48 protein-coding genes and 2 tRNA genes (2 of these 50 cut by a window edge) are annotated in these 57,671 nt (G+C 71.5%); 38 read left to right on the top strand and 12 right to left on the bottom strand.

All coding sequences use genetic code 11. The features are described from left to right. A protein-coding gene (locus ACIP98_RS15540; protein WP_319661351.1) for a hypothetical protein crosses the window boundary here: on the top strand, window positions 1–185 show its 3' portion. 10 nt of this gene lie to the left of the window's left edge; 185 of the gene's 195 nt are visible here — the last part of the coding sequence; its start codon lies off the left edge, out of view; it ends in the stop codon at window positions 183–185. 54 nt (window positions 186–239) lie between these two features. Here the strand turns inward: ACIP98_RS15540 and ACIP98_RS15535 are convergent, their stop codons facing one another. Then, entirely contained in the window at window positions 240–1,244 is a 1,005-nt protein-coding gene (locus tag ACIP98_RS15535) for an asparaginase (RefSeq protein ID WP_319661350.1), read from the bottom strand. Between the two features lie 116 nt (window positions 1,245–1,360). Between ACIP98_RS15535 and ACIP98_RS15530 the strand changes: the two genes are divergently transcribed. Further along, window positions 1,361–1,810, top strand: coding sequence for an Lrp/AsnC family transcriptional regulator (locus tag ACIP98_RS15530; RefSeq protein WP_319661349.1), 450 nt, complete (start codon window positions 1,361–1,363; stop codon window positions 1,808–1,810). A 42-nt stretch (window positions 1,811–1,852) separates the two neighbouring features. Here the strand turns inward: ACIP98_RS15530 and ACIP98_RS15525 are convergent, their stop codons facing one another. Continuing rightward, the gene (locus ACIP98_RS15525) at window positions 1,853–2,332 is read right to left on the bottom strand and encodes an SseB family protein (RefSeq protein ID WP_319661348.1); all 480 of its coding nucleotides are present in this window, start codon (window positions 2,330–2,332) and stop codon (window positions 1,853–1,855) included. 229 nt (window positions 2,333–2,561) lie between these two features. Here ACIP98_RS15525 and ACIP98_RS15520 point away from each other — a divergent pair, with 229 nt between their 5' ends. From ACIP98_RS15520 to ACIP98_RS15510, 3 genes are all read left to right on the top strand, one after another. Continuing rightward, window positions 2,562–3,176: an HdeD family acid-resistance protein gene (locus tag ACIP98_RS15520; protein ID WP_401976212.1), complete on the top strand. Its 615-nt coding sequence runs from the start codon at window positions 2,562–2,564 to the stop codon at window positions 3,174–3,176. A gap of 53 nt (window positions 3,177–3,229) precedes the next feature. Next, on the top strand, window positions 3,230–4,090 hold the full coding sequence (locus ACIP98_RS15515) for an alpha/beta fold hydrolase (RefSeq protein WP_401976210.1): 861 nt from the start codon (window positions 3,230–3,232) through the stop codon (window positions 4,088–4,090). Window positions 4,091–4,194: 104 nt separating this feature from the next. After that, window positions 4,195–6,138: a hypothetical protein gene (locus ACIP98_RS15510; protein ID WP_401976207.1), complete on the top strand. Its 1,944-nt coding sequence runs from the start codon at window positions 4,195–4,197 to the stop codon at window positions 6,136–6,138. A gap of 9 nt (window positions 6,139–6,147) precedes the next feature. Here ACIP98_RS15510 and ACIP98_RS15505 read toward each other — a convergent pair whose 3' ends face one another. Then, a complete protein-coding gene (locus ACIP98_RS15505; protein WP_401976205.1) occupies window positions 6,148–6,927 on the bottom strand; it encodes an SDR family NAD(P)-dependent oxidoreductase in 780 nt (259 codons plus the stop codon). 61 nt (window positions 6,928–6,988) lie between these two features. Here ACIP98_RS15505 and ACIP98_RS15500 point away from each other — a divergent pair, with 61 nt between their 5' ends. Further along, window positions 6,989–7,564: a TetR family transcriptional regulator gene (locus ACIP98_RS15500; RefSeq protein ID WP_319661343.1), complete on the top strand. Its 576-nt coding sequence runs from the start codon at window positions 6,989–6,991 to the stop codon at window positions 7,562–7,564. A gap of 96 nt (window positions 7,565–7,660) precedes the next feature. Further along, window positions 7,661–8,245 (top strand): hypothetical protein, encoded by a 585-nt coding sequence (locus ACIP98_RS15495; protein ID WP_319661342.1) that lies wholly within the window; start codon window positions 7,661–7,663, stop codon window positions 8,243–8,245. A gap of 144 nt (window positions 8,246–8,389) precedes the next feature. Here the strand turns inward: ACIP98_RS15495 and ACIP98_RS15490 are convergent, their stop codons facing one another. Then, the gene (locus ACIP98_RS15490; RefSeq protein WP_401976202.1) at window positions 8,390–8,833 is read right to left on the bottom strand and encodes an SRPBCC domain-containing protein; all 444 of its coding nucleotides are present in this window, start codon (window positions 8,831–8,833) and stop codon (window positions 8,390–8,392) included. Between the two features lie 702 nt (window positions 8,834–9,535). Here ACIP98_RS15490 and ACIP98_RS15485 point away from each other — a divergent pair. After that, window positions 9,536–11,005, top strand: coding sequence for an ice-binding family protein (locus ACIP98_RS15485; RefSeq protein WP_401976199.1), 1,470 nt, complete (start codon window positions 9,536–9,538; stop codon window positions 11,003–11,005). Between the two features lie 624 nt (window positions 11,006–11,629). Here ACIP98_RS15485 and ACIP98_RS15480 read toward each other — a convergent pair. Continuing rightward, window positions 11,630–11,700 (bottom strand) — tRNA-Gly (locus ACIP98_RS15480). Between the two features lie 112 nt (window positions 11,701–11,812). Here ACIP98_RS15480 and ACIP98_RS15475 point away from each other — a divergent pair. The 5 genes from ACIP98_RS15475 to clpX all read left to right on the top strand — a co-directional run bounded on the left by ACIP98_RS15475 (window position 11,813) and on the right by clpX (window position 16,488). Then, window positions 11,813–11,889 (top strand) — tRNA-Pro (locus ACIP98_RS15475). Window positions 11,890–12,041: 152 nt separating this feature from the next. After that, window positions 12,042–13,439: a trigger factor gene (gene tig, locus ACIP98_RS15470; protein WP_319661339.1), complete on the top strand. Its 1,398-nt coding sequence runs from the start codon at window positions 12,042–12,044 to the stop codon at window positions 13,437–13,439. Between the two features lie 244 nt (window positions 13,440–13,683). Further along, the gene (locus ACIP98_RS15465) at window positions 13,684–14,286 is read left to right on the top strand and encodes an ATP-dependent Clp protease proteolytic subunit (RefSeq protein ID WP_319661580.1); all 603 of its coding nucleotides are present in this window, start codon (window positions 13,684–13,686) and stop codon (window positions 14,284–14,286) included. Between the two features lie 97 nt (window positions 14,287–14,383). After that, window positions 14,384–15,019 (top strand): ATP-dependent Clp protease proteolytic subunit, encoded by a 636-nt coding sequence (locus ACIP98_RS15460; protein WP_319661579.1) that lies wholly within the window; start codon window positions 14,384–14,386, stop codon window positions 15,017–15,019. A 185-nt stretch (window positions 15,020–15,204) separates the two neighbouring features. After that, window positions 15,205–16,488 carry an ATP-dependent Clp protease ATP-binding subunit ClpX gene (clpX, locus tag ACIP98_RS15455; RefSeq protein ID WP_319661338.1) on the top strand — a complete coding sequence of 428 codons (1,284 nt, stop codon included), beginning with the start codon at window positions 15,205–15,207 and terminating at the stop codon, window positions 16,486–16,488. A 72-nt stretch (window positions 16,489–16,560) separates the two neighbouring features. On the opposite strand, the gene ACIP98_RS15450 is transcribed toward clpX, so the two are convergent. Then, window positions 16,561–17,433 (bottom strand): hypothetical protein, encoded by an 873-nt coding sequence (locus ACIP98_RS15450; protein ID WP_401976196.1) that lies wholly within the window; start codon window positions 17,431–17,433, stop codon window positions 16,561–16,563. A gap of 394 nt (window positions 17,434–17,827) precedes the next feature. On the opposite strand from ACIP98_RS15450, the gene ACIP98_RS15445 reads away from it, so the two are divergent. The 11 genes from ACIP98_RS15445 (at window position 17,828) to ACIP98_RS15395 (ending at window position 33,180) form a co-directional block, all read left to right on the top strand. Beyond that, window positions 17,828–20,464 (top strand): valine--tRNA ligase, encoded by a 2,637-nt coding sequence (locus tag ACIP98_RS15445; protein WP_319661336.1) that lies wholly within the window; start codon window positions 17,828–17,830, stop codon window positions 20,462–20,464. A gap of 299 nt (window positions 20,465–20,763) precedes the next feature. Beyond that, complete coding sequence (locus ACIP98_RS15440) at window positions 20,764–22,263, top strand: bifunctional folylpolyglutamate synthase/dihydrofolate synthase (RefSeq protein WP_401976304.1); 1,500 nt, start codon at window positions 20,764–20,766, stop codon at window positions 22,261–22,263. A gap of 24 nt (window positions 22,264–22,287) precedes the next feature. Beyond that, window positions 22,288–22,623, top strand: coding sequence for a DUF4233 domain-containing protein (locus ACIP98_RS15435; protein ID WP_319661335.1), 336 nt, complete (start codon window positions 22,288–22,290; stop codon window positions 22,621–22,623). Window positions 22,624–22,707: 84 nt separating this feature from the next. Then, on the top strand, window positions 22,708–23,121 hold the full coding sequence (gene ndk / locus ACIP98_RS15430; RefSeq protein WP_319661334.1) for a nucleoside-diphosphate kinase: 414 nt from the start codon (window positions 22,708–22,710) through the stop codon (window positions 23,119–23,121). Window positions 23,122–23,431: 310 nt separating this feature from the next. Further along, window positions 23,432–24,451 carry a rod shape-determining protein gene (locus ACIP98_RS15425; protein WP_319661577.1) on the top strand — a complete coding sequence of 340 codons (1,020 nt, stop codon included), beginning with the start codon at window positions 23,432–23,434 and terminating at the stop codon, window positions 24,449–24,451. 121 nt (window positions 24,452–24,572) lie between these two features. Further along, entirely contained in the window at window positions 24,573–25,529 is a 957-nt protein-coding gene (gene mreC, locus ACIP98_RS15420; RefSeq protein WP_319661333.1) for a rod shape-determining protein MreC, read from the top strand. Further along, window positions 25,526–26,134, top strand: a complete 609-nt coding sequence (gene mreD / locus ACIP98_RS15415; protein ID WP_319661332.1) for a rod shape-determining protein MreD — start codon at window positions 25,526–25,528, stop codon at window positions 26,132–26,134. Before mreC ends, mreD begins: the two co-directional genes overlap by 4 nt. Next, entirely contained in the window at window positions 26,131–28,338 is a 2,208-nt protein-coding gene (mrdA, locus tag ACIP98_RS15410) for a penicillin-binding protein 2 (protein ID WP_401976192.1), read from the top strand. Before mreD ends, mrdA begins: the two co-directional genes overlap by 4 nt. Then, window positions 28,335–29,531, top strand: coding sequence for a rod shape-determining protein RodA (gene rodA / locus ACIP98_RS15405; RefSeq protein WP_319661330.1), 1,197 nt, complete (start codon window positions 28,335–28,337; stop codon window positions 29,529–29,531). Before mrdA ends, rodA begins: the two co-directional genes overlap by 4 nt. A 60-nt stretch (window positions 29,532–29,591) precedes the next feature. Beyond that, window positions 29,592–31,133 carry a CYTH and CHAD domain-containing protein gene (locus tag ACIP98_RS15400; RefSeq protein ID WP_319661329.1) on the top strand — a complete coding sequence of 514 codons (1,542 nt, stop codon included), beginning with the start codon at window positions 29,592–29,594 and terminating at the stop codon, window positions 31,131–31,133. 121 nt (window positions 31,134–31,254) lie between these two features. Beyond that, on the top strand, window positions 31,255–33,180 hold the full coding sequence (locus ACIP98_RS15395) for a TIGR03960 family B12-binding radical SAM protein (RefSeq protein ID WP_401976188.1): 1,926 nt from the start codon (window positions 31,255–31,257) through the stop codon (window positions 33,178–33,180). A gap of 82 nt (window positions 33,181–33,262) precedes the next feature. On the opposite strand, the gene ACIP98_RS15390 is transcribed toward ACIP98_RS15395, so the two are convergent. After that, the gene (locus ACIP98_RS15390) at window positions 33,263–34,438 is read right to left on the bottom strand and encodes an ROK family transcriptional regulator (RefSeq protein WP_401976185.1); all 1,176 of its coding nucleotides are present in this window, start codon (window positions 34,436–34,438) and stop codon (window positions 33,263–33,265) included. 125 nt (window positions 34,439–34,563) lie between these two features. Here ACIP98_RS15390 and ACIP98_RS15385 point away from each other — a divergent pair, with 125 nt between their 5' ends. After that, window positions 34,564–36,024, top strand: coding sequence for an APC family permease (locus ACIP98_RS15385; RefSeq protein ID WP_401976183.1), 1,461 nt, complete (start codon window positions 34,564–34,566; stop codon window positions 36,022–36,024). Window positions 36,025–36,085: 61 nt separating this feature from the next. Here ACIP98_RS15385 and ACIP98_RS15380 read toward each other — a convergent pair whose 3' ends face one another. Then, complete coding sequence (locus tag ACIP98_RS15380) at window positions 36,086–36,889, bottom strand: glucose 1-dehydrogenase (protein WP_319661324.1); 804 nt, start codon at window positions 36,887–36,889, stop codon at window positions 36,086–36,088. 86 nt (window positions 36,890–36,975) lie between these two features. Here ACIP98_RS15380 and ACIP98_RS15375 point away from each other — a divergent pair, with 86 nt between their 5' ends. The 8 genes from ACIP98_RS15375 to ACIP98_RS15340 all read left to right on the top strand — a co-directional run bounded on the left by ACIP98_RS15375 (window position 36,976) and on the right by ACIP98_RS15340 (window position 47,446). Beyond that, a complete protein-coding gene (locus tag ACIP98_RS15375; protein WP_319661323.1) occupies window positions 36,976–37,824 on the top strand; it encodes a helix-turn-helix transcriptional regulator in 849 nt (282 codons plus the stop codon). Window positions 37,825–37,857: 33 nt separating this feature from the next. Next, window positions 37,858–38,373, top strand: coding sequence for a GNAT family N-acetyltransferase (locus ACIP98_RS15370; protein WP_319661322.1), 516 nt, complete (start codon window positions 37,858–37,860; stop codon window positions 38,371–38,373). Window positions 38,374–38,623: 250 nt separating this feature from the next. Beyond that, window positions 38,624–39,397 carry a TIGR03936 family radical SAM-associated protein gene (locus ACIP98_RS15365; protein ID WP_319661321.1) on the top strand — a complete coding sequence of 258 codons (774 nt, stop codon included), beginning with the start codon at window positions 38,624–38,626 and terminating at the stop codon, window positions 39,395–39,397. Window positions 39,398–39,615: 218 nt separating this feature from the next. Then, window positions 39,616–43,782 (top strand): Rne/Rng family ribonuclease, encoded by a 4,167-nt coding sequence (locus tag ACIP98_RS15360; protein ID WP_401976179.1) that lies wholly within the window; start codon window positions 39,616–39,618, stop codon window positions 43,780–43,782. Window positions 43,783–44,015: 233 nt separating this feature from the next. Continuing rightward, window positions 44,016–44,336 (top strand): 50S ribosomal protein L21, encoded by a 321-nt coding sequence (gene rplU / locus ACIP98_RS15355; protein WP_319664658.1) that lies wholly within the window; start codon window positions 44,016–44,018, stop codon window positions 44,334–44,336. Between the two features lie 14 nt (window positions 44,337–44,350). Further along, window positions 44,351–44,605 carry a 50S ribosomal protein L27 gene (gene rpmA / locus ACIP98_RS15350; RefSeq protein ID WP_319664657.1) on the top strand — a complete coding sequence of 85 codons (255 nt, stop codon included), beginning with the start codon at window positions 44,351–44,353 and terminating at the stop codon, window positions 44,603–44,605. Between the two features lie 123 nt (window positions 44,606–44,728). Further along, window positions 44,729–46,162: a GTPase ObgE gene (obgE, locus tag ACIP98_RS15345; RefSeq protein ID WP_401976175.1), complete on the top strand. Its 1,434-nt coding sequence runs from the start codon at window positions 44,729–44,731 to the stop codon at window positions 46,160–46,162. 465 nt (window positions 46,163–46,627) lie between these two features. Next, a complete protein-coding gene (locus ACIP98_RS15340) occupies window positions 46,628–47,446 on the top strand; it encodes an acyltransferase (RefSeq protein WP_401976172.1) in 819 nt (272 codons plus the stop codon). Between the two features lie 163 nt (window positions 47,447–47,609). Here the strand turns inward: ACIP98_RS15340 and ACIP98_RS15335 are convergent, their stop codons facing one another. The 3 genes from ACIP98_RS15335 to ACIP98_RS15325 are packed head-to-tail and all read right to left on the bottom strand — an operon-like array spanning window position 47,610 to window position 51,196. Beyond that, window positions 47,610–48,683 carry an NAD-dependent epimerase/dehydratase family protein gene (locus ACIP98_RS15335; protein ID WP_401976170.1) on the bottom strand — a complete coding sequence of 358 codons (1,074 nt, stop codon included), beginning with the start codon at window positions 48,681–48,683 and terminating at the stop codon, window positions 47,610–47,612. Then, on the bottom strand, window positions 48,680–49,396 hold the full coding sequence (locus ACIP98_RS15330; protein ID WP_319664653.1) for an IspD/TarI family cytidylyltransferase: 717 nt from the start codon (window positions 49,394–49,396) through the stop codon (window positions 48,680–48,682). Before ACIP98_RS15330 ends, ACIP98_RS15335 begins: the two co-directional genes overlap by 4 nt. Before the next feature lie 3 nt (window positions 49,397–49,399). After that, window positions 49,400–51,196: a CDP-glycerol glycerophosphotransferase family protein gene (locus tag ACIP98_RS15325; RefSeq protein ID WP_401976167.1), complete on the bottom strand. Its 1,797-nt coding sequence runs from the start codon at window positions 51,194–51,196 to the stop codon at window positions 49,400–49,402. Between the two features lie 626 nt (window positions 51,197–51,822). On the opposite strand from ACIP98_RS15325, the gene proB reads away from it, so the two are divergent. From proB to ACIP98_RS15300, 5 genes are all read left to right on the top strand, one after another. After that, the gene (gene proB, locus ACIP98_RS15320) at window positions 51,823–52,926 is read left to right on the top strand and encodes a glutamate 5-kinase (protein ID WP_401976302.1); all 1,104 of its coding nucleotides are present in this window, start codon (window positions 51,823–51,825) and stop codon (window positions 52,924–52,926) included. Window positions 52,927–53,091: 165 nt separating this feature from the next. After that, window positions 53,092–53,577 (top strand): hypothetical protein, encoded by a 486-nt coding sequence (locus ACIP98_RS15315; protein WP_319664651.1) that lies wholly within the window; start codon window positions 53,092–53,094, stop codon window positions 53,575–53,577. 67 nt (window positions 53,578–53,644) lie between these two features. Beyond that, window positions 53,645–54,970, top strand: a complete 1,326-nt coding sequence (locus tag ACIP98_RS15310; protein ID WP_319664650.1) for a glutamate-5-semialdehyde dehydrogenase — start codon at window positions 53,645–53,647, stop codon at window positions 54,968–54,970. An 85-nt stretch (window positions 54,971–55,055) separates the two neighbouring features. Beyond that, window positions 55,056–55,544 carry a hypothetical protein gene (locus ACIP98_RS15305; protein WP_319664649.1) on the top strand — a complete coding sequence of 163 codons (489 nt, stop codon included), beginning with the start codon at window positions 55,056–55,058 and terminating at the stop codon, window positions 55,542–55,544. Between the two features lie 65 nt (window positions 55,545–55,609). Continuing rightward, a complete protein-coding gene (locus ACIP98_RS15300) occupies window positions 55,610–56,752 on the top strand; it encodes a hypothetical protein (RefSeq protein WP_401976164.1) in 1,143 nt (380 codons plus the stop codon). On the opposite strand, the gene ACIP98_RS15295 is transcribed toward ACIP98_RS15300, so the two are convergent. Continuing rightward, on the bottom strand, window positions 56,670–57,671 hold the 3' portion of the coding sequence (locus tag ACIP98_RS15295; RefSeq protein ID WP_401976162.1) for a M48 family metallopeptidase. It continues 126 nt past the right edge of the window; only the last 1,002 of its 1,128 coding nucleotides appear in the window; the start codon falls outside the window, past its right edge; it ends in the stop codon at window positions 56,670–56,672. The genes ACIP98_RS15300 and ACIP98_RS15295 overlap by 83 nt on opposite strands.

Here is a 57,671-nt window from a genome sequence, read left to right as displayed (position 1 = left end):
CCCTGTCCGTGGTGCTCTTGTTGGCGATCATCATGGTCGTGCTCATCAGGGGCAAAACACTCAAAGTTGGACCGGCGATCGTCGCCGCGCTGTTCGGCTTCTTCCTGGCTTCCACGGGCATGGCGCCCGCGATCAACAAGTTCCTCGACTCGCTGGCGGACACCATCAACCAGATCAATCTCTGATGGTGCGGGCCGAACGGCCCTCCGCGGCCGGCGGGAAGGGGCGCTGACGCGGACTCAGGCGGCCGCGGGCGTACGCTCCTGCGCGGTCCCGACGATGCGCCGCAGCGCCTGCGTGCGCTCCGCGGTGTCCCGCGCCGAGAGCAGCGCGGCGAGCACGGCGATCCTCGCCTGCCCGGCACGCAGCGTCCCCGCCAGCACGCCGCCGGCCGCCGCGAGGTCCACGGCGCCCCCTCCGGTGTACATCGGCGCCACCGGGCCCGCCGCGACCCGGGTGCTCACGGCGACCAGCACGCCCGCGTCCACCGCCCGGCGCACGGCCTCGGCGAACTCCGGGGTGGCGTTGCCCGCGCCGGTGCCCACCAGGACGATGCCCTCGGCCCCGGCCGCCAGCGCGGCGTCGAAGAGCACCGGGTCGGCGTCGACGTGATGCATCACCACGTCGACGCGCGGCGCCGTCGCCCCGGTGTCCGGCAGCGGCAGCGCGGCGGCCCGCGGGCGCGGGCCGCTCCAGGCGATCTCGCCGAACTTCACCCGCCCCAGCGGCCGTCCCGACGGGTCGGCGAAGGCCTGCACGTCCAGCGTGTGCGCCTTGACGGTGCCGCGGGCGGCGTGCACGAAGCCGCCGAAGGTGATGACCACGCCGACGTCCTCGGCGGTCGCGGCGGTCAGCAGGGCGTCGTACAGATTGCCCGCGGCGTCGCCGTCGGTGGAGTCCAGGGGCAGTTGGGCGCCGGTGAACACCACCGGGCGCCGGTCGTCGTGGTGGAGGTCCAGCAGGAAGGCGGACTCCTCCATGGTGTCGGTGCCGTGCGTGATCACGATGCCGTCCACGGCCGGGTCGGCCAGCACCTCGTGCACCGTGTGCAGCAGGCGCATCTGGTGGGCGCTGGTCAGCCGGGAGCTGTTCACCGTGAACAGGTCGCGGACGGTGACCTCGACGCCCTCGGGGACCGCACCCGCCGCCAGTACCTCGCGGCCGGCGGCCTCGGCCGCGTAACCCACCCCCTGCCACCGGCTGGCGATCGTGCCGCCGGTGCCGATCACGACGATGTGCTTCACGTGTCCCTCGCTCGCGTGTGCGCCCAATCCTCCGCCGCAAGGATATGCGCAGGGAACGGGCATGCGATTGCGAATCAGCCCGCGTAGATCGCGTGATCGTGGTAGGAATCGCCGACATGGACGCCATTGACAGAAGTATCTTGCGTGAACTGCAGGCGGACGGCCGGCTCACCAACCAGGAGCTCGCCGCCCGCGTCGGCCTGACCCCCTCACCCTGTCTGCGCCGGGTGCGCCAGCTGGAGGAGGACGGCGTGATCCAGAGCTACCGCGCGGTGGTCGACCCGGCCGCCGTGGGTCGCGGCTTCGAGGTCTTCGCCTCCGTCGAGGTGCGCCGGGACCGCGAGTCCGTCGAGTCGTTCGAGGCCCAGGTCCGGTCCACCCCGGACATCGTGGAGGCCTACCGGCTCTACGGCGCGCCGGGCTGCCTGCTGCGCATCGCCGTCAACGACAGCGACGCCTACGAGCGCTTCTGGACCGAGACCCTGATCTCCCTGCCGGGAGTGAGCGAGGTCAACTCACAGATGATCATGAAGCGCATCAAGGGACCGCGGGGCGTGCCGGTCTGACAGCGGCGGCGCCGGCGCGCCGGTACGGGGAAGGTCCCCCGCTCAGCCGAGCGGGGTCGGCCCGGACTCCCCGGCGTCCCGTACCCGCGCACCGGCGCCCTCGGCGCCCTCGGTGGCCTCGGCGGCCTCGGCGAAGACCGGCAGCGCCCGCACCAGGTCAGGGGGCAGGGCCAGTCCCTCCTCGGTGGACGGGTCCACCGCCAGCCACAGGTCATCGGTCGGCCAGTTCGCGGCCAGCTCCGCGACGGGGATGCGCACCGCGGTCGCCGGGTCCCCACCGGCCGCGACGAGCGTCTCCTCGGCGGTGAACACGGGGATGTACTGGGTGCCGTCCTGTTCGATCACGGGCAGGGACACCGCCCCCTCGGGGCGGGGATCCTCGCCGTCGGCCGGCGGCACCTGCGGCAGCAAGGCCGTCCTGCACGCCAGGTCGGCCAGTACGGCCTCGGTGTCGGCGATCTCCGCCGCGGACGCTGCGTCCTCGGGCCGGGCCGCGTTCTCGTGCGGTGTCGGGACGTTCATGAAGTCTCCTCTTGCCGGGCGATTGCGTGCGGACGGTCCGCAACGGCGACCCTCCGCACGCCGCGGCACGTCGGCGGGGTCCTCTCGTACTCCCGGCGCCTGCCCGGGGGCCCGCCGCATAAGCGGGCCATCACCGACAATCTGGACGGCTGGCGGCCGCGCCCGGGGCGACGCACGATGAACGGGCTCTCCAGCACGGTCCTCGGTCCGTCCGCGAAAGGCGGGTGTCATGACCACCTACCCCTCCGCCGGTATGCCGGCGGGACTCCTCGGCGCCCTTTCCAAGCGGGGCTGGCAGGTCCTCCTCACCGCCGGAGTCGCCGCGATCGCCCTCGGCGTCTGCGTCCTGGCATGGCCCGGCGAGACACTGCTCGTGGTCGGTGTGCTCTTCGGCGTCTACCTGCTGATCAGCGGCGTCTTCCAGCTGGCCGGCGCCTTCGGCCCGCACGTGCCGGGCAGCCTGCGGGTACTGAACTTCGTCACCGGCGCCCTGAGCATCCTGCTCGGCCTGATCTGCTTCCGCGGGGCGGCGCAGTCCCTGCTGCTGCTCGCCCTGTGGATCGGCTTCGGCTGGCTGCTGCGCGGCATCATGCTGATCGCCGCGGCGATCTCCACCGAGGGCCTGCCCGCCCGCGGCTGGCAGATCTTCTTCGGCGCGCTCACCCTCCTGGCGGGCATCGTGCTGATCGTCTCGCCCTTCGGCTCCCTCGCGGCCCTCACCCTGGTCTCCGGCGTGTGGCTGATCGTGCTCGGCGTCGCCGAGATCGTCCACGCCTTCCACATCCGCTCCCTGGCGGCCCGCCACCCGCCCCACCACCCCGCGGCCCACCAGCCGGTCGGCTGAGCACCGCGGCCGAACGCCGCACGGCTGTCAGTGGCGGTTCCTACACTCGGCGCATGGTCACCGAAGCGGACACCGAACTGCGCGACGGACGAACCCTTCACTTCTACGACACCGGACCGGCGGCGGGCGGCGACGACCTTCCCGTCGTCTGGCTGCACGGCACGCCCAACGTGGGGGAGCCGCCGGAACCCCTCTTCGAGGCCGCGCAGAAGCGCGGCATCCGCTGGTTCTCCTACGACCGGCCCGGGTACGGCGGCTCCACCCCGCACCCCGGGCGGGACATCGCGGCCGCCGCGGCGGACGTCGCCGCCGTCGCCGACGCCCTCGGAATCGAGCGGTTCGCCGTGCTCGGCCACTCCGGCGGAGGCCCGCACGCCCTCGCGTGCGCCGCGCTGCTCCCGGACCGCGTGGTCGCGACGGTCAGCGGCGCCGGGCTCGCCCCGTACGGCGCCGAGGGAATCGACTGGTTCGCCGGGATGTGCCCGTCGAGCGTGGCCGAACTGAGGGCGTCCGCCGCGGGCCGCTCCCCGCTGGAGGAGTACCTGGCCGGCAGCGACTACGACCCGGAGATGTTCACCCCCGCCGATCACGCCGCGCTGGCCGACGCCTGGGCCTGGCTCGCCTCGGTCGCCGGCCGGGCCCTCCAGGGCGAACCCGACGGCATGATCGACGACGACCTCGCCTACGTCACGCCCTGGGGCTTCGATCCGGCCGCCGTCCGCTCGCCCGTCCTCCTCCTGCACGGCGGCCGCGACCGCATGGTTCCGGCCGGCCACGCCGCCTGGCTCGCCCGGTGCATGCCCACCGCCGATCTCCGCGTCCTCCCGGACGAGGGCCATGTCTCGGTCCTCACCGCCGCCCCCGAGGCCCTCGACTGGCTCGTCGCCCGGGCGTCGGGCCGAACGCCGGGGTGACTCACCGCGGTTGACCGCCTGCCGACCGCCGGGGCACATGGCGGATTGTCGATCTCCCGTGGCGGGAAACATGCGCCGGGGAGAGTGTGACGGGGGGATGTGCCATGGGGAGGGGTTTCGCCGTGCCCGGCGCGGCCGATGACAGCGGTTTCTGGGACGGCTTCTGGCAGCAGTCGGGCGGCACCGCCGTGTGGGTGCTGGGCATCTTCGCGGTCATCGTGATCGTGGTCGCCGTGCGCCTGGGATCCGGGCTGCTGCTGCGGCACCGCAGCAGCCGACTGCTGCCGGTGGTGGTGTCCGAGGACCGCGGCCTCCTCGGCGGCCAGGCCAACGGCCACCGGGGCAACGGCGGCGGGCACGGCGCGGCGGACCCGGCACACGGGCACGGCCACGACCAGGAGTCCGCGCGCACCAGGGAACTGGCCGCGTACATCACGGAGCACATGGCCGCCGACGCGCTCGGCCCGCGCGTCCTGACCCCCGGCAGCGGCACCCCCACCGGTCCCGACCCGGCACCGGAGACGACATCCTCACCGCACGGCTGGGTGGACGTGATGAAGCGCCTCGCCCTCTTCCGCCCGCGGGCGTACCACGTGATGCTGCACTGCCTGTCGGCCGACGACAAACCGCCCCGCTTCTCGGTCCGCGTCCTCTACATGCCGAAGAACACCGTGGTGGCCGCCACCATCATGGAGGGCGAGGACATCGGACCCGACGCCACGGACGAGGAGGTCCGGCGGCGCGACCGGCGGCTGTACGAGCGGATCGCCTGCTACTGCACGGTGAAGATCCTGGGCGACCCGCGCTCCCAGGACCGCATCCCGCGCTGGGAGAGCTGGGGCGACGACTACGACTCGTACCGCTTCCACCGCATGGGGGTCCGGGCGCAGGAGGAGGCGCTGGCCGCGAAGAAGCGCGGCGACCCCGCCCAGGAGCGCGCCCACTACCGGCACGCCCTGCGGCACTACAAGGAGGCCGCCGCGCTGGTGCCCGGGAACCTCACCGTCCGGCTGCACCAGGCCGGCGTCCTGGAGCTCATGGGCCAGGACGGGGGCGCGGAGGAGCCCGCCGCCCACATCCAGCACGCCATCGAGATCTACGAGGACTGCATCCAGCTGTGGCCCGAGCACGTCGAGACCGCCTACCGGCTGTCCATCGCCTGCGCCGAGCAGAACCGCGCCCGGTCGGGCGGCGATCACCGGCCCGAGGACTACGAGCGCGACTCCCGGGAGCACCTGCGGCTGCTCCTGAACCGCCTGTCCTGGTCGGCCATGGTCCGCCGCTACGCCCGCACATGGCTCCTCGGCCGCCGCAACCTCGGCGAACGCCGCTACTGGCGCCAGTGGTTCGCCATGGAGCGGCCCCGCCCCGCGCTGCGCACCCGCCGCCGTTCCTTCCTCGCGGCCGTGCGCATCGCCGAGGCGGCCGAGGAACTGCGGATGAACCGCCAGCCTGATCCCGACCGGCTGCGCGAGGCGTTCGTCACGGTGGCCAGGGAGGTGACGGGCGGCGTGTGGGCGCGGTGGGGCCGGCTGTGGGGCGGCCCGGACTGGGGGATACGCCGCATGCTCCACGCCGACCACCGGCGCGGCGCCGGGCACGCGGGCGACGGTTCCCCCGCGCCGAGAACGTGGCGGCGGCGGGGACCGCAGGCCCGTACGCACGGCGAGGCGCTGATCGCCGGCCCGGCGCCGGGGCACCGCGTGCCCAACCGCGCCTCCGCGGGCTACCTCGTCTACTACAACGCGGCGTGCTTCCTGAGCCTCGCCCTCAACGTGGCACCCCCCGCGGGGTCGATGACCTGGTCCGGCGACGAATGGCGCGAGGACTGCGCCCGCGCGGCCGTCGCCCAGCTCAACAGCAGCCTCCGCGTCACCCGCAGCCAGTTCTCCGCGGCCTGGGCCGAACGCGACACCGATCTGCGCCCGTTGTTCACCGGCCGGCTCCGCGACGACCCGCCGGCCGGCGTACCCGGCGCCGCCGCGCCGCGCTGGGGCCGCATCGGGCGCAACTGGGCCGGATTCGCCGGGATCCACGTCGCGGACTGAGGAGGCGGTTCAGTTCACCGATCGGATGGTGCCGCCGTCGACGCGGAGTGTGGCGCCGCTGACGTAGTCGCCGTAGCGACTGGCGAGGTACGCGACCGCGCCCGCGATCTCCTCCGGACGGCCAAAGCGTCCGGTGTCGTTGGGCACGAAGTCACGAGCGGCGTTGCGCTCGATCTCCTCCCACGACTCGCCCCACTCGCGCTCCGCCGCCATGCCCGTCAGCAGGCGCTCCACCGAGTCGACGAGGACCGCGCCGGGGGAGACCACGTTGGACGTCACCCCGGTGTCCTTCAGCTCTCGCGCCAGGGAGACGGCGAGGTTGTGCCGCGCGGCGAGCGTCGCGTTGTAGTGGGGCAGCAGGGCCGTCGGCTGCGACGCCAGGCCGCCGCCGATCTGGATCACCCGGCCCCAGCCGCGCTCGCGCATGCCGGGCACCAGCCGCCGGATCATCCGCACGCCGGAGACCACGTTGATCTCGTACGTCCGCATCCACACCTCCGGGGTGGCGTCGGCCCAGTCGGCGTGGTCGTACGCGCCGGCGTTGTTGACCAGGATGTCGACAGCGCCGGCGCCCTCGGCCACCGCGTCGGCGCCCCCATCCGTGGCGAGGTCGCCGATCGCCACCGCGGCCGCGCCGATGTCCCGCGCCACCTTGCGGGCCCGGTCCTCGTCCCGTCCGTGCACCACGACGTCGGCGCCCTCGGCGGCGAGGAGTCGGACGATCGCCTCGCCCAGTCCGGAGCTGGAGCCGGTCACGAGTGCCCGGCGGCCGGTGAGTCCCAGATCCATCGCACTTTCCTTCCCTTCATGTATACGACTGTAGACATGCGGCCAGTCTACAGTCGTACACATGACAGCACCTCGTCCCCGCGACGCCGCCGCCACCAAGAAGGCCATCCTGCGGGCCGGCATCGAGGGCTTCACCCGCCACGGCTACGACGGCATCGGCGTCCGGGACATCGCCCGGGCCGCGGGCGTCACGGCGATGCTGGTCAACCGCTACTTCGGCTCCAAGGAAGGGCTCTTCGCCGAGGTGGTCGAGGCTTCCATGGCCGAGCGCACCGTCCTCACCAGCGACCCCGCCACCCTCGCCCGCGACGTGGCCGCCGCACTGGTCCGCCGGACCGACCCGGAGGCCGACAGCCTCGACCCGTTCCTGCTCATGCTGCGTTCCGCGGCCAACCCGCGCGCCGCCGAGATCCTGCGGACCGGCATCGAGAAGCACGTCGAGGCCCACCTGCTCGACGTCGCCCCGGACCTGCGCGGCACCGATCGCGCGGCGATGATCCTCTCGGTCGTCGCGGGATTCTGGCTGATGCGCAGGATGATCGGCAGCACCGCCCTCAACCGCAGCGACGAGGCCACCTTGACCCGCACGCTGGAGGCACTGTTCGCGCTGCTCGCGCAGCCCTCCCGGCGCCCCTGAGCGCGGGCCGAACCACCCAGTGACCGCGGCGACTTGCGGTGTCTGTCCGTCCCCCCCCCTGGACGCCGATCATGCCCGGGCCTATCGTCCTGAGCCGTGGACCTGTGGGCATTGCTGGGGCTGGAGCGCGGCCGTCTCGTGCACTTCCTTCTCGCCGGCGCGCTGTGCGTCCTCTCGCTGCTGCTCACCGCCGCGACCTGGCTGCCGGGCCCGCGCCTCGTGCCCCACGCCGTCGCGATGGCCGTCCTCCTCCTCGTGTTCCCGGTCTGCGGCGCCGCATTTGTACGTGCCCTGACCTCCGGCGGCGCCGCGCAGATCCTCGGCCGGGGGAACGGCGTTCGCCTGTTCTGGTTCGTGTGGGACCTGCCCGCACGCCTGAAGTGGTTCTACGGCGCGGTGTTCGCCCTGTGCCTGCTGGGACTCGCCGGAGGAGGCGGCGAGGACGTCCGGACGGACGCGCACGGCGTCCACTACGTCACCCGGAAGGACGCTGCGGACCCGCGGGGCGAGCGCGTCGCATTGACCAACGCCCAGTACGACAGCGCCAGTAGGGCCGAGTCCCGCACCATCACCACCGGGGCCGCGATCTTCTTCGCCCTGAGCGGCATCGTCGTCCTGGTGGAGGCGTCGTCCTGGCGGCCGCTCCCATCCCCGCAAACGGATCCGGAACGGCCGCGGTGACCGGGCCTGTCACATCGCACAGCTCGGGGGACGACGCGCGCCCAGGCCGGGGGGACGCTCCCTGACCTGGGCGTCCGCCGTGCGGGGCGGACGTGCGGGACGGGTCTGGCCTCCCATGATCGGGCACCGGCTCGGCCGCAGGTGTCAGTTCGCGGCCTTGAGGAAGGCCGTCAGGCTGTCCAGGAGCATGGTGGTGCCCTGCTCGGCGCCGTCGCGTTCGTCGGCGGTGTCGCAGGTCTGGGCCACCACGATGCGGGTCCGGTGGGCACCCTGTTCGGCGAGTTCGACGGTCATGAGCGCCGGCTCGTCCTTCCCGGGTACGTCCATGCCGATGACCAGACGCCGGTTCTCGACGACCTCGGAGTACGAGCCGGTCAACGGGAACTGCCCGCCGTCCGGGGTGACCATCGTCGCCTTCCACGTCCCGCCCGGCCGCACGTCCAACTCGACCGATCCGGGGGCGGCATAGGACCACTGCATGTAGGACTCCGCTTCGGTCCAGGCGCTCCACACCGCAGCCGCGGGAGCCTCCAACGTCCGCTCCAGCGTGTAGGAGAAACCCTCGGTCGTCGTCTGTTCCGTGGCCATCTCGTGCTCCCTGTCTCGCTCTTGTGAGGTTGTCGCACGGTAGACGAGGGCCGGCTCCGAAAGTCATCGGTCTTCCGCGCCTTTCCTGGGCGGGACCGCTGACAGCGCATGCCTTCGACGGGTGCCGCGCAGGCCGCATCCGCTCGTTGCCGCTCAGATCTCCCCGCCCTGAGGCCGATGCGCCTCACCCTGACGAGGCCCCACTGTGGCGGTGGGCGCCTTTGCCGCGCCCGGATCCCTGTGCCAGGTTGCCCGCTCCGGGCACACGCCGCGCCAGGCACAAGCCTTCTCCGAAGTGGAACCCGAGCGCGATGCCGTGGCCACCGGCGGCGCGTCCGCCTGCTGCGTTCAGCGGTCGAGGCCGGCTTCGACAGGTGATGACGCGCCGTCCCGTCGACGCGGTACCGGTGTGCCGTGTCGGGGGCGCGCGGGCACGGCCAGCGGTGTGAATAAATGCCCAACTGCACCCCCTATGGCCCCCTACCGCCATGCACGGCATATGCCGGTTCCATACGATCTGGGCGTTGAGAGAAGGTTGGTGGCCACTTCGGCCGTTAAGTGCATTTTGGTCCCCCTCGGCGGTGAGCCCGCGGAGTCTGGATGCCACGTGGGGGCTGCGGCCTGACCCGATCTCAGTTCAAAAGCTCGGATCCCCCTGCCCGGGGGCCCCTGGCTCGACGGCGAACAGAGAGGTTTTGTTCCATGGCACTGACTGCCATACCGCCCGCCCCCATAGCCAGGGGCCGGAGACGTGCTGCGCTCAAAGCATCCCTCGTCACCCTGCCCGGAGTGGTGGCGCTGGCGATGGTCACCATGATTTCGAGCTTCGCCCAGGCCGTCTCGCCCCCGGCGGTCGGCCTGGGAACGGCCACCACCTACGGGGTCCTGGCCGGTACCACGGTGACCAATACCGGGCCCACCGTCATCATCGGCGACCTGGGACTGAGTCCCGGCACCTCGGTGACGGGCTTTCCGCCCGGAGTGGTCGTCGGAGCGACGCACATCACCGACGCCGTCGCAGGTCAGGCGCAGTCCGACCTGACCACCGCCTACAACGACGCGGCCGGCAGGCCGTCCGACGGCAGCGCGGGAACCCAGCTCGACACCCAGACCTTCCTCCCCGGCGTCTACACCGCCGCTGCGGCACTGGACCTCGCCGTCAACGGGACCGTCACCCTCGACGCACAGGGTGATCCCAACGCCGTGTTCATCTTCCAGGTCGGCTCGGCCCTGACCATGAACGTGGGCAGCACCGTCCAGCTCATCAACGGAGCACAGGCCTGCAACGTGTTCTGGCAGGTCGGCAGCTCCGCCACCATCGGGACCAATGCCGACTTCAAGGGCACCATCATGGCCCTGACGTCCATCTCCGTCAGCGCCAACGCGGCGATCGCGGGCCGGCTCCTGGCGCGCAACGGCGCGGTCACCCTGATCAGCGACAAGATCACCAGGCCGGTCTGCGGCGTGGCAGGGCCGACCGGACCCACCGGACCCACCGGACCCACCGGGCCGACCGGGCCGACCGGGCCGACCGGGCCGACCGGGCCTGCGGGGCCGACTGGGCCTGCGGGGCCGACTGGGCCTGCGGGGCCGACTGGGCCTGCGGGGCCGACTGGGCCTGCGGGGCCGACGGGGCCGCCCGGACAGCCCGGACCCACTGGGCAGCCCGGACAGCCCGGACAGCCCGGACCCGCAGGGCCGGCCGGACCTGGTGGACCCGCAGGACCCGCTGGTCCTCCCGGACAGCCCGGGCAGCCCGGACCCGCAGGGCCCGCTGGACCTGGTGGACCCGCTGGACCTGGTGGACCCGCAGGGCCCGGTGGACCCGCAGGGCCGCCCGGACCCGCCGGCCCCCCCGGATACCCGGGACTTCCCGGATACCCGAATCACGGTGACCGCCCGAACCACGGCAACCGTCCGGACCACGGCAACCGCCCGAACAAGGGTGACCGCCCGAACAAGGGCGACCGCCCGGACCACGGCAACCGCCCGAACAAGGGTGACCGCCCGAACAAGGGCGACCGCCCGGACCACGGCGACTACCAGGACAAGGATGATCGCCCGGACCACGGCGACTACCAGGACGCCCCGCGCCACGACGACCGCGAGGACAAGGGCTGCTACGAGGAGTGGCGCGCCCCCCTGCTGGCCGGACATGCCTGCGAGGACTGAGCAAGCAGCCCGGACCTCGTCCGGCGGGTGATGTCACGCCGAACGGCGTGAATCCGTCCCGAGTGTGACCACCCCGGTGCCCCAGGTCAGTCAACCCGACCTGGGGCACCGGGCGGTGTGCGGCGGCACCGTCCAAGGGCGACGATCCCGGAGGCATTCGCCGTCGCGGAGACCGTGCCGCCGCGGTGCAGGGCACTCGTTCTGATGGCAGCGTTCTGCGGCCCCGACGGGGTGAGCCGATCGGTCTGTGCCGTCAGGATGCCGACCTCGATCGCGGCGCGATTGGCGCACGTCGCTCGGGGACCGTCCGGCGGGCGTCCTGCCCGTCGTCGTCGCGTCGCACCGGAAGATCCCCGGGACCGGCTCACCGGGCGCGCCTTCGCCGGAGCGCGGGGTGCGACCCGCGCAGGAACCACTCCAATGGCGTGTGCCATCGGACATGCGCCCCGCCGTCGTGGAGCACCACGCGGCAACACGCTCGCGTCCGGCACCGGCACGGGCACCGCGTGAACCGATGAGGCGCCTGGGGAGACGGTTCCGGCCGGGCAGCCCTGATCCACCCCCGCGGACGACGAAGGCCCAGGCCGGGGAAAACTCCCCCTGACCTGGGCCTACGTCCTGCAGAGCGGGCGACGGGAATCGAACCCGCGTAGCCAGTTTGGAAGACTGGGGCTCTACCATTGAGCTACGCCCGCAACGGCCAGTCATTCTGGCACACCGCATCGTAGCCGATCGACCTGGCCTCCGCGCACCGGCACATATGGGCGCCAGGGTGTGCGGGGGCATGTACTCTACGTGTCGCACCGACGGGGTGTGGCGCAGCTTGGTAGCGCGTCCGCTTTGGGAGCGGAAGGTCGTCGGTTCGAATCCGGCCACCCCGACCAGTCCCCGGCGCCATGCGCCGGAGAGGCCCGGCTGCACGTTTGTGGTACCGGTAGGATGGGTTGCTGGCCACCCGGCATGCGGCCGCATTGCCGAATCCGCATGATCCCCGAGCGGCCGCCCATCAACGTAAAGCCCCCAAGGAGACCCAACCGTGAAGAGCGCCGTCGAGACTCTGAACCCGACCCGGGTTCGACTCACTGTCGAGGTGCCCTTCGAGGAGCTCAAGCCCAGCCTCGACGCGGCGTACAAAAAGATCAACCAGCAGGTCACGGTGCCGGGCTTCCGTAAGGGCAAGATCCCCGCGCGCGTCATCGACCAGCGGTTCGGCCGTGGCGCGGTCCTCGAAGAGGCCATCAACGACGCCCTGCCGAAGTTCTACACGGAGGCGGTCAACGAGGGCGAGCTCAACGTCCTGGGCCAGCCCGAGGTCGACATCACCGAGTTCAACGACGGTGAGGAGCTGAAGTTCACCGCGGAGGTGGACATCCGCCCGGTCATCGAGATCCCGGACTACTCCGGCATCGAGGTCACCGTCGACGCCATCGAGGTGTCGGACGAGGACGTCGAGAAGTCCCTCGAGCAGCTGCGCGAGCGCTTCGCGTCCACCACGGTGGTCGAGCGCGCCGCCGCCGACGGCGACGTCGTCGTCGTGGACCTGGAGGCCAAGGTCGACGGCGAGGTGCTGGAGGACGGCATCGCCAACGGCGTCAGCTACACCATCGGTTCCGGCCAGCTGCTCGACGGCATCGACGAGGCCGTCACCGGCCTCGAGGCCGGCGGCACCGCCACCTTCGACTCCGAGCTCAAGGGCGGCTCCGCGGCCGGCCGGACGGCCGAGGTCAAGGTCGACGTGACCTCCGTGCAGTCCCGTGAGCTGCCGGAGCTGGACGACGACTTCGCCCAGCTGGCCAGCGAGTTCGACACGCTGGAGGAGCTGCGCGCCGACGCCGTCAAGCGCCAGGAGCGCATCAAGCAGTACGACCAGGCCACCCAGGCGCAGGAGAAGGTGCTCGACGCCCTCCTGGAGCTGGTGGAGATCCCGCTGCCCGAGAAGCTCCTGAACGACGAGATCGAGACCCGCACGCACAACCTGGAGCACCACCAGTTCCCGGCCCTGGGCCTGGACTGGGACACGTTCCTGGAGCGCGAGGGCAAGACCCGCGAGGAGTACGACGCGGAGATCGAGTCGCAGGCGAAGAAGGGCATCAAGACCCAGTTCGTGCTGGACGAGCTCGTCTCCAAGGAGAAGCTGTCGGTCAACCAGGAGGAGCTCACCGAGCACCTCATGCGCCGTGCGGCTTCCTCCGGCATGAGCCCCGACCAGTTCGCCCAGGCCGTCGTCGAGGGCGGCCAGGTGCCGCTGCTGGTGGGCGAGGTCGCCCGCGGCAAGGCGCTGGCCCTGGTGGTCGAGGCCGCGACGGTCAAGGACACCAACGGCGAGGTCGTCGACCTGGAGGACGAGGAGGACGAGACCGGCGAGACGGTCGAGGCTTCCTCCGGCACCGGCGACGAGGCCGCGGAGACGAAGAAGGACGACGCCGAGGCCTGAGCCCCGCGCCGCCCGATGCGTCGTACGACGGGCCCGGACGCCCCGCGCGTCCGGGCCCGTTCTGCTCGGGTTCGCTCACGGCGTAGGGCGAGCCTGCGCTCACAGCGAACAGTTTCGCGTGGGGGATTGCTGGGCCCCACCTGCGCGTTAGGGTCCGTAAGTACGAGGGCCCGTGCCCTACGAGAAGTCCCTGAGACGGCTCAGCGCCGTCCGACAACGAGCAGGTGGATACGTGACGACTCCGATGCCTTCCGCCGCCGGCGAGCCGACCATCGGTGGCCTCGGCGACCAGGTCTACAACCGGCTGCTCGGCGAGCGGATCATCTTCCTCGGCCAGCCTGTTGACGACGACATCGCCAACAAGATCACCGCGCAGCTGCTCCTCCTTGCCGCCGAGCCGGACAAGGACATCTACCTCTACATCAACAGCCCCGGCGGCTCCGTGACCGCGGGCATGGCGATCTACGACACCATGCAGTTCATCAAGAACGACGTGGTCACCATCGCCATGGGCCTGGCCGCCTCCATGGGCCAGTTCCTCCTGACGGCCGGTACGCCGGGCAAGCGCTTCGCGCTGCCGAACACCGACATCCTGATGCACCAGCCGTCCGCCGGTCTCGCCGGTTCGGCGTCCGACATCAAGATCCACGCCGAGCAGCTCCTGCGCACCAAGAAGCGCATGGCCGAGCTGATCGCGCAGCACTCCGGCCGTAGTGTCGAGGAGATCACCCGCGACTCCGACCGCGACCGCTGGTACTCCGCCGACGCGGCCAAGGAGTACGGCCTGATCGACGACGTCATCACGCACGCGGTGAACGTACCGGGCGGCGGCGGCACGGGCGCCTGACGGGCATGAGCCCGATCAGCCCCGCAGGACCGACCCCAGCCCACTGCTCATCATCAGGACGGTGAACGTGACCACCCAGAACTTCCCCGGCAGCGGTATGTACGACCGTACGAGCGCCGCCGAGGCCCGCTATGTCGTCCCGCGCTTCATCGAGCGCACCTCCCAGGGCGTTCGCGAGTACGACCCGTACGCGAAGCTCTTCGAGGAGCGCGTGATCTTCCTGGGCGTCCAGATCGACGACGCCTCCGCCAACGACGTCATGGCGCAGCTGCTGTGCCTGGAGTCGATGGACCCGGACCGCGACATCTCGGTCTACATCAACAGCCCCGGCGGCTCCTTCACGGCGCTGACCGCCATCTACGACACGATGCAGTTCGTCAAGCCGGACATCCAGACGGTCTGCATGGGCCAGGCGGCCTCCGCCGCGGCCGTGCTGCTGGCCGCCGGGACGCCCGGCAAGCGCATGGCGCTGCCGAACGCCCGCATCCTGATCCACCAGCCGTACAGCGAGACCGGCCGCGGCCAGGTCTCGGACCTGGAGATCGCGGCGAACGAGATCCTGCGCATGCGTGCGCAGCTCGAGGAGATGCTCGCCAAGCACTCCAGCACCCCGATCGAGAAGATCCGCGACGACATCGAGCGCGACAAGATCCTCACCGCCGAGGAGGCCCTCTCCTACGGTCTGGTCGACCAGATCGTCTCCACTCGCAAGAGTTCGAGCGTCGCGGTCTGAGGACCGCCAGAGGCCTTCCGGGCCTCGTGAGGCACGAAAGTCCCCTCTTGGGGCGGCAGGGTTGTGCAGGTCACGGCCCAGTCGTTCCAAGGGGGGCCCGCACTGGGGGCGCGGCAAGGTACCGTCGATAGGCAAGCACCAGGACTCGTCGAACTGACGGGACCCAGGCGAAGGGGAAGCACCTCGTGGCACGCATCGGTGACGGCGGCGACCTGCTCAAGTGCTCATTCTGCGGAAAGAGCCAGAAGCAGGTGAAGAAGCTCATCGCAGGGCCCGGTGTGTACATCTGCGACGAGTGCATCGATCTCTGCAACGAGATCATCGAGGAGGAGCTGGCGGAGTCCTCCGAGGTGCGCTGGGAGGACCTTCCCAAGCCGCGCGAGATCTACGAGTTCCTGGAGAGCTACGTCGTCGGCCAGGAGCCGGCGAAGAAGGCGCTCTCCGTCGCGGTCTACAACCATTACAAGCGGGTGCAGGCCGGCGAGAACGGCGGGCGCGGTCACGACGACGGCATCGAGCTCGCCAAGTCCAACATCCTGCTGCTGGGCCCCACGGGCTCCGGCAAGACCCTGCTGGCGCAGACCCTGGCCCGGATGCTCAACGTGCCGTTCGCGATCGCGGACGCCACGGCGCTGACGGAGGCCGGTTACGTCGGTGAGGACGTCGAGAACATCCTGCTGAAGCTGATCCAGGCGGCCGACTACGACGTCAAGAAGGCCGAGACCGGGATCATCTACATCGACGAGATCGACAAGGTCGCCCGCAAGAGCGAGAACCCGTCGATCACCCGCGACGTCTCCGGTGAGGGCGTCCAGCAGGCGCTGCTGAAGATCCTGGAGGGCACCACCGCCTCGGTGCCGCCGCAGGGCGGGCGCAAGCACCCGCACCAGGAGTTCATCCAGATCGACACCACCAACGTGCTCTTCATCGTGGGCGGCGCCTTCGCCGGCCTGGAGAAGATCATCGAGTCCCGCGCGGGCGCCAAGGGCATCGGCTTCGGCGCGACCATCCGCTCCAAGCGCGAGATGGACGCCGCGGACCAGTTCTCCGAGGTCATGCCCGAGGACCTGGTGAAGTTCGGCATGATCCCCGAGTTCATCGGCCGTCTGCCGGTCATCACCAGCGTGCACAACCTCGACCGCGAGGCGCTGCTGCAGATCCTCGTCGAGCCGCGCAACGCCCTGGTCAAGCAGTACCAGCGGCTGTTCGAGCTCGACGGTGTCGAGCTCGAGTTCGAGCGCGGCGCCCTGGAGGCCATCGCCGACCAGGCCATCCTCCGCCAGACCGGCGCGCGGGGTCTGCGCGCCATCATGGAGGAGGTGCTGATGTCGGTCATGTACGAGGTGCCGTCCCGCAAGGACGTCGCCCGCGTCGTCATCAGCGAGGACGTCGTTCACTCCAACGTGAACCCCACCCTGGTGCCGCGCGAGCCGCGCATCATCGGCAAGGGCGAGCAGAAGAGCGCGTAGCGCTCCACCGCACCCGTCACAGGTGAGGGGCGCCCGGCGAGGGCCGGGCGCCCCTCACCTGTGTGTGCGGTGCTACTTCTTGACGCGGACCTCGTCGCGGATCTTCACGGTGCTGTCGGCCCACTCGGAGAGCGAGGGGGCCTTCGTGGTGCCGAGGATGTCCAGGTTCATGTTCATGGCCATGGCGACCGTGCTGTCGTCGGCCCAGGCGCAGTACGGGAACGTGACCCCGCCGGAACCGAAGGTGCCGCACTTCATGACGTCGCCGTCGAAGCCGGCCGGGTGCTGCTCGGTGGGGTCCTGCCCCGTCGAGGAACCGGCGCTGTTCTTGAAGCCGGTGAGCATGGCGTCCAGGGCGGCGCCGGGGTCGCTGATGTCGCCGTAGGCGCCGGAGACCACCAACTGGGAGTTCGAGGAGTTCTTGTACGCGCCGGAGACCGTCTTGGCGCTCTTGATGCCGGCGTCGTTCCCCGACTCGCCGTTGCTGAGGCCGGAGTTGGCGGCGTTCGACGGGTCCTTGGCGTACTCGCCGTTCAGCAGCGTGGCCGGCATCGACAGCGTGTAGTCGCCGCCTCCGCCGAGGCCGCCGCCCTTGCCGCCCAGGAGGAACACCAGGCCGCCGCCGATCAGGGCGATCGCGAGCACGACACCGATGACGATGCCGGCCACCTTGCCCTTGCCGCCGCCGGAGGGCGGGGGAGGGGGGCCCCAGGCGCCGGGCTGCTGGCCCCAGGCACCGGGCTGCTGGCCCCAGGCACCGGGCTGCTGCGGGATGCCGCCCTGCGGGGGCTGCGCGGGCTGCGGCGGGTAGCCGTAACCGGGTTGCGGCGCGGCCCCGTAGCCGGGCGGGACCTGCGACTGGGGTTGCGTGGGCGGCTGCGGGGGCTGGCCGTAGCCGGGCTGGCCACCCCAACCCGGCTGCGGAGGCGGCTGGTTGAAGCTCATGCGGAGGTCCCCTCGTTGTCCACTGCGGTCTGGTGCTCATCCTGGCGACTGTTCAACCCGTCTTCACCTCCGGTCCGTCAGGGATCGGTAACAAGACCGTGCGGGTGACCGTTTGCCGTCGCGCGGGGGCGAACCGGCGGCGTAGTGCGACCGTTTCACCGTCCGTCCCGGCGTTCCGCCGCGCCCCACCCGCCGTGGGCCCCGCCGTACGTCCCGCGGTGCGACGGCCGGGAGGCAGTGCGCCGGACGCCCGTGGATCCCCCTACCCTTGTCTGTGCACGGTCATCCGTCGGGCCGTCCTCCGGGATGTCCCTCCGGGGCGTCCGGTCCCGCGCGTCCGCCCCGGCGCCACCGGATTCGTTGGCGGGGCGGCCGCGCCCGTAAACTGAGCGCCGTGACCGACAACACTCAGCAGGCCGCCGCGAGCGGGCCGAACAGCGTGACCCCCGAACTGCCGACCCAGTACGCGCCGGCCGAGGTAGAGGGGCCCCTGTACGAGCGCTGGGTAGAGCGCGGTTACTTCGAGGCGGACGCCAAGAGCGACAAGCCGCCGTACACCGTCGTCATCCCCCCGCCGAACGTCACCGGCAGCCTCCACCTCGGCCACGCCTTCGAGCACACGCTGATCGACGCCCTCACCCGCCGCAAGCGCATGCAGGGCTTCGAGACGCTGTGGCAGCCCGGCATGGACCACGCCGGCATCGCCACCCAGAACGTCGTGGAGCGTGAACTCGCCAAGGAGGGCAAGTCCCGGCACGACCTGGGGCGCGAGGCCTTCGTCGAGCGCGTGTGGCAGTGGAAGGCGGAGTCCGGCGGCCAGATCTCCGGGCAGATGCGCCGCCTCGGCGACGGCGTCGCCTGGTCGCGCGAGCGCTTCACCATGGACGAGGGCCTCTCCCAGGCCGTCCAGACCATCTTCAAGAAGCTCTACGACGACGAGCTGATCTACCGCGCCGAGCGGATCATCAACTGGTGCCCGCGCTGCCTGACCGCCATCTCGGACATCGAGGTGGAGTACCAGGACGACGAGGGTGAGCTGGTCTCCATCCGCTACGGCGAGGGCGACGCGTCGATCGTCGTCGCCACGACCCGCGCCGAGACGATGCTCGGCGACACCGCGGTCGCCGTCCACCCCGAGGACGAGCGCTACCGGCACCTGGTGGGCACCGAGATCGAACTGCCGCTCACCGGCCGCCGTATCCCGATCGTCGCCGACGAGCACGTGGATCCGGCCTTCGGCACCGGCGCCGTCAAGGTGACCCCGGCGCACGACCCCAACGACTTCGAGATCGGCCAGCGCCACGGGCTGCCGAACCTCGCCGTCATGGACGAGCACGCGATCATCACCGCCCATGGCCCCTTCCAGGGCCTGGACCGGCTGGAGGCGCGCAGCGCCATCGTCGCCGCCCTGCGTGCCGAGGGCCGCATCGTCGCCGAGAAGCGCCCCTACACCCACTCCGTGGGGCACTGCTCGCGCTGCAAGACCACCATCGAGCCGCGGCTGTCCATGCAGTGGTGGGTCAAGGTCGCCCCGCTGGCCAAGGCCGCCGGGGACGCGGTCCGCGACGGCCGGGTCGCCATCCACCCGCAGGAGATGGAGAAGCGCTACTTCGACTGGGTCGACAACCTCCACGACTGGTGCATCTCGCGCCAGCTGTGGTGGGGCCACCGCATCCCGGTCTGGTACGGGCCGAACGGCGAGGTCGTCTGTGTCGGCCCGGACGAGCAGCCCCCGGCCGGCGACGGGTGGACGCAGGACACCGACGTCCTGGACACCTGGTTCTCCTCCGGCCTGTGGCCGTTCTCCACCCTCGGCTGGCCCGAGCGGACCGAGAGCCTGGCGAAGTTCTATCCGAACTCCGTCCTGGTCACCGGCTACGACATCCTCTTCTTCTGGGTCGCCCGGATGATGATGTTCGGCCTGTACGCGATGGACGGCACCCCGCCGTTCCACACCATCGCCCTGCACGGCATGGTCCGTGACCAGAACGGCAAGAAGATGTCGAAGTCCTTCGGGAACGTCGTCAACCCGCTGGACTGGATGGACAAGTACGGCTCCGACGCGCTGCGCTTCACGCTCGCGCGCGGTGCCAACCCCGGCACCGACGTGCCCATCGGCGAGGACTGGGTCCAGGGCTCCCGCAACTTCACCAACAAGATCTGGAACGCCACGCGCTTCGCGCTGATGAACGGCGCCACGGTCGAGGGCGAACTGCCCGCTCCGGAGGAGATGTCGGCGACCGACCGCTGGATCCTGTCCCGGCTGGACTCCACGGTCGCCGAGGTCGACGCGCTCTACGACGACTACCAGTTCGCCAAGCTCAGCGACGTCCTGTTCCACTTCGCGTGGGACGAGGTCTTCGACTGGTACGTGGAGCTGTCCAAGACCACCTTCATGGCGGGCGGCCGACCCGCCGAGGTGTCCGGGCGGGTGCTCGGCGAGGTGCTGGACAAGCTGCTGCGGGTGCTGCACCCGGTCGTCCCCTTCGTCACCGAAACGCTGTGGACGACGCTCACCGGCCGCGAGACGCTCGTGACCGCCGAGTGGCCGCGGGACTCCGGTTTCCGCGACGCGGCCGCCGAGAGGGAGATCGCCGCCGTCCAGTCGCTGGTCACCGAGGTCCGCCGGTTCCGTGCCGACCAGGGCCTGCAGCCCGGCCAGAAGGTCCCGGCCCGCCTGGACCTGGCCGGTACCGGTCTGGACGCCCACGAGGCCGCCGTGCGCCAGCTCCTGCGCCTCCAGCCGGAGGGCGAGGGCTTCGCGGCCACCGCCACCCTGCCGGTCGCGGGCGCCACGGTCGCCCTGGACCTTTCCGGCGTCATCGACGTCGAGGCCGAGCGCAAGCGGCTCGCCAAGGACCTCGCGGCGGCGGAGAAGGAGAAGGCGCAGGCCACGGCGAAGCTCGGCAACGAGGCGTTCCTGGCCAAGGCCCCGGACCCGGTCGTCGCCAAGATCCGCACCCGGCTGGAGACGGCCGAGGCGGACATCGCCCGCATCACCGCCCAGCTGGCGTCCCTGCCGCAGGCGTGACCGGGAGCCGTGGGGGGGGGGGGGGCGCCCCCCCCCCCCCCCCCCCCCGCCCCCCCCGGCCCCCCCGGGGGGGGCGGGGGCGGGGGCCCCCCCCCCCCCCCCCCCCCCCCGGGGGGCGCCCGGGGGCGGGGGGGCGGGGGGCGGGGGGGGGGGGGGCGCCCCCCCCCCCCACGGCCCGGACCGGTCCGCCCGGTTCGTAGACTGGGGGTGTGAGTACTTCGCGCCCCGGCAACGGCCACGACCCCGACCACGACCTCGATGACGAGTCACCCCTCTCCGACCCGCTGACCGCGCTCGGCCTGAACGCCGAGGCCGGCGACGGCGGCTACGACGAGGAGGACGAAGAGGCCGGGCCCGTCCGCGAGGCCGACCTCGCGGTCATCGAGGCGGGCAGCCGCACCCTGCGGGCCGGGGGACCGGTGGCCCAGGAGGACGACGTCCCCGGCCGCCCGGCCGACCCGGAGCTGGACAAGGCCCTGCGCGAGGTCGAGACGGAGCTGGCCGGCCGCTGGCCGGAGACCAAGCTGGAGCCGTCGCTGGACCGTATGACGGCCCTGATGGACATCCTCGGCGAGCCGCAGCGCGCGTACCCCTCGATCCACATCACCGGCACCAACGGCAAGACCAGCACCGCGCGCATGATCGAGCAGCTGCTGCTCGCCTTCGACCTGCGCACCGGCCGGTACACCAGTCCGCACGTGCAGTCGGTGACCGAGCGCATCAGCCTGGACGGGCGGCCGATCGCGCCGGAGACGTTCATCGAGACCTACCGCGACCTCCAGCCCTACGTGGAGATGGTCGACGCCTCGCAGCCGCACCGCATGTCGTTCTTCGAGGTGATGACGGGCATGGCCTACGCGGCCTTCGCCGACGCACCGGTCGACATCGCGGTCGTCGAGGTCGGCATGGGCGGCAGCTGGGACGCCACCAACGTCATCGACGCCACCGTCGCGGTGGTCACCCCGATCTCGCTGGACCACACCGACCGGCTCGGCTCCACGCCGGGGGAGATCGCGGTGGAGAAGTCCGGGATCGTGAAGAAGGACGCCACCGTCGTGCTGGCGCAGCAGCCGGTCGAGGCCGCGCAGGTGCTGCTGGAGCGCGCGGTGGACGTGGGGGCGACGGTGGCCCGGGAGGGCATGGAGTTCGGCGTCGTGCACCGTGAGGTCGCGGTCGGCGGGCAGTTGCTGACGCTGCGCGGCCTGGGCGGCGAGTACGAGCAGGTGTTCCTGCCGCTGCACGGCGAGCACCAGGCGCACAACGCGGCCGTGGCGCTCGCCGCCGTGGAGGCGTTCTTCGGCATCGGCAGCGAGCACGACCGCACGCTGGCCGTCGACACGGTCCGTACGGCCTTCGCGGGCGTCACCTCGCCGGGCCGGCTGGAGGTCGTCCGCCGCAGCCCGAGCGTGGTGCTGGACGCGGCGCACAACCCCGCGGGCGCGCGGGCGGCCGCGGGCTCGCTGGCGGACGCGTTCGGCTTCACCCATCTGGTGGGTGTCGTCGGCCCCAGCGGCGACAAGGACGTGCGCGGGCTGCTGGAGGCCTTCGAGCCGGTCTTCGCGGAGGTCGTGGTGACCCAGAACTCCACGCCTCGCGCGATGGACGTGGACGAACTGGCCGCGCTCGCGGTCGAGGTCTTCGGCGACGAGCGGGTGCAGGTCGAGCCGCGCCTGGACGACGCCATCGAGGCGGCGGTCACACTGGCCGAGGAGCAGGGGGAGTTCTCCGGCGCCGGGGTACTGATCACCGGATCGGTGGTCACCGTGGGAGAGGCCCGGCTGCTGCTGGGCCGCAAGTGACGAGCGAGAAGCGGAACAAAGCGGATGCGGACCCTGTGCGCCAGCACTCTGATCGGTGAATTCTTCGTGATCGGCTTCGCGGGGCTGGTCGCGATGAAACAGCCGGACCTGTCGGCGGGCAGCGTGTGGGCGGTCTGCGGTGTCGCCATGGCACTGTGCGTGCTGCTCTGCGGAATGCTGGGCCGCCGCGGCGGTCTGACGGTCGGCTGGGTGCTCCAGGCAGGACTGGTCCTGAGCGGGCTCGTCCTGCCGGTGATGTTCTTCCTCGGCCTGGTCTTCGCCGCGCTGTGGTGGGCCGCCGTCCACTACGGCCGGAAGGTCGACCAGGCCAAGGCGGCCCGGGCGGCGCGGACGGCCTGACCAGTGCCGAGGGGGTGGGCCGTGGCGCACACCGGCGCCCGGTAATGTCGTCGTACCCGCTACCCCGCACATAGGAGTCACACCGTGTCGCAGCGCACCCTCGTCCTTCTCAAGCCGGACGCCGTTCGTCGCGGCCTGGTCGGCGAGATCCTCGGCCGCATCGAGCGCAAGGCCGGCTGGAGCATCACCGCGCTGGAGCTGCGCACGCTCGAGCGGCAGGTCCTGGAGCAGCACTACGCCGAGCACGTGGGCCGGCCCTTCTACGAGCCGCTGATGGAGTTCATGGCGGCCGGTCCGTCCGTCGCCCTGGTGGTCGAGGGCGAGCGGGTGATCGAGGGCGTGCGCGCGCTGGCCGGCCCGACCGACCCGATCGCGGCCGCGCCCGGCTCGATCCGCGGCGACTTCGGCACCATCGTCCGGGAGAACCTGATCCACGCCTCCGACTCCGAGGAGTCCGCCGAGCGGGAGATCAAGATCTTCTTCCCCGGTCTGGCCTGATCCTTCCCGTCGTTCGCCCCGGATTCCCCGCTGACGCCCGATCAGCGCAATGGGTGGCCGGAAATTTCCCGGCCACCTCGCGGCATATGCCGGTCGTACGGGGGAACCAATTCCGCCGACACGGCGTCACCATTGCCGGGGGCGGGTGTGCGTTCTGACGACAATGGCGGCGGATCCCTGACCCCGCGCCCCGGCAGGCGCGACTAGGATGGAATCTCCGCTCCTCAGGCTTCGCGCTCAGCGCCCCGCCGTGCTCACCCCCACACTGCTCCAGCTCGGGAAGGCCAGACGTACCCTCATGGCGAACAACATGTCGTTCATCGGCCGTGACATGGCTGTCGACCTCGGCACTGCCAACACGCTGGTGTACGTCAGGGGTCGCGGGATCGTCCTCAACGAGCCGTCCGTCGTCGCCATCAACACCAATACGGGCGGCATCCTCGCGGTCGGCTCCGAAGCGAAGAAGATGATCGGCCGGACCCCCGGCAACATCGTCGCGGTCCGTCCTCTCAAGGACGGGGTGATCGCCGACTTCGAGATCACCGAGCGCATGCTGCGCTACTTCATCCTCAAAATCCACAAGAGGCGCTACCTGGCCCGTCCGCGGGTCGTGGTCTGCGTTCCCTCCGGCATCACCGGCGTCGAGCGCCGCGCGGTCATCGAGGCCGCCACTCAGGCCGGCGCGCGCCAGGTGCACATCATCGAGGAGCCGATGGCGGCCGCGATCGGCGCCGGGCTCCCGGTCCACGAGGCGACCGGCAACATGGTCGTCGACATCGGCGGCGGCACCACCGAGGTCGCCGTCATCTCGCTCGGCGGCATCGTCACCGCGCAGTCCATCCGGGTGGCGGGCGACGAGCTGGACAACGCGATCATCCAGCACATCAAGAAGGAGTACAGCCTTCTGCTGGGCGAGCGCACCTCGGAATCGATCAAGCTCACCATCGGCTCGGCCTTCTCCGTCGACGACGAGGAGCACACCGAGATCCGCGGTCGCGACCTGGTCTCCGGTCTGCCCAAGACGGTGGTCATCTCCGCCGCCGAGGTGCGCAAGGCCATCGAGGAGCCGGTCAACGCCATCGTCGACGCGGTCAAGACGACCCTCGACAAGTGCCCGCCCGAGCTGTCCGGCGACATCATGGACCGCGGCATCGTCCTGGCCGGCGGCGGCGCGCTGCTGCGCGGTCTGGACGAGCGCCTGCGCGCCGAGACGGGCATGCCCATCCACATCGCCGAGAACCCGCTCGACTGCGTGGCGCTGGGCGCCGGCAAGTGCGTCGAGGAGTTCGAGGCGCTCCAGCAGGTCCTGGACGCGCAGCCGCGCAGGTGAGTTCGCACGATCCTTCGTACGGGCGAACTCCCGCCCGTACGCCGGATCGTTCTCCTCTCCGGCACGGCACAACGGGCCCACGGCCCACACGCTCTGACGAGGAAGGCACGGACTGGCCCCCGTGAGGGACACACGAGAGAGCCGGCTTCTGCTGGTGCTGCTGGTGGCGATCGCGTTCGCGCTGATCACCGTCGACATCCGCGGGGGAGAGGACTCACCGCTGGACGGTGCCCGGTCCGCCGCGTCCGCCGTCTTCGGCCCCGTGGAGAACGGGGTCGCGGCGGCCGTCGATCCGGTGGACAACGCGGTGGACGCGGTACGCGACTCCGGCGGCCGCAGCAGCCGGATCAGCGAACTGGAGCGGGAGAACGCCGAGCTGAAGCAGCAGCTCGGCAGCAAGGACGCCACGCGCGCCCGCGCCCGCGAACTCGACAAGCTGCTCAAGACCGCCGGGGCCGGCCAGTACCGCGTCAAGGGCGCACAGGTCATCGCCATAGGAGCCGCGCAGGGCTTCTCCTGGACGGTCACCATCGACGCCGGCGCCAACGACGGTATCGAGCGCGACATGACCGTCATCAACGGCGACGGGCTGGTCGGCCGGGTCACCACCGTCGGGCCGTCCACCTCCACCGTGCTGCTCGCCTGCGACCCGGACTTCACCGTCGGCACCCGCCTGGAGAAGTCCTCCGAACTCGGCTTCGCCAGCGGCCAGGGCAACCGCCCCATGCAGGTGCAACTGCTCAACGGCAAGGCCCACGTGCGGAACGGCTATCGGCTGGTCACCTTCGGCTCGCAGGCCGGCAAGCCGTTCGTGCCCGGTGTCCCGGTCGGCACCGTGACCAAGGTCGAGCGCGCGGGCGGCGGCCTCACCCGCACCGTCGAGGTCACCCCGTTCGTCCGGTTCACCCAGCTCGACATCGTCGGCGTCGTGATCCAGGGCCCGCGCAAGGACCCCCGCGACTCCGTGCTGCCCGCGGGCCCGAAGCCGATCCCGACGGTCACCGTCACGGTGACGCCGAGCGGCAGCCCCTCCGGGTCCCCGCAGTCCTCGCTCGACGGGCAGGAGGAGATCCGATGAAGCGCGTGCTGCTCTCCACCGGCCTGGTGGTCGCCGCCATGGTGATCCAGGTGTGCGTCCTGGCCCGGCTGCACCTGCCCGGCGCGGTGCCCGACCTGCTGCTCCTGGTCGTCCTCGGCCTCGCACTGACGTACGGCCATGTCGCGGGAGCCCTCATCGGGTTCGGCGCCGGCCTGCTCGCCGACCTCGCCCCGCCCGCCGACCACGCCGCCGGGCGCTACGCGCTCGTGCTGTGCGTCATCGGCTACGCCGCGGGCCTGGCCAAGCCCGACAGCGGCCAACTGCGCTCGGCCACCCGGCCGATGCTCGTGGTCGTCGCCGCGGCCATCGGCTCCACCGTGCTGTACGCGGCCGTCGGCGCCCTCGTCGGCGACACCGCGGCGCAGCATGTGGGCCTGGGCAAGCTGCTGTTCACCGCCGCCCTGTACGACCTGCTGCTCGCGCCGTTCACCGTGCCCTGGATCATGGGCCTGGCCCGGCGCCTGGACAACGACCCGCTGGCCGACGACGCCTCCGCGTCCGGCTTCGGCGCCCGCATCGGCGGGCAGCGCCCGAGCCTGCTCGGCAAGGTGGGCAGCGTCGCCAAGGGAGGGCGACGGCTGTGAGCAACATCCCCGAGACCGGCCGCACGCCCCGCGTCACCATCCGGCTGGTGGTCCTGCAGATCCTCGTGCTGTCGCTGCTGTTCACCCTCGGCGGCCGCCTGTGGTTCCTCCAGATCCGCGACGGCGACCAGTACACCGCGCAGGCCAACAGCAACAACGTCCAGGAAGTCGTCACCCCCGCCGTGCGCGGGGCGATACTGGACGCCAAGGGCGTGCCCCTGGCCGACAACGAGACGCGCCTGGTGGTCTCCGCCAGCCGGACCGACCTGCTCAAGCAGAAGGACGACGGCCGGGCGGTACTGACCCGGCTGGCGTCGGTGCTGCACATGCAGCCGGACGAGGTCCGCAAGAAGGTGCGGCTCTGCGACTCGCAGACCCCCAAGCCGTGCTGGAACGGTTCGCCCTACCAGCCCATCCCCATCACCGACGAGGCCACCACCCAGCAGGCGCTGCAGATCATGGAGCGCCGCGAGGACTTCCCCGGCATCACCGCGGAACCCACCGCCGTGCGCCGCTACACCTCGCCGTTCGGGGCCAACGCCTCCCAGGTGCTCGGCTACCTCTCGCCCGTCACCGACGACGAGATCACCGACGCCGAGAAGGAGGGCCGGTCGCTGCTGCGCTCGGACCAGATCGGCCGTTCGGGTCTGGAGCGCACGTACGACACCCAGCTGCGCGGCACGGCCGGCGTCACCCGCTACGAGGTGGACAACCTCGGCCGGGTCATCGGCAAGGCCGGCGAGACCCCCGCCGTGCCCGGCAGCAACCTGGTGACCAGCATCGACGCGCGTGTCCAGGCGGTCGCCGAGAAGGAACTGGACCAGGCGATGAAGGTCGCCCGCAAGACCTTCGACACCGTCACGGGCAGCTACTACAAGGCGGACTCCGGCGCGGTCGTCGTCATGGACGTGCACACCGGCCAGGTCATCGCCATGGCCAGCGCGCCGACGTACGACCCCAACGTCTGGGTCGGCGGCATCTCGGCCAAGGACTACGCCAAGCTCACCGGCAAGAAGTCCAACTTCCCGCTGCTGAACAGGGCCATACAGGGTCAGTCCGCCCCCGGTTCGACGTTCAAGGCGATCTCCACCTCAGCCGCGGTCAAGGCCGGCTACTCCATCGACGGGCACTACCCGTGCCCGTCGTCGATGACCATCGGCGGCCGTGTCTTCAACAACTTCGAGGGCGAGAGCGCCGGCGAGATCACCCTGGCGCACGCGCTGGAGATCTCCTGCGACACCGTCTTCTACCACCTGTCCTACGACCAGTGGCTCAAGGACGGCGGCACCAAGCCCAAGAAGCACCCCGCGGACTGGTTCTACAAGACCGCCAAGGCGTACGGCCTGGGCTCGGTCACCGGCATCGACCTGCCCTCCGAGGTCACCGGCCGCATCCCCGACCGGCAGTGGAAGCGCGACTACTACGAGGCCAACAAGACCTACTGGTGCAAGGTCGCCAAGAGCGACAAGCAGGACTACGCGAGCCAGATCGCGCGCGAGAACTGCGTCGACGGCTACGTGATGCGTGCCGGTGACTCGGTCAACTACGCCATCGGCCAGGGCGACACGCTCGTCACCCCGATCCAGATGGCCCGCATCTACTCGGCCATCTCCAACGGCGGCAAGCTGTACCAGCCGACGATCGGCAAGGCGATCATCAGCGCCGACGGCAAGACGATCACCAGGATCAAGCCGAAGGTGACGGGGCAGGCCCCGGCGAGCGCGAAGACCCTGAAGTACATCAACCAGGCCCTGGAAGGCGTCGTCACCAGCGGTACCGCGGCCTGGCGCTTCAACGGCTGGCCGCAGGACAAGATCACCCTGCATGCCAAGACCGGTACCGCGGAGGTCGCCGGCAAGCAGACCACCTCGTGGTTCACGACGTACTCCAAGGACTACGCGGTCATCATGACGATCTCCCAGGGTGGTACGGGTTCCGGTGGTTCCGGTCCGGCCGTCCGTGCCATCTACGAGGCCATGTACGGCGTCCAGAAGGACGGGTCGATCGACAACAGGAAGGCGCTGCTCCCGCACCCCGAGACCGCGCTGCCCAAGATCACCGCGGACGGCACGATCCAGACCCGAAAGGCTGCCTGGGACATGCCCGCCCTGCCGTCCGCCCCGGGCGACGCCGTGTTCACCGCCGCCGCGCTGCCGCCGGACCGCACCGAGAGGTTCCTGCTGGGCAGGAGGTACGGGGCATGAGCACGAGCGGTTACACGATGCGGCGCTTCACCCCCGAGCGGGGCGCCCTCGGCAAGCTCATGGCGCGCGACTCGATAGTGCGCCGGATGGACTGGGTCCTGCTCGGCGCGGCGCTCGCGCTGTCGATGATCGGCGCCGCCCTGGTGTACTCGGCGACCCGCAACCGCACCGAGCTCACCCACGGCGACCCGCTCTACTTCCTGCTGCGGCACCTGCTCAACACCGCGATCGGCTTCGGCCTCGCGGCCGGCACCGTGGCGCTCGGCCACCGCCGGCTGCGCGGGGCGGTGCCGGTGCTGTACGCGATCTCGGTCCTGCTGGTCCTGGCCGTTCTGACCCCGGTCGGGTCGACGGTCAACGGCGCGCACGCCTGGATCGTGCTCGGCGGCGGCTTCTCGCTGCAGCCGTCCGAGTTCACCAAGCTCACCATCATCCTGAGCATGGCGATGATGCTCTCCGCGCGGGTGGACGCCGGGGACCGGCTCCACCCGGACCACCGCACCGTGGCCCAGGCCCTCGGCTTCGCCATACTGCCGATGGCCATCGTCATGCTGATGCCCGACCTCGGCTCGGTCATGGTCATGGCGGTCATCGTGCTCGGTGTGCTCCTCGCCTCCGGCGCCTCCAACCGCTGGGTGCTCGGCCTCATCACGGCGGGCGCCGGCGGCGCCGTCGCGGTGTGGCAGCTCGGCGTCCTGGACCAGTACCAGATCGACCGCTTCGCCGCCTTCGCCAACCCCGCCCTCGACCCGGCGGGCGTCGGCTACAACACCAACCAGGCGCGCATCGCGATCGGCTCGGGCGGACTGCTCGGCAAGGGCCTGTTCCACGGCAGCCAGACCACCGGCCAGTTCGTGCCGGAACAGCAGACCGACTTCGTCTTCACCGTGGCGGGGGAGGAGCTCGGCTTCGTCGGCGCCATGCTCATCATCGTCCTGCTCGGCGTCGTCCTGTGGCGGGCCTGCAAGATCGCGCGCAACGCGACCGACCTGTACGGCACGATCATCGCCGCCGGCGTCGTGGCCTGGTTCGCCTTCCAGGCCTTCGAGAACATCGGGATGACCCTCGGCATCATGCCGGTCGCCGGTCTGCCGCTGCCCTTCGTCTCGTACGGCGGATCCTCGATGTTCGCGGTCTGGGTCGCGGTCGGGCTCCTCCAGGCAGTGAAGATGCAACGCCCCATGTCGGCCTGACCCGGCCCGCCAGGTGAGCGCACCATTGCGGCACACCCAACCCCCGATTACCGTCCAGACATGGGCAAGCGTGTCGCGGAGACCGAGCGCAAGTACGAGGCCGCCGGGCGCAGCCGGGAGCCGGACCTGGACGGACTGCCGGATGTGGCGTCCGTCCGGGTCATGGAACCGGCCGAGCTCGACGCGATCTACTACGACACCCCCGACCTGCGCCTGGCGACCCGGCGCGTCACCCTGCGGCGGCGCAGCGGGGGCGACGACGCGGGCTGGCACCTGAAGCTCCCCACGACCCTCGCCGACACGCGCACCGAGGTCCACGCGCCGCTCGGCAAGCAGGGACGCAAGGGCGGCCCGCGCGTCCCCGCGGCTCTGGCCGACGAGATCGCCGTCGTCGTCCGCGGCCGGGAACTCGTCCCCGTCGTGCGGCTGCGCACCACGCGCGAGCGGGTCCGGCTGCTGGACGCCCACGGCGACGCGCTGCTGGAGATCGCCCGCGACCACGTCACCGCCGCCGTCCTCGACAGCGGCGGGCACCCCACCTCGGAGACCACGTGGGACGAGGTGGAGGCCGAACTCGTCCACGGCGGCACGGCGCTGCTCGACGCCCTGGAGAAACGGCTCGCCAAGGCCGGGCTGCGACGCTCCGACAGCCCCTCCAAACTCGCCCGCGCCCTCGGCGACCGCCTGGCGGCGGCTCCCCGGCCGTCCGCGCCGCCCGCGTCCGTCGACACCGTCGGCGACGTGGCGATGACCTACGTCCACCAGCAGGTCGACGCCATCGCGGCCTGGGACCCCGCCGTCCGCCGCGACGAGGCGGACGCCGTGCACCAGATGCGGGTCTCCACCCGGCGGCTGCGCAGCGCCCTGAAGAGCTTCCGCCGCGAACTCGACCGCCGGGCCACCGACCCGATCGGCGACGAACTCAAGTGGCTGGCCGGAGTGCTCGGCCTGGAACGCGACCGCGAGGTGCTCGCGGAACGCCTCCGGGACCGCCTCGACGACCTGCCCGGCGACCTTGTCGCCGACGACCTGACCGAACGCGTCGGGGGCGACGCCCCCGTCCACGAGGGCGCCCGCGCGGAGCTCCTGCGGGAACTCGGCGGGCCCCGCTACTTCCGGCTGCTCGACACGCTCGAGTCCCTGCTCGCCGGCCCCCCGTACCTCGACCGCGCCGGCGCACCGGCGGCCGAGGCCACCGCCAAGGCCGTCAGCCGGGACCACAGCCGCCTGCGCAAGCGCGTCGAGCCCGCGCTCGCCATGGACCGGGGCCACGAGCGCGACCTCGCCCTCCACGAGGCCCGCAAGGCCGCCAAGCGCGCCCGCTACAGCAGCGAGGCCGCCCAGGCCGCCCCCGGCCTCCGCAAGCCCGCCAAGAAGCACACCAAGCGCATGAAGTCCGTCCAGCAGCTCCTGGGCGAGCACCAGGACAGTGTCATCTGCCGCGAAGCCGTCGTCCGCCTCGCCGAGGACGCCCGCACGGCCGGCGAGGACACCTTTCCCTACGGCGTGATGTTCCAGCTCGAACGCGACCTCGCCGACACGGCGGAGGACGCACTGCCCAAGGCCTGGAAGAAGGCCGACCGCGGCAGCCTCGCGGGGTGAGCCACCGCCTCCCGCGGGGGTTCCCCGGCCGGAGGCGGGGACCCGTGGGCGGCGGGGGAGCCGACCGTGACGCGTTACGCTGAATGGTCACCACCCTGCCAGCTCACGAAAGACACCTCTCATGCCTGTCGAGTCGGTCTTCCCTCGCCTGGAAGCGCTTCTCCCCCACGTTCAGAAGCCCATCCAGTACGTCGGCGGAGAGCTGAACTCCACCGTGAAGGACTGGGACTCCTGTGACGTCCGCTGGTCTTTGATGTACCCGGACGCCTACGAGGTCGGCCTCCCCAACCAGGGCGTCATGATCCTCTACGAGGTGCTCAACGAGCGCGAGGGCGTGCTGGCCGAGCGCACCTACAGCGTCTGGCCGGACCTGGAGGCGCTGATGCGGGAGCACGGCGTCCCGCAGTTCACCGTGGACGCCCACCGCCCGGTGAAGGCCTTCGACGTGCTCGGCCTCAGCTTCTCCACGGAGCTCGGCTACACGAACATGCTCACCGCCCTGGACCTCGCGGGCATCCCGCTGGAGGCCAAGGACCGCACCGAGGACGACCCGGTCGTCCTCGCGGGCGGCCACGCGGCGTTCAACCCCGAGCCGATCGCCGACTTCCTGGACGCGGCCGTGATCGGCGACGGCGAGCAGGCCGTGCTGGAGATCACCGACGTCATCCGGGCCTGGAAGGCCGAGGGCCGCCCCGGCGGCCGCGACGAACTGCTCTTCCGGCTGGCCCGCACCGGCGGGGTGTACGTGCCGAAGTTCTACGACGTGGAGTACCTGGCCGACGGCCGGATCGCCCGCATGGTGCCCAACCGCTCCGGTGTGCCGTGGCGGGTGTCCAAGCACACCGTCATGGACCTCGACGAGTGGCCGTACCCCAAGCAGCCGCTGGTCCCGCTCGCCGAGACCGTGCACGAGCGCATGTCCGTGGAGATCTTCCGCGGCTGCACCCGCGGCTGCCGCTTCTGCCAGGCAGGCATGATCACCCGCCCGGTGCGCGAGCGCAGCATCACCGGCATCGGCGAGATGGTCGACAAGGGCCTGAAGGCGACCGGCTTCGAGGAGGTCGGCCTGCTGTCGCTGTCCTCCGCGGACCACACCGAGATCGCCGACGTCGCCAAGGGCCTCGCCGACCGGTACGAGGAGGACAAGATCGGCCTGTCCCTCCCGTCCACCCGCGTCGACGCCTTCAACATCGACCTGGCCAACGAACTCACCCGCAACGGGCGCCGTTCCGGCCTCACCTTCGCCCCCGAGGGCGGCTCCGAGCGCATCCGCAAGGTCATCAACAAGATGGTCTCGGAGGAGGACCTGATCCGCACCGTCGCCACCGCCTACGGCAACGGCTGGCGCCAGGTGAAGCTGTACTTCATGTGCGGTCTGCCCACCGAGACCGACGAGGACGTCCTGCAGATCGCCGACATGGCGAAGAACGTCATCCAGAAGGGGCGCGAGGTCACCGGCCAGAACGACATCCGCGCCACGGTGTCGATCGGCGGCTTCGTGCCCAAGCCGCACACCCCGTTCCAGTGGGCCCCGCAGCTCGGCGTCGAGGAGACGGACGCGCGCCTGGAGAAGCTCCGCGACGCCATCCGCGGCGACCGCAAGTACAGCCGCAACATCGGCTTCCGCTACCACGACGGCAAGCCCGGCATCATCGAGGGCCTGCTCTCCCGCGGCGACCGCCGGGTCGGCGCCGTCATCCGCGCCGTCTACGAGGACGGCGGCCGCTTCGACGGCTGGCGCGAGCACTTCAGTTACGACCGCTGGGCCCGCATGTGCGAGAAGATGCTCCCGGAGCAGGGCGTCGACCTCGCCTGGTACACCACCCGCGAGCGCACCTACGAGGAGGTCCTGCCCTGGGACCACCTGGACTCCGGCCTGGACAAGGACTGGCTCTGGGAGGACTGGCAGGACGCCCTCGACGAGACCGAGGTCGACGACTGCCGCTGGACGCCGTGCTTCGACTGCGGGGTGTGTCCTCAGCTGGACACCCATATCCAGATCGGCCCGACCGGCAAGAAGCTGCTGCCGCTGACGGTCGTCAAGTAGCGCCCCCGGAAACCGGGATCACGCCCGCGGGCCCGGGACACGGCAACCGCCGTGTCCCGGGCCCGCGGCCGTCCGGGCGGCCTCAGTCGCGCGCGGTGCGGCGGTCGAAGACGACGTCGCGGGCGTGGTCGAGGGCGGTGGCGACCGCGCCGAGGAGGACGGCGTCCTCGCCCAGGGAGCTGGGGGAGATGCGGGGCCGCAGCGGGGTGAGGCCGCGCAGGGACTCGCGGAGGGTGCTCAGGAGGAGGTCGGCGCTGTGGCCGACGCCGCCGCCGAGGACGACGAGGTCGGGGTCGAGGACGGCGGCGACGGCGGCGACGGTGTGGGCGAGCCGCTCGCCCTCCTGGCGGACGGCGGTGACGGCCGCGGCGTCGCCGGCGCGGGCGGCGTCGAAGACCTTCTTGGCGGTGAGCGGGCCGGTCATGCCGAGGGCGCGGGCGGAGCGGACGACGGCGTCGCCGGAGACGGCGTCCTCCAGGATGTCCGGTTTGTGTCGGCCGGGCCACGGCAGGAAGCCGATCTCGCCCGCGGCGCCGTGGGCGCCGGTGAACAGCCTGCCGTCGGCGACGACGCCCATGCCGAGGCCGGTGCCGATCATCACGTAGACGAAGAGCCGGCTGCCCGCCCCGGCGCCGAAGGTGTACTCGCCCAGCGCGGCGAGGTTGGCGTCGTTGTGCACCGACAGGGGGACGCCCAGTTCCTCGCGCATCCGGTCGAAGAGGCCCGCGCGGCCCCAGCCGGGCAGGTGCATGGCGTAGCGCACGCGGCGCTGTTCGGCGTCGTAGACCCCGGGGGTGGCGACCACGGCGTGGGCGACATCGCCGGGGGCGACGCCGGAGTCGGCGACCACGCCCCGCGCGGTGGCGACGACGAGCTCGGCCATGGCGGCGGAACTGCGGGCGCGGTTGCGCGCGTCGGCGCGGGCGACGACCGTGCCGTCGAGGTCGCAGAGCGCGACGCGCAGCCAGGCGCGGCCGATGTCGATGCCGAGGGCGTGACCGGCGGCGGGGTCGGGTTCGTAGAGGACGGCGACGCGGCCGCGACGGGGGACGTGCCGGCCGGCCTCGCGGACCAGGCCGTGCTGTTCCAGTGAGGCCAGGGCGCTGGAGACGGTCGGCTTGGACAGCCCTGTCCCGCGGGCGAGTTGGGCGCGGGAGGCGGGGCCCTCGCTGCGCAGCCGGTCGAGCAGCAGCCGTTCGTTGGTGCTGCGCTGGCGCTGCTGGTTCCAGGGCTCGGGGCCCCTGTCGCTGCCGCTCATCGGACCATTCTCATGCACCTCGGCGGGACCCCTTGACGCCCTAAGTAAAGGTACTTAACTTAATCACGCCCCGGCGCCCAGGCGATGACCCGACGTCCCCCGCTCTCCAGCCCACGGAGGCCCGCATGGCCGGCAGTGCACCCCCCGCAGGCGGCTTCGTCCGACGCATCGGCCTGTTCCAGGCCACCGCCATCAACATGAGCCAGATGTGCGGCATCGGCCCGTTCGTGACCATCCCGCTCATGGTGGCCGCCTTCGGCGGTCCGCAGGCCGTCATCGGGTTCGTCGCCGGTGCAGTGCTCGCCCTCGCCGACGGCCTTGTCTGGGCCGAACTCGGCTCCTCCATGCCGGGTTCCGGCGGCAGTTACGTGTATCTGCGGCAGGCGTTCCAGTACCGCACGGGCAAGCTGATGCCGTTCCTGTTCGTGTGGACGGCGATGCTCTTCATCCCGCTGATCATGTCCACCGGGGTCGTCGGCTTCGTCCAGTACCTGGGCTACCTGGCCCCGGACATGGGCAGGACCACGGGCGACGTCGTCGGGCTCGGGCTGATCGCGGTGGTCGTTCTGCTGCTGTGGCGCGGCATCGAGTACATCGCCCGGCTCACCGCCGTCATGTGGTGCGTGATGATCGCCTCGGTGCTGCTGGTCATCGTCGCGGCGTTCACGCACTTCGACGCGCACCAGGCGTTCACCTACCCCGCCCACGCCTTCGAGCTGACGAGCACTCACTTCTGGACCGGCTTCGCGGCGGGCCTGACCATCGGCATCTACGACTACCTCGGGTACAACACCACCGCGTACATGGGCGCCGAGGTGAAGGATCCCGGCCGCACCCTGCCGCGCTCCATCGTCCTCTCGATCCTCGGCATCATGGCGATCTACCTGCTGCTGCAGATCGGCACCCTCGGTGTCGTGGACTGGCACCGCATGACCGATCCCGGCGACATCGCCTCCTCGTCCGTGGCCTCCGCCGTGCTGGAGCAGACGTGGGGCAGGGGCGCCGCCCAGGTGGTCACCGTGCTCATCCTGGTCACCGCCTTCGCCTCGGTCTTCGCCGGGCTCCTCGGGGGCTCGCGGGTGCCGTACGACGCCGCGCGCGAGCGGGTCTTCTTCCGGCCCTACGGCAGGCTGCACGCCAAGCACCGCTTCCCGGTGCTGGGACTGGTCACGATGGGCGTCGTCACGGGCATCGGCTTCCTCATCGGCCGCCACACCGACCTGGCCACCCTGATCCAGCTCCTGACCGCGGTCATGGTGATCGTCCAGGCACTCGCCCAGGTGCTCGCCGTCACCGTGCTGCGCCGCCGCCAGCCGGGGCTGCGCCGGCCCTACCGGATGTGGCTCTACCCGCTCCCGGGGCTGGTCGCGCTCGTCGGCTGGCTCGTCATCTACGGGTACGCCGACACCAACGCCCCCGGTCGCCACCCGATCGAATGGTCCCTGGCGTGGGTCGCCCTGGGCTGCGTCGCGTTCGTGGGCTGGGCGGCGTACGAGAAGGTCTGGCCCTTCGGGCCGAAGGAGATCTCCGAGGAGTACCTGGAGGGCGCCGACCCGGACGCGGAGACGGCCGCCGTCACCGCGTGAGGCGGGTCGCGGGCCGGTCCCGGCGTCCTCCGGGGCCGGCCCGCGGCGTGTGCCCGTCAAGTCACACGCGGATGCCGCCGTCGACGCGCAGAACGGCGCCGGTGACGAAGGAGGCGCGGTCGCTGAGCAGCCAGGCGGCGGCCTCGGCGATCTCGGCGGGCTCGGCGGCGCGGCGGAGCGGGGTCGCGGCGCCCAGCCGTTCGACGAGGCCGGGGGATGCGTGCTCCCACTCGCGGATCATCTCGGTCAGCGTGGTACCGGGGGCGACCGCGTTGACGCGGATGCCCTCGGGTCCGTAGGTGACGGCGGCGGACTCGGTGAGGCTGTTGACCGCGCGCTTCAGCGCGCCGTAGACGGGCAGCTCCGGATTGGCGCCCCAGCTGCCGACGCTGGAGTTGTTGACGATGGCGCCGGTGCCCGCGGTGGCCCGGATCGCGGCGACCTCGGCCGCCATGGCCAGCCAGGTGCCGCGCAGGTTCACCGCGTAGACGCGGTCGAAGTCCTCCTCGGCGACCCGGTCCATCGGGCCGGGCGGCACGATGGTGGCGGCGTTGTTGAAGGCGGCGTCGAGACGGCCGTGCAGGTCCACGACGCGGTCGACGGCGGCGCGCACGCTCGCGGCGTCGGCCACGTCGCACACGATGTGGTCGGCGGTGCCGCCCGCCGCGCGGATCTCCTCGGTCACCGTCTTGAGCTGGGTCTCGGTACGGGCCGCGAGCACCACCGTGGCGCCCTCGCGGGCGAACAGCCGGGCCGCGGCGGCGCCGATGCCCCGTCCGGCACCGGTGACGAAGGCGACCTTGCCGGCCAGCAGGCCCTGCCCGGTCGCGGTGGTGGAGGTGAGGGTCGTTGTCGTCTCGTTCATACCGGCGAGCCTGCGGCCGGCCGCGCCGCCCATCCAGGCACGGGCGGTACCTGGCTGGGCCCGGCCCGCCCGCGCACACTGGAGGGGTGGACAGACGAGAGCTGGGGGACTTCCTGCGCAGCCGCCGCGAGCGGATCAGCCCCGCCGAGGTGGGCCTGCCCGCCGGCACGCGGCGCCGCACACCCGGGCTGCGCCGCGAGGAGGCGGCGCAACTGGCCTTCATCTCGACGGAGTACTACACCCGGCTGGAACAGGCCCGGGCGCCGCGCCCGTCGCGCGAGGTGCTGGCCGGGCTGAGCCGCGCCCTGCGCCTGTCGGACGCCGAGCGCGACCACCTCCACCACCTCGCCCTCGGCGCCCCCGCGGCGCCGCCCGCCGGACCCCCGCGGGAGGTGCGGCAGAGCATCCTCGACCTGCTGGACCGGCTCCCCGACGCCGCCGCGATGGTGATGTCCGCGATGTACGAGGTGATCGCCTGGAACGACCTCGCGGCCGCACTCCTGGAGGACTTCTCCGCCCTGCCGCGACGCGACCGCAACCTGGTGCGCCGTCTGTTCCTCGGGACGGGGGACCGCCGGCTGTACGGGCTGTCGGACGTGGAGGCCTTCGCCCGCTTCTCCACCCACCGGCTGCGGGCCGCCGCCGCCCGCTACCCCGACGACCCCGAGGTGTCCGGCCTGGTGGCCGAACTCCTCGCCGGCAGCGAGGAGTTCACCCGACTGTGGGAGTCCCACGACGTGACCGGCGAGCTGACCCTGCGCAAGACGCTGCGCCACCCACTGGTCGGTGCGGTCACCGTCAACTGCGACGTGCTGGACCTCTCCGACCGGGACCAGCACGTCGTCATCTACACCGCAGACCCCGGATCGCCGGCCGAGGAGGCACTGCGCCTGCTGTCGGTCGTCGGTACCCAACGAATGGACGTGCCCGGCTGAGTGGTCGGCCCGCAGGTGACGCAGACTGAGGCCGTGCCGCCCTCACTCGTGCGTCCCACCACCGCCGTCCACGCGTCCTACGTCGCCGCGATGGAGGAGTTCCGGGCCGAGGGGCGCGGCGCCCGGGGCGAGATCTCGGCGATCGGGAACGCGCTTCGCGAGTACGGCGGCCGCTGGCGGGACCCGGCGGTCTTCGCCGAGCACGTGGCGAGCGTGCGCGGCCCGACCCGCGATCCGGTCGACCTGTGCGTGACGTACTGGTACGTGGACGGCGACGCCTTCCTCGGCCGGCTCTCCGTCCGCCCGCAACTGACCCCGCCCTGGGGTGAACTGCTCGGCCACGTCGGCTACGACGTCCGGCCGTCCGCCCGGCGCCGGGGGCACGCGACGGCCATGCTCCGCGCCGCCCTGCCGCTGGCCCGCCAACTCGGCCTCGATCCCGCCCTGGTCACCTGCGACGCCGGCAATGTGGCCTCGCGCAAGGTCATCGAGGCCAACGGCGGGGTCCTGGAGGGCGCCACCGGGGGCAAGATGCGTTACCGGGTGTGACGCGGGCGGCCCGGGTGCGCGTTCGGCGGCGCGTGGTGCACGTCGGGCGCATGGTGCGGGGCGGACACCCGACGGCACACGGGGCACGGGGCCGTGTGCGGGGCCCGTGGTGCGGCGTGCGGATTCGGAAGTCCGGAACCCCCAGTAACCTGGAAGACGACAAGCAGCCCCACTCGGGGCGACCAGACGCACGAGGGACTGAACGACACTGGGCAAGCGACAGCCCGAAGGCCCGCCGCCCGCACCCGCGGTGCAGCGCATCCGACTGCGCTACACCAAGCGCGGCCGCCTCCGGTTCACCAGCCACCGCGACTTCCAGCGCGCATTCGAGCGGGCGCTGCGGCGTGCCGAGGTGCCCATGGCGTACTCGGCCGGTTTCACCCCGCATCCCAAGGTCTCCTACGCGAACGCCGCACCCACCGGCGTCGGCAGCGAGGCCGAGTACCTGGAGATCGCGCTCGCCGAGGCCCGTGAGCCGGAGAAACTGCGCCTGCTGCTGGACGAGTCGCTTCCGGGCGGTCTCGACGTCGTCGACGCCGTGGAGGCCCGCACCTCGGGCCTCGCCGAGCGGCTGGAGGCGTCGGTGTGGCAGCTGCGGCTGGACGGTGTGGAGCAGGCCGACGCCGAACGTGCGGTGGCCGCGTTCCTCGCCGCCGGGACCGTCGAGGTCCAGCGGATGACGAAGAACGGCGTGCGCAGTTTCGACGCGCGCGACGCCGTGATCCGGCTCGAAGTGGTGGACCCGCAGGTCGCCGGGGCCCATGGCGGCGACATCGAACAGGGTGCCGATAGGCCTGGGCCAGCACCTTGTGCGATACTGCGGCTGGTTGTTCGGCATTTGACACCTGCCGTGCGACCCGACGACGTCCTGTCCGGCCTCCGTGCGGTGGCCGACCTCGCGCCGCCGGTCCCCGCAGCGGTGACCAGGCTGGCGCAGGGGCCGCTCGACGAGGAGACCGGCACGGTGACCGATCCGCTCGCGCCTGACCGCGATGCCGCGACGGTACCGGAAGGCTCAGCGTAGGACTGCCGTCGTTGTGCCGCCGAGGCGTCCGGGGTGACCCGGAACCGGCAGTACGCATCAGACGAGACTTTCGTCGGCCCGTCAGGGCGGTGCCGACGAGCGATACGACAGCTCCCGTGTGGCGCCCGCGCCCCCGGGCGGCGGCACCGCGAAGACGCGGGCCGCCGTGGACCGGATCAGGGCGCGGCGCCCGGGAGCGTGACGGGAGAAATGCCCGCATGCTCGAGAACAACGAGCCGAACGAGGCGCCCGAGAACGGCGCCCCTGGAACTGCCACCGGTGGCACCGGTGGCACCGACAGCGAGGCGACGGCCGCTCCGCGCCGCCGGCGCCGCGCGGCCTCACGGCCCGCGGGTCCGCCCGCCGGTGCCGTGGACGCCCCCGAGGCGGCCGACACGCCTGCCGGGACTCCGGCCATACCGGCCGAGGCCCCCGCCGACACCGAGGCCGCACCCGCACGCACCCGCCGCAGGGCGACGCGCAAGGCCGTCGCGCCGGAGAGCCGGCCGGAAGAGACCGCGCCGGGCGATGTGACGCCGGAAGCCGCGGCGGAGACCGCCCCGGCCCCGGCCCGCCGTCGCGCCACGCGCAAGACGGCCGCACCGGCGCAGACCGCCGAGGCCTCCGAGGACACCGCCCCGCAGACCGCGCCCGCGGCCGGGACCCCGGCGGCGGAGCAGGTCGAGCCGTCCGCGGCCCCGCCCCGTGCGCGGCGTCGTGCGACCCGGAAGGTGGCCAGCCCCGAGCCGGTCGCGGCCGAGGCGCCCGCCGAGGCCGCCGACACGCAGGCCAAGGAACTTCAGGCGGACCTGCCGCTGCACGCGGAGACCCCGCCTGCGGCGGAGCAGGCCGAGGCGTCCGCCGCCCCGGCGCGCACACGGCGTCGTGCGACCCGGAAGGTGGCCAGCCCCGAGCCGGTCGCCGAGCCGGCCGCGGACGCCTCCCCGGCTCCCGCGGAGATCGCGGCCGCCGCGGACGCACCCGCCAAGGCGCTGCAGGAGCCGGCGGGCAGCCGGCGCGGCAGGGCCGAGAAGGCGGGGAAGACCCAGGAGGCGGAGCAGCCCAAGGCGCGCCGCAGCCGCAAGCGTGCCGCACCGGCCGCGTCGTTCCTCGCGGCCGACGACGGCTCGCGCCGCCTCAAGCCGGGCGCGCTCGCGCCGCGTGAGGAGGAGGCGGCGACCGCGCAGGCGGAGGCCTCCGAGGCCCCCGCCGCCGCCCCGCAGCGTCGCAGCTACACGGCCAAGGCCATCCAGGACGGGTCCGGCTGGGCCGTCGAGGTCGAGGACGCGTACGAGATCCGCGGGTACGGCGACACTGTCGAGGAGGCGCGCGCCAAGGCCGTCGAGGCCGTGGCGGAGGCCTTCGGCGTGCCCGCGGGCAGCGTCGTCGTCGAGGTACAGAGCGAGGTGCGTGCCGCCGAGCGGCCGTCGGCCGTGGAGCCCGTGGCCGAGGAGCCCGCCGTCGAGGAGGCGCCCGCGCCGTCGCGGGGCCGCCGCCGCGCGACCCGCCCGCCGATGGCGGTGTTCCAGGCGCCGGTGTTCCAGGCCCCCGGTGTCGCGCCGCTGGAGCGGCCGCAGGCCGAGCAGCCCGCCGAGCACGAGGACGAGCCCGAGAGCGACTCCGCCGAGGGGCACGACGCCGACGAGTTCCCCGTCGCCGAGAGCGCCGGCCGCCGTCGTCGCCGTCGCCGCCGGGGCGAGCCCGCCGAGGCGGTCGTGACCGAGACCGGCGACACGCACCGCGGCGAGATCGCCGAGGAGCCCGCCGACGAGCACGAGCACGACGCTCACGACGACGCCGACGCGGAGGCCGACGAGCACGAGGCGGACGACGACCACGAGGGCGACCGTCCGTCGCGCCGCCGTCGTCGCGGTGGCCGCCGCCGCCGTCGCGGCGAGGTCGCCGAGGGCGACGAGGCCGCCGCCGGTGAGGACGACGAGGCCGACGAGGACGCCGAGGACGACGAGGACCACACCGGCGACAGCACGAGCAGCCGCCGTCGCCGGCGCCGTCGCCGTCGCGGCGGTGACGGCCCGGGCGAGGAGACCCTGGGCGAGGACGCCCCCGAGCGCACGGTCGTCAAGATCCGTGAGCCCCGCAGGGCGGCCGAGCCGGTCGACGAGGTGCAGTCCATCAAGGGCTCCACGCGTCTGGAGGCCAAGAAGCAGCGCCGCCGGGAGGGCCGCGAGCAGGGCCGCCGCCGGGTGCCGATCATCACCGAGGCCGAGTTCCTGGCCCGCCGCGAGGCGGTGGAGCGCGTCATGGTCGTGCGCGAGAACGGCGACCGGACGCAGATCGGCGTCCTGGAGGACGGCGTGCTCGTCGAGCACTACGTCAACAAGGAGCAGGCCACCTCCTACGTCGGCAACGTCTACCTGGGCAAGGTCCAGAACGTGCTGCCGTCCATGGAGGCCGCGTTCGTCGACATCGGCAAGGGCCGCAACGCGGTGCTGTACGCCGGTGAGGTCAACTTCGAGGCGCTGGGCATGGCAGGCGGCCCGCGCCGTATCGAGGCGGCCCTGAAGTCGGGCCAGCCGGTCCTGGTGCAGGTCACCAAGGACCCGATCGGCCACAAGGGCGCCCGCCTGACCAGTCAGGTCTCGCTGCCCGGCCGCTACCTGGTCTACGTGCCCGAGGGCTCGATGACCGGCATCAGCCGCAAGCTGCCCGACACCGAGCGCGCCCGGCTGAAGCAGATCCTCAAGAAGATCGTCCCCGAGGACGCGGGCGTCATCGTGCGCACCGCCGCCGAGGGCGCGAGCGAGGACGAGCTGCGCCGCGACGTCGAGCGGCTGCAGTCGCAGTGGGAGGACATCCAGAAGCGGGCCAAGACCGGCAACGCGCCGTCGCTGCTGTACGGCGAGCCGGACATGACCGTCCGGGTCGTCCGCGACATCTTCAACGAGGACTTCACCAAGGTCATCGTCAGCGGCGACACCGCGTGGGAGACCATCCACGACTACGTCACGAACGTCGCGCCGGACCTCGGCGACCGGCTGAGCCGCTGGAGCTCCGAGGTCGACGTGTTCGCCACGTACCGGATCGACGAGCAGCTGCTGAAGGCGCTGGACCGCAAGGTCTGGCTGCCGAGCGGCGGTTCGCTGGTGATCGACCGGACCGAGGCGATGGTGGTCATCGACGTCAACACCGGCAAGTTCACCGGCCAGGGCGGCAACCTGGAGGAGACGGTCACCAGGAACAACCTGGAGGCGGCCGAGGAGATCGTGCGTCAGCTGCGGCTGCGCGACCTGGGCGGCATCATCGTGATCGACTTCATCGACATGGTGCTGGAGTCCAACCGCGACCTGGTCATGCGCCGTCTGCTGGAGTGCCTGGGCCGGGACCGCACCAAGCACCAGGTGGCCGAGGTCACTTCGCTGGGCCTGGTGCAGATGACCCGCAAGCGGGTCGGCCAGGGCCTGCTGGAGTCGTTCTCCGAGACCTGCGTGCACTGCAACGGACGCGGCGTCATCGTGCACATGGACCAGGCCACGGCGGTCGGCGGCGGCGGCAAGCGCAAGCGCCGTCGCGGTGGCGGCGAGGAGCCGGCGGCCGCGGAGGCGGCCGGTGTCATCGAGGCCGAGGCCGACGAGACCGAGGAACTCCCGGAGTTGGAGCCGGCCGCGGTCACCGAGGCCGACCTGGTGCCCGCGATGGGCGCGGACGACGAGTGGTTCAGCAGCCCGGCGGAGGCCGAGGCGGCGGCCGGCCGGCGGTCCCGCCGTCGCGCGTCGCGGCGGGTCACCGCCCTGGTGAGTTCGCCCGACGCCACGGCGGAGGTCGTCACGGTCGTTCCGGCCGCGGCCCCGGCCACCGAGCCGCAGGCGGCGGAGGCGGCCGCGGTCGCCGAGCAGGCCCCGGCGGTCGTGGCGGCGGAGCCGGGCCAGGAGGCCGTCGCGGAGCCGGCGCCCCCGGCCCGTACCCGGCGCCGGGCGACCCGCAAGGTCAGTGCGCCCAGCGCCCCGGCCGGCGAGGCGGAGACGGTGGTCGTCCCGGCCGCCGCCGAGCCGGTCGCCGAGCAGGCCCCCGCCGCCGAGCCGGAGCCCGTCGCGGAGACCGCCGAGGTCGCGCCGCCCGCGCCGCGCCGCCGTGCCACGCGCAAGGTGTCCGCCCCCTCCGGGCCGCCCAGCGCCGACGCCGAGGCCGCTGTGGTGGTCATCCCGGCCACCGACGCGCAGCCGGCGGACGCGACCGCGGAACCGGCGGAGGACGCGGCCGAGGCGGAGCCCAAGAAGCGGGCCCCGCGCAAGACCGCGGCCAAGAAGGCCCCGGCCAAGAAGGCCGCCGCGAAGAAGACGGTCGCGAAGAAGACCGCGGCCAAGAAGACGGCGGCGAAGAAGACCGCCGCCAAGGCCACGGCCGAGGCGCCCACCGAGGCGTCCTGACCCAGGGTCACCGCACGCGGGCCGTCCCCCACCGGGGGGCGGCCCGCGGCGCGTCCCCCGCGATGCGCATCCCGGTTTGACCCCATCGGGGGCGCCCCGTAACCTTGACCTTCGGCGTTTTAGCGCCCATTCCTGAGCACCTCCCTCCCGGCTCCGGCCGGGAGAGGCCCCCCACGCTCCGCAGGGACGGCTGGCGTCAGGAGTGACGATCCGAGCGAGAGAGTGAGTTCCGCGTGTACGCAATCGTGCGCAGCGGTGGCCGCCAGCACAAGGTGGCCGTCGGCGACATCGTTGAGGTTGACAAGATTTCCACGGGCAAGGTGGGCGACGCGGTCGAGCTCTCGACCCTGCTCGTGGTCGACGGCGAGGCCGTCACCAGCGACCCGTGGGTTCTGGCCGGGATCAAGGTCCAGGCCGAGATCGTGGACCACCACAAGGGCCAGAAGATCGACATCCTGCGGTACAAGAACAAGACCGGCTACCGCCGTCGTCAGGGTCACCGCCAGCAGTACACGGCGCTGAAGATCACCGGCATCCCCGCCGCTGCGAAGTAAGGGACTGAAGAGAGATGGCACACAAGAAGGGCGCATCGTCCACTCGGAACGGTCGCGACTCCAATGCCCAGCGGCTCGGCGTCAAGCGCTTCGGCGGCCAGGTCGTGAACGCCGGTGAGATCATCATCCGCCAGCGCGGCACGCACTTCCACCCCGGCGCGGGCGTCGGCCGTGGCAAGGACGACACGCTGTTCGCCCTCGCCGCCGGTGCGGTCGAGTTCGGCACCAGCCGTGGTCGCAAGGTCGTGAACGTCGTCCCGGTCGCCTGAGCGATCGCACGCGTACGACATCACCGAGGGCGGACGCTGCTTCCCGGGCGGGAAGCAGGTCCGCCCTCGGCGCGTTGCACCACTGGTATCAGCACATAACAGCACGTTGAGGAGGAAGACGGCATGACAACCTTCGTGGACCGCGTCGAGCTGCACGTCGCCGCGGGTAACGGGGGCCATGGCTGCGCCTCCGTGCACCGGGAGAAATTCAAACCGCTGGGCGGCCCCGACGGTGGCAACGGCGGGCGGGGCGGTGACGTGATGCTGGTCGTCGACCAGGCGGTCACCACGCTCATCGACTACCACCACAGCCCCCATCGCAAGGCGACCAACGGCAAGCCCGGCGAGGGCGGCAACCGCTCCGGCAAGGACGGCACGGACCTGATCCTGCCGGTGCCGAACGGTACCGTCGTCCTGGACAAGCAGGGCAATGTGCTCGCCGACCTCGTCGGCCACGGCACCACCTTCGTCGCCGGCCAGGGCGGCCGCGGCGGCCTCGGCAACGCGGCGCTGGCCTCCGCCCGCCGCAAGGCGCCCGGCTTCGCGCTGCTGGGCGAGCCGGGCAGGAACCAGGACATCGTCCTGGAGCTCAAGACCGTCGCCGACGTGGCGCTGGTCGGCTACCCGAGCGCGGGCAAGTCCTCGCTCATCTCCGTCCTGTCGGCCGCCAAGCCGAAGATCGCGGACTACCCGTTCACCACCCTCGTGCCCAACCTGGGCGTGGTCACCGCCGGATCCACCGTCTACACCATCGCGGACGTCCCCGGCCTGATCCCCGGTGCGAGCCAGGGCCGCGGCCTGGGGCTGGAGTTCCTGCGGCACGTCGAGCGCTGCAGCGTCCTCGTCCACGTCCTGGACACCGCCACGCTGGAGTCCGAGCGCGACCCGGTCTCCGACCTCGACACGATCGAGGAGGAGCTCAAGGCGTACGGCGGTCTGGGCGACCGGCCGCGGGTCGTCGTGCTCAACAAGGTGGACGTCCCCGACGGTCAGGACCTGGCCGACATGGTCCGCCCCGAGCTGGAGTCCCGCGGCTACCAGGTCTTCGAGGTCTCCGCCGTCGCCCACAAGGGCCTGCGGGAGCTGTCGTACGCCCTTGCCGGCATCGTCGCCGAGGCACGGGCGGCCAAGCCGGTCGAGGAGGCCACCCGCGTCGTCATCCGGCCCAAGGCCGTGGACGACGCCGGCTTCACCGTCGTCGCCGAGGACGGCTTCTACCGGGTCCTGGGCGAGAAGCCCGAACGCTGGGTGCGCCAGACCGACTTCTCCAACGACGAGGCCGTCGGCTACCTCGCCGACCGGCTCGCCCGCCTCGGGGTCGAGGAGCAGCTCGTCAAGGCCGGTGCCCGCCAGGGCGACGAGGTCGTCATCGGCAGCACCGAGGACGCGGTCGTCTTCGACTGGGAGCCCACCATGGCCGCCGGGGCCGAGATGCTCGGCCGCCGCGGCGAGGACCACCGCTTCGACGCACCGCGGCCGGCCGCGCAGCGGCGCCACGACCGCAATGCGGAACGGGACGAGGCGGAGCGCAAGTACCACGGCTTCGAGCCGTTCTAGAGCCGTTCCAGAGCCGGCTGACAGCGCTGACCGCGCTGACAGCGGTCCGCGTACTCGGCGGAGAACTTTGCGGAGTCGCCGAGTACGCGGACAGGCCGATCGAGGGCACGGATCCCGGATCAGGGTGCATCGTTTTGCCGTGACGGGGTACAAGGGACTTTCCGTCGGGTCGCGCAATGCCGCAATCCATACTGCGTCAGAAGTTCTCACTCTTTTCGAGATCCTTCACCGGGACCCGCTTCACCAACTCCCGTGGACAAAACGCTTGGACCACGTTGGACCCGAGCCATATGGCGCTAAATGCTTTCGATCCCGGAGCCGATGTCGTGATCGGAAACCAGGTCGTTCAGGCGACTGCTCAGAGATAGAGTCATCTGATAGCTTAAGCGGAAACACGCAGGCCGGAACGGAGGTGTGAGGGGCTGGTCCGACCCTGACCCGGTCGAGCGCATACCCTCAGATACGATGCTGCAACTGCACAAGCTCGAGCGTTACAAGGACGATCAGGGAAATGAGATCGTCTACGACGGCGAGATACGCGAAGACAAGATCGATATCCGGTTCAAGGGATCGAACAACACACTTGTCATCAGCGCCGACGCCGACATCAGGGACCTGCTCGTCACCTTCTCGGGAGACAACGGGCGGATCGAAATAGGTTCGACCACCAAGAAGCGCGCGGGTCTCCGCTTCGAGTTGCGCTGCGGACACGAGTCCCGGATCTGGATCGGCGAGAACGTGGGCTGCGCCGGCCGCACCTTCATCTCCGCGGTCGAAGGCGTGTCGGTGTCGATCGGTGACGACGTGATGTTCGCGAAGAACATCGAGGTGCGCGGCGACGACACCCACCCGATTTTCGACGTGCGCACCGAGAAGCGCGTGAACCCGTCCCAGTCGATTGTCGTGGGCGAACACGTCTGGATCGCGAAGCACGCGGTCGTGATGGGCGGTGTCACCATCGGCAACGGCTCGGTGATCGGCTTCCGCAGCATCGTCACCTCGTCCATTCCGAACAACTGCATCGCGGTCGGGGCACCGGCGCGCGTGGTGCGGAAGGACATCGCCTGGGAGCGTCCCGAGGTCGTGCCGCGCCGCCCGAACGAGCAGTATCCGCGCAAGGGCGAGAAATCCCCGAAGTACTGGAACCTCACCGATGAGACGGCGGTCCCGGAGAAGCCGGTGGTGCGGCCGCGGGCCGAGGCGCCGCAGCGGCGATTGGCCCGACGTCTGCCGGCACCGGTACGGCGACTGGCCCGCAAACTGCTCCCGTCGCGAAAGGTCTGACGCGACCGTCGGCCGCCGGTCGCGGCGGCCGTCCGGCACCGGGTTTCCGGATGCCGCATGACATCGGCCCGGCAGCAGATCGCCTCGGCACGAACGAAGGTTCGTGCCGAGGCGATCTGCTGCCGGGCGGTTCTCGTTCCCAGCCCGGTGGGTGCGGAGTTCGCTAGAGCGTCCCGACCGTCGACTCCAGATGCGTCACCATGCGGTTCAGCCCGACCGGCAGGTCGACCACCGGGCTCCAGCCGAGGGCCGCCAGCCGCGCGCTGTCCAGTCCCTGCTTCTTGGTCAGGCTGTAGGACCGCGCGTCGGACTCGTTGCTGAACCGCAACTGGAGTCCACGGTCCGGCCGGACCTCGGTGAACAGTTCCGCCAGGCGCCGGATGGAGACCAGCCCGGCCGGATCCGCGACGTTGTAGGCCGTCTGGTCACCGCGGAGCAGCGCGTAGAACATCCCGGCGATGGCGTCGGCCACGTACGTGTAGGTGCGCACGCCCGAACCGTCGCTGTTGAGCACGATGTCCTTGCCGGCCACCACGTTCGCCGCGAAGTCGGCCTGCACCCGCCCGTCGTCGAGCCCCATCCCGGGCCCGTAGATGTGCCCGAACCTGACGACACGGCAGTCGATGCCGTGCTGAGCCTGGTAGCTCGCGCAGATCGTCTCCGCGGCGCGCTTGCCCTCGGCGTAGCAGGCGCGCGGGTTGAGGATGTCGAAACCGCCGTAACTCTGCTCGTCGATGAGCTCGGTCTCCGGAGGCTGGGCTCCGTACACCTCGGCAGAGGACATCAGCACGAAACCGCGGCTGGCCTTCGCCACGCACAGGTCGAGCAGATGGAAGGCGCCCAGGAGGTTGGCCTGGATCGTCGCGACCGGCTGGCTGCCGTGCAGGGCGGGCCGTGCGGCGCTCGCCCCGTGGATCACGTAGTCGACGGGGCCGGACAGTTCGAGCGGGGTCGACACGTCCTGGACGACGAGGCGGAAGTCGGGGCGGTCGAGCACGTCCGCGAGCAGGCGCCTGGCCTTCTCCTCGTTCCGCACCAGACCGTGCACGGTGATGCCCAGCCCGAGCCTGTCGTTCAGCGCGAGCAGGGTGTAGACGGCGTAGGAGGGCAGCATGCCGCTCGCGCCGGTGACGAGCACGGTGCAGCCGGACAGCTCGTTCCACGGCAGGTCGCGGTCGAGGATCTCGTCGAGGTCGTGCGCCACGACCGAACTGGAGACGGTGGTCACTGGAGTCACGTACCTACGATCTGCTGGTTCTCGATGATCTCGAAGAAGGTCCGGCAGAGGTAGAAGTCCTCGGCCGTCGTGATCTTTATGTTCGAGCGGGGGCCGACCACCCGGTAGAGCTTCTGACCGTACCGGTGCATGAGGGAGCACGAGTCGATGGTGTCGTGCTCGCCCTCGGCGACCGCCCGGTCGTACAGCCCGAGGATCTGGCCGAGCCGGAAGCTCTGCGGGGCCTGCGCGGCGTAGATGTGGTCGCGCGGGATCACATCGTCGATGTGCTCGTTCTCGCTCGACACCACGGTCTCGTTGAACTTCGTGCAGGTGATGGCGGAGCCGTGCTCCTTGACGGTCTCGATGTTGGCGGTGATCAGCTTCGCGTCGATCAGCGGCCGCACACCGTCGTGAATCAGCACCACGGTGTCCTCGGGGCAGTCCGCGGCGACCGCCTTGAGAGCGCTGTGGCGGGACTCCTGACCGGTCTTGCCGCCGTCGATGACCCACCGGACCTTCTCGATCTCGTACCGCTTGAGCAGCTTCATCATGTGCGGGCGGTACTCGGGAAGGATGGCGATGGCGATGGCGTCGATGTCGGGGTGCGCCTCGAAGTGCTCGAGGGTGTGGATGATGATCGGCTTGCCGTGGATCTCCAGGAACTGCTTGGGGAGGGCACGGGAGTTCATCCTCGACCCGATGCCGCCGGCGAAAAGCAACGCAACGTTCACAGCTCATGCCTCCGATTGGTCACTGAGTGGCTGGTCGCCCACTGCCGTGTCGTCCGGGGTCAGATCGAGCCACCGGTGGTCCCCGCCCTCGTCCCCGGTGGCGCGATCGCCGATCACCAGCCAGTCGATCACCCGGTCCGCCGAGTTGGTGTCGACGTAGTCGAAGTTCTCCTGCCGGAACTGCTCGACCTTCGAGAGGTCGTAGTCCTCGTCCTGCAGGGCCTTGAGCAGATCGTCGAAGGTCACGCAGATCTTGCCGGGCGCGACGGAGTCGTAGTCGCGGTGGAATCCGCGGATCACCGAATAGGTGTCCTTGTCGTACGCGTAGAACAGGATCGGCCTGTCGAGCAGCGTGTACTCGTAGATGATGGACGAGTAGTCGGTGACGAGCACGTCGGTGACCTGCAGCAGGTCATTGGTGTCCGGGAACGACGCGAAGTCCAGCAGCCGGTCGGAGTATTCCGCGGGAATCGGTACGGAGCCCGGAATGAAGTGGTGCATGCGGAAGAGCACGACGAACTTGTCCCCGCAGACCTCGTGCAGCTTCGCGAAGTCGATGCGGTCGTAATCATAATGAGCGTCGCCGATGCTCTTCCCGCGGAAGGTCGGCGCGAACAGCACGATCTTCTTGCCCTTGAGCTTCGGGTTGGCGACGAAGAAATCCTCGACGACCTTGCGGGAGTGGTCCTTGTCGAGGAACGTGTCTATTCGCGGCAGCCCGGTCGGCACGACCGCCGATTCCTCGATGCCGAATGCTTCGGCGTACACCGGCACAAGGTGCTTGGATCCGGTGATCACGTAGGTGTACTTGCGGTGGGCGTTGGTCAGCTTCGGGGAGCCATAACGTCCGAACCGGCTGTAGCCGACCGACTTGAACCCGCTTCCGGCGTGCCAGAGCTGGATGATTTTGGTCTTCGGGGAAATGCCCAGCTGCGCGAGGAGCCCGAAGTAGTCGTCCATCAGGACGGTGTCCGACGTCGCGAGCAGGTAGATCAGGCGCAGCGTGCTCCACTTGTTCGCGGTGCTGGGAACCCGGAAGGAGTGGCGGAACGAGTACTTCTTGTCCAGGCCCCGCTCGATCATCCGGTCGTGAACGCGCGCCAGGTTGCCGCCGAGGCCGGTGCGCATTTCGGAGGCGAACAGGATCCGGTTGCCACGCGGGGGGTTCAGGCGGCGCGAGAGGGAATAGACCTGATTGGCGAGCTTGCGGCGCCGGGCGCGCGGCAGGACCCGCAGCCCGAGTCGCTTGCGAAGCGGTGCCTTCGGGGCGTCCTTGTTGGCGCTCGGCCCGGCGCTGCGGAACAGCTGGTACGTCCGCATCAGGAACTCGGGGTTCTCGTCGTCGTCCGAGAGCCCGAACGCGATCACGTACGCGGAGCGGTTGCGGTCGTAGAGGAAGGTGCGGGAGTCCACGTCAAGGCGATCCGTGGCCTTGAGGTCGAAGCCGGCGGCCGGCAGTCGTTCCTCACCGATCACGGGAACGATCCGCCAGGTGCCGTTGGGTACCTGGCGGCGGTCCTGGAAGTTGGTGACGTTGATCTCCAGGCGATGCTGTTCGGCGCCTGTTTGCCGAGAATTCACCGGGAACTCTCGCTCACCGTCCACAATCAGGAAACGGAGAGCACTAGGATCTCCAGTGAAGCCAGAGACGACCGCGGTGAGAGAAAGGTGTATGCGCTCCCACGAAATCGCCGCTATCAAGCAACGTGCCATCGTCATCCTTCCGTCCGTGAACCGTCGCGCAATCATGAGACCCGCGCGACGGCCGTGAGGCATGCGTGCGCCGGGTAGGGCGACCATGGGAGCATAGCCTACTGACTCAGGGCTCCCCTAAGTCGTGACGAGCGCCACCGGCCCCGGAGCGAGGGGTTGAGCAACACCGTCGAAGGCCTCGCGGGGCTTTCTGACTCTCCGGCGCCGCTTGAAGCGGCTGCGTTCCACAGGCTAATGCCCGAATAGTACTCCGACAGCCCGGCTGTAGCGATAAACCCGGTTTCGCCGGGGCCCGGGCCGCTTGGAGCCGGCGGCGGGTGTCATCACCGGAGTGCCGGGGCGAATGGCGAGCGGAGCGCCATGGGCGCGGGAGCGATCCCGCGGACCCGGCGGAGCGATTGCGGGTCCTCGCCCGGTAGCGCCCCCTCCGGCTCGTGCCACCGGCGCAGGACGCCGGGCCCCCTCCGGCCTCCCGGCAGTCGCCGCCGGGCCCCGCGGAGCAACTCCGCGGGCACGGCGCGACATTGGACTCCGGCAGCGCTGCGGGGAGTCCGGTGGAGCGCGGGAGGTACCGAGCGGACGAGAGCAGTCCGTGTGCTGGACGCATGCGCGGTGGGCACGCCGACTTCCCGTAGATTCGGCACGTGGACGCGAGTGTGCAACCCGACCGGCGCGAGGAGACGGGCAGCGAAGTGGCAGGGGCAAGCCAGGCCGTGCGCGAGGCCCGCAGGATCGTCGTCAAGGTGGGTTCCTCGTCGCTGACCGCCGAGGGCGGACTGGACGCCGACCGGGTCGACGCCCTCGTCGACGTCCTCGCCAAGAGTCTCGGCAGCGCGGAGAAGGAGATCGTGCTGGTCTCCTCCGGCGCCATCGCCGCCGGGCTGGCGCCCCTGGGCCTGGACCGGCGCCCGCGGGACCTCGCCCGGCAGCAGGCCGCCGCCAGCGTGGGCCAGGGCCTGCTGGTCGCCCGGTACACCGCCTCCTTCGCCCGCTACGGGGTCCGCGTCGGGCAGGTGCTGCTCACCTCCGACGACATGAGCCGCCGGGCGCACTACCGCAACGCGTACCGCACCCTGGACCAGCTGCTCGCCATGGGCGCGGTGCCCGTCGTGAACGAGAACGACACGGTGGCCACAGACGAGATCCGCTTCGGCGACAACGACCGCCTGGCGGCCCTGGTCGCCCACCTCGTCCGGGCCGACCTGCTGGTGCTGCTCTCCGACGTCGAGGGGCTCTACGACGGCGACCCGAGCACCCCCGGCACCTCCCGCATCGCCGAGGTGCACGGCCCGCGGGACCTGGACGGCGTGTCCATCGGCAGCGCCGGCAAGGCCGGCGTCGGCACCGGCGGCATGGTGACCAAGGTCGAGGCCGCGCGGATCGCCGCCGGGGCCGGGATGCCCGTCGTGCTCACCTCCGCCTCGCAGGCCGCCGACGCCCTCGCCGGGCGGCCGACCGGGACCCTCTTCCACCCCACCGGCAAGCGCTCCGCCGACCGCCTGCTGTGGCTCGCCCACGCCTCCACCCCGCTCGGCGCGCTCATCCTCGACGACGGCGCCGTCCAGGCCGTCGTCAAGCGCCGCACCTCGCTGCTGCCGGCCGGTATCGCGGCCGTCGAGGGCGAGTTCTCGGCCGGCGACCCGGTCGAGCTGCGCGACGCCTCGGGGCGTGCCGTGGCGCGCGGACTGGTGAACTTCGACGCCAGGGAACTGCCCCGGCTGCTCGGCCGCTCCACCCGCGAGCTGGCCCGCGAGCTCGGTCCCGCCTACGAGCGGGAGGTCGTGCACCGGGACGACCTCGTACTCCTGCACCCGTAGGCAGCCCCCTTCGTGGTTACTTCGTGAAAACGGCCCCGCGGCCGCCCGCCGACTGCTCAACTTTGATTGCGGAGAAGGAACTCGACGGGGACCGCCAGGACCACTGAGACCCACTGAGACCCACTGAACCCACAGGGACGACAGGTGACGACAGGGAGGCCGCCGGTGAGACGAGGGCGCCCAGGGGCATCGTCGTCCCGCGGGACGGCGGAGCGGACACTGGTGAGCGTGGCGGCCGACGAGGGCGTACCGCGAACCCACGCGCCGTCGCAGCAGGTCCCCTCACCGTCGACGCCGCAGGAGCGCCCCGTGTCCCGGCTGTGGCACGTCACGCTCAGCGTCTCCGGCCCCGAGGCCCCGCTGGCGGAGGTGCGGCGCGGCCTGGAGCAGCTGGCGAACGACCACCCCTTCCTGCTGACCAGCCGGTACGCGGCCGACCACGCCGAGATCCGGTACTGGGAGGAGGCCCGCGACCTGCACGACGCCGCCGCCATGGCCCTGCGGCTGTGGGGCGAGCACCGGGCGTCCGCGAAGCTGCCGCCCTGGGAGACGGTCGGCCTGGAGGTCGTCGACCGCGACACCTACCACCAGCGCATCGCCGAGGGCTACGGGCCGCCGCCCGCCGCGCCCGTCGGCGTGCACCCGTACTGAACCGTCCGGGTCTCACCGGCTGGAAAGACACCCCCCAGGGGGGTGCCCACGCCGTACGCTGACGGCTATGAGCAGCCGCAGCCACCGCAACGACGACCTCGCCGCCTCCCTGCCCTCGCCGTGGCCGGCGTCCCCGGTCCTGCAGGCCGCCTACCGCGCCCGGTCCGCCGCCGCCGACCTCGCGCCGCTGCCGCGCGCGGCCAAGGACGACGCGTTGCTGGCGATCGCCGACGCCCTCCTGGTGCGCACCAAGGAGATCGTCGAGGCCAACACCCTCGACGTCGAACGCGCCCGCGCCGCGGGCACCGCCGAGGGCATCGTCGACCGGCTCACCCTCACCCCCGAGCGCGTCCGCGCCATCTCCTCGGACGTGCGGGACGTGGTCGGGCTGCCCGACCCGGTGGGCGAGGTCGTCCGCGGCTCCACGCTGGCCAACGGGCTCGACCTGCGGCAGGTCCGGGTGCCGCTGGGCGTCGTCGGCATCATCTACGAGGCCCGTCCGAACGTCACCGTGGACGCCGCCGCCCTGTGCCTGAAGTCCGGCAACGCGGTGCTGCTGCGCGGTTCCTCCTCGGCGTACCACTCCAACACCGCCCTGGTCACCGTGTTGCGCGACGCGATCGGCGGGGCCGGGCTGCCGGCCGACGCGATCCAGCTGGTGCCGGGCGAGAGCCGGGAGTCGGTGCGCGAGCTGATGCGCGCCCGCGGCATGGTCGACGTGCTCATCCCGCGCGGCGGCGCCTCACTGATCCGCTCCGTGGTCGAGGAGTCCACGGTCCCGGTCATCGAGACCGGCACCGGCAACTGCCACGTGTACGTGGACGCGCAGGCCGACCTCGACATGGCGGTGCGCATCCTGGTCAACTCCAAGGCGCAGCGGCCCAGCGTCTGCAACTCCGCCGAGACCCTCCTGGTGCACCAGGACATCGCGGGCGAGTTCCTGCCGCGCGCCCTGGACGCGCTGGCCGCGGCCGGGGTCACCGTGCACGCCGACGAGCGTGTCCGTGACATCGCCGGGAAGTCCGGCACCAGGGCGACCGTCGTCCCGGCCACCGTGGAGGACTGGGAGACCGAGTACCTGAGCCACGACATCGCCGCGGCCGTCGTGGACTCCCTGGACGCCGCGGTGGCGCACATCCGGCTGTGGTCGTCCGGGCACACCGAGGCGATCGTCACCGGATCGCAGCCCGCCGCCCGCAGGTTCACCCAGTTGGTGGATTCCGCCGCGGTCGCCGTGAACGCCTCCACGCGCTTCACCGACGGCGGGCAGTTCGGCTTCGGCGCGGAGATCGGCATCTCCACGCAGAAGCTGCACGCCCGGGGCCCCATGGGCCTGCCGGAGCTGACCTCGACCAAGTACGTCATCACCGGCGACGGTCAGACCCGGGGCTGAGGGCCGGCCGGGGGACGTACCCACTTCGGGGCGGACTTTCCCCGGCGCCCTGCCCAATCCGCGTCATCGGCCCTATTCTGGACGGGTGCCGGACGACCTGGGGGGCAAGCCGTTCCCGGACGGCGAGGACCACGGTGGCGCGGATGACGAATTCGCGTCCGTGGTGTTCGACGAGGCCTTCATACGTGCGGCCGCCTTCCACGAACCCAGCGCCCACGAGCGCATGCTCGCCGCCGCCACCGCGCAGGCCGAGGCCGAGGCCTCCCGGGCCCGCCTCCTCGGCGTCCAGGACGGCTCCGCCCCGTACGAGGAGAGCACGGACCGCACCGCGGAGGACGACGAGTACGACGAGCTCTACGCCCAGCGCCGCCCCTACCGCGGACACGGCCGCTGGCACCGCATGGTGGCCTGGCTGCTGGCCGTCGTCATGGGCATCGGCGTGGTCGCGCTGACGTTCGCCGCCGTCTACCGGGGCGCCGGGGGAGGCAGCCGCCAGCCGGCCGTCCCGCCTGCCCCGACGGGCCGTATCGGGGCGCCCTCGATGCCGCCCTTGGTGGTCAGCCCAACGCCCTGAGGGCCGAGAGAAGTTGTCTCGTACCAGGACGTTTTAAAGAGCCCGGACAGACCTACGCTTGTTGTATGACCGGGCCTGGTGACCCACCTGAGGGGATTCCCGAGGGCTCCCCGGGAAGCGGCGACGACGAGTACCGATCCGTCGTGTTCGACGAATCGTTCGTCCGCGCTGCCCGGATCCAGGAGTACTCGGCCCGCGAGCGCCTCGACGGTTCCACCCGCGCGGTCCGCACCCGGCGCTTCTGGGCCCGGGGCGGGGCCACGCGCCAGGCCCTGGTCCTGGTGGTCCTGATCGCCGTCGCCTTCGGCACCGCCATCTACCTCGGCATCCGCAACCCCTACGAGCAGGCTCCCGAGCCCGTCGCCCAGCCGCTGCGGATCACCCTGGTCCCGCTCGCCCCGGCCGGCGCGGTCCCCGCCGCGGACCGCGCACGCCCCTTCGCCGGCAGCGCGGCCGCCGGTTACCGGACCGGCAGCGAGGGATTCACCCTTCCGGCCCCGTTCAGCACCCCGCACTTCAGCGAGAGCCAGGTCACGCAGGCGCTGACCCTGGCCAAGGAGTACCTGTGGGCCTCGGCCGTCGACCCCGCGGCCCTGACCGGCGGCGAGGTGAGGACGGTCCGGGAGATGCTGGACCCCGGGCAGCGGGTGCAGTTCGACCGCAGCCTGACGGCCCCGGCCGACGACGGGCGGCACGCCGCCACGGGCTGGCTGGTGCGTCTGGACCCGGCCCGCATCGCCCTGGCCGACGAGCAGGTGCGGGTCGCCGGGACCATGGCCGTCATGGAGACCGCCGACGACGCCCTGGAGGTCCTGACGGACCACACCATGGTCTACGCCGTGCGCGCGGCCGTCGGGAACGGCGAGCCCTCGCTGTTCACCGTGCGGCGCGCGCTGCGCATCCGCTTCGACCGCCAGGACCTGCGCGACCAGCACGTGGAGCTGCTCCAGGCCGACGTGGAGGCCGGACCGCTGTCCTGCGGGTCCGGACCGGCGGAGCGCTTCGAGCCGCTGCTGGCCGGGGAGAAGGCCGCGGCGCAGGCCGGCGTCGACCCGTACGACCACCGCCACCAGATCACCTCGGTGTGCGGTGCGCTGGCCCCCGGGTCGCTCGCCGGGCCGGGCGTCACTGCGCGGCAGGGGAGTCCGGCGGCGCGTCCTTCGGAGAGTTCTGCGGCCCCTGGGAGCCCTGTGCCGCTCCGCCGGTGAACCGGTCCCGCAGTTTGCCGCCGATGTCGCCGGCGCCCGAACCGAGGTCGGTCAGCAGCTTCATCAGCGGGTCCTTGCTGGTCTTCACCGTGTCGGCGTAATGGTTCGCCGACTCCTTGAAGGAGTCGTACACCGAGGTGTCCTTGTCCTCGCTGCGCCGCGGGTAGTGGCCGTCCATGAGGCGCTGGTAGTCGCGGGACGCGGCCCACTTCTTCAGCTCCGCGGCGCGCACCGTGGTGAAGGGGTGGCTGCGCGGCAGCACGTTGAGGATCTTGAGCACGGAGTCGCGCAGGTCGCCGGACTCCTCGTACTCCTCGGCCTGCTTCAAGAACGCGTCCACGTTCATCTCGTGCAGGTGGTTGCCGCCGGCGATCTTCATCAGACCGCGCATCGACGCCTGGAGGTCCTGGCCGACGAGCAGACCGGCGCGGTCGGCGGACAGCTCGGACTTGCGGAACCACTCGCGCAGCGCCGTGATGATCGCCATGATCGCGATGTTGCCCAGCGGGATCCAGGCGACCCGCAGGGCCAGGGTGGTGAGGAAGAGCAGGATGGTGCGGTACACGGAGTGCCCGGACAGCGCGTGGCCCACCTCGTGGCCCACCACGGCCCGCATCTCCTCCTCGTCCAGCAGTTCCACCAGGCCGGTGGTGACGACGATGATCGGCGCGTCGAGCCCGATGCACATCGCGTTCGGCTGAGGGTCCTGCGTGACGTACATGGCCGGGACGGTCTCCAGGTCCAGGATGGAGCAGGCGTCCCGCAGCATGTCGTTCAGGTGGGTGAACTGCTCGTCGCTGACCCGGACCGAGTCCGACAGGAACAGCAGTCGCAGCGAGCGCTCCGGGAGCAGCCCGCTGAGCGCCTTGAAGACGGTGTCGAAGCCGCTGAGCTTGCGCAGCGCCACCAGGGCCGAGCG

Origin of the sequence: Streptomyces sp. NPDC088354 (assembly GCF_044753585.1) — a bacterium.
In the GTDB taxonomy this organism is placed as follows: domain Bacteria; phylum Actinomycetota; class Actinomycetes; order Streptomycetales; family Streptomycetaceae; genus Actinacidiphila.
This window is presented reverse-complemented; position numbering and strand designations above follow the sequence as displayed.

Excerpts from the sequence above, each read along its gene's own strand:
- ACIP98_RS15310 (WP_319664650.1), top strand. The coding sequence starts at position 53,645 with ATGAGCAGCCGCAGCCACCGCAACGACGACCTCGCCGCCTCCCTGCCC.
- ACIP98_RS15425 (WP_319661577.1), top strand. The coding sequence starts at position 23,432 with ATGTCGTTCATCGGCCGTGACATGGCTGTCGACCTCGGCACTGCCAAC.
- ACIP98_RS15380 (WP_319661324.1), bottom strand. The coding sequence starts at position 36,889 with ATGAACGAGACGACAACGACCCTCACCTCCACCACCGCGACCGGGCAG.
- obgE (WP_401976175.1), top strand. The coding sequence starts at position 44,729 with ATGACAACCTTCGTGGACCGCGTCGAGCTGCACGTCGCCGCGGGTAAC.
- rodA (WP_319661330.1), top strand. The coding sequence starts at position 28,335 with ATGAGCACGAGCGGTTACACGATGCGGCGCTTCACCCCCGAGCGGGGC.
- ACIP98_RS15515 (WP_401976210.1), top strand. The coding sequence starts at position 3,230 with ATGGTCACCGAAGCGGACACCGAACTGCGCGACGGACGAACCCTTCAC.
- ACIP98_RS15460 (WP_319661579.1), top strand. The coding sequence starts at position 14,384 with ATGTACGACCGTACGAGCGCCGCCGAGGCCCGCTATGTCGTCCCGCGC.
- mreD (WP_319661332.1), top strand. The coding sequence starts at position 25,526 with ATGAAGCGCGTGCTGCTCTCCACCGGCCTGGTGGTCGCCGCCATGGTG.
- ACIP98_RS15435 (WP_319661335.1), top strand. The coding sequence starts at position 22,288 with ATGCGGACCCTGTGCGCCAGCACTCTGATCGGTGAATTCTTCGTGATC.
- rpmA (WP_319664657.1), top strand. The coding sequence starts at position 44,351 with ATGGCACACAAGAAGGGCGCATCGTCCACTCGGAACGGTCGCGACTCC.
- ACIP98_RS15400 (WP_319661329.1), top strand. The coding sequence starts at position 29,592 with ATGGGCAAGCGTGTCGCGGAGACCGAGCGCAAGTACGAGGCCGCCGGG.
- ACIP98_RS15485 (WP_401976199.1), top strand. The coding sequence starts at position 9,536 with ATGGCACTGACTGCCATACCGCCCGCCCCCATAGCCAGGGGCCGGAGA.
- ACIP98_RS15510 (WP_401976207.1), top strand. The coding sequence starts at position 4,195 with ATGGGGAGGGGTTTCGCCGTGCCCGGCGCGGCCGATGACAGCGGTTTC.
- ACIP98_RS15325 (WP_401976167.1), bottom strand. The coding sequence starts at position 51,196 with ATGGTCGCCCTACCCGGCGCACGCATGCCTCACGGCCGTCGCGCGGGT.
- ACIP98_RS15395 (WP_401976188.1), top strand. The coding sequence starts at position 31,255 with ATGCCTGTCGAGTCGGTCTTCCCTCGCCTGGAAGCGCTTCTCCCCCAC.
- ACIP98_RS15390 (WP_401976185.1), bottom strand. The coding sequence starts at position 34,438 with ATGAGCGGCAGCGACAGGGGCCCCGAGCCCTGGAACCAGCAGCGCCAG.
- ACIP98_RS15340 (WP_401976172.1), top strand. The coding sequence starts at position 46,628 with ATGCTGCAACTGCACAAGCTCGAGCGTTACAAGGACGATCAGGGAAAT.
- ACIP98_RS15520 (WP_401976212.1), top strand. The coding sequence starts at position 2,562 with ATGACCACCTACCCCTCCGCCGGTATGCCGGCGGGACTCCTCGGCGCC.
- ACIP98_RS15490 (WP_401976202.1), bottom strand. The coding sequence starts at position 8,833 with ATGGCCACGGAACAGACGACGACCGAGGGTTTCTCCTACACGCTGGAG.
- ACIP98_RS15300 (WP_401976164.1), top strand. The coding sequence starts at position 55,610 with ATGACCGGGCCTGGTGACCCACCTGAGGGGATTCCCGAGGGCTCCCCG.
- ACIP98_RS15530 (WP_319661349.1), top strand. The coding sequence starts at position 1,361 with ATGGACGCCATTGACAGAAGTATCTTGCGTGAACTGCAGGCGGACGGC.
- ACIP98_RS15450 (WP_401976196.1), bottom strand. The coding sequence starts at position 17,433 with ATGAGCTTCAACCAGCCGCCTCCGCAGCCGGGTTGGGGTGGCCAGCCC.
- ACIP98_RS15360 (WP_401976179.1), top strand. The coding sequence starts at position 39,616 with ATGCTCGAGAACAACGAGCCGAACGAGGCGCCCGAGAACGGCGCCCCT.
- ACIP98_RS15500 (WP_319661343.1), top strand. The coding sequence starts at position 6,989 with ATGACAGCACCTCGTCCCCGCGACGCCGCCGCCACCAAGAAGGCCATC.
- ACIP98_RS15385 (WP_401976183.1), top strand. The coding sequence starts at position 34,564 with ATGGCCGGCAGTGCACCCCCCGCAGGCGGCTTCGTCCGACGCATCGGC.
- ACIP98_RS15525 (WP_319661348.1), bottom strand. The coding sequence starts at position 2,332 with ATGAACGTCCCGACACCGCACGAGAACGCGGCCCGGCCCGAGGACGCA.
- ACIP98_RS15465 (WP_319661580.1), top strand. The coding sequence starts at position 13,684 with ATGCCTTCCGCCGCCGGCGAGCCGACCATCGGTGGCCTCGGCGACCAG.
- ACIP98_RS15505 (WP_401976205.1), bottom strand. The coding sequence starts at position 6,927 with ATGGATCTGGGACTCACCGGCCGCCGGGCACTCGTGACCGGCTCCAGC.